The sequence below is a fragment of the Stenotrophomonas sp. STK16_22 genome (genome assembly GCF_051984505.1).
GTDB lineage: Bacteria > Pseudomonadota > Gammaproteobacteria > Xanthomonadales > Xanthomonadaceae > Stenotrophomonas > Stenotrophomonas maltophilia_A.
On sequence record NZ_CP196972.1, the window covers coordinates 3,176,239 to 3,232,691 of the forward strand.

Annotated in this window: 50 protein-coding genes and 2 tRNA genes (2 of these 52 only partly in view); 24 read left to right on the forward strand and 28 right to left on the reverse strand. The window is 67.2% G+C overall.

The window, feature by feature from the left end:
* Positions 1-421, forward strand: the final stretch of a protein-coding gene (metX, locus tag ACSYAO_RS14885) for a homoserine O-acetyltransferase MetX (RefSeq protein ID WP_049401130.1). Its footprint begins 692 nt before the window's first position; the window shows 421 of its 1,113 coding nt (coding positions 693-1,113); the start codon falls outside the window, past its left edge; its stop codon occupies positions 419-421.
* Entirely contained in the window at positions 422-766 is a 345-nt protein-coding gene (locus ACSYAO_RS14890; RefSeq protein ID WP_149909178.1) for a DUF1294 domain-containing protein, read from the forward strand.
* 91 nt (positions 767-857) lie between these two features.
* Here ACSYAO_RS14890 and cydC read toward each other — a convergent pair whose 3' ends face one another.
* Positions 858-2,531 (reverse strand): thiol reductant ABC exporter subunit CydC, encoded by a 1,674-nt coding sequence (cydC, locus tag ACSYAO_RS14895; RefSeq protein WP_149909177.1) that lies wholly within the window; start codon positions 2,529-2,531, stop codon positions 858-860.
* Complete coding sequence (gene cydD / locus ACSYAO_RS14900) at positions 2,528-4,273, reverse strand: thiol reductant ABC exporter subunit CydD (RefSeq protein WP_149909176.1); 1,746 nt, start codon at positions 4,271-4,273, stop codon at positions 2,528-2,530. Before cydD ends, cydC begins: the two co-directional genes overlap by 4 nt.
* Before the next feature lie 228 nt (positions 4,274-4,501).
* Between cydD and ACSYAO_RS14905 the strand changes: the two genes are divergently transcribed.
* From ACSYAO_RS14905 to pgaD, 10 genes are all read left to right on the forward strand, one after another.
* The gene (locus ACSYAO_RS14905) at positions 4,502-6,091 is read left to right on the forward strand and encodes a cytochrome ubiquinol oxidase subunit I (protein ID WP_005410352.1); all 1,590 of its coding nucleotides are present in this window, start codon (positions 4,502-4,504) and stop codon (positions 6,089-6,091) included.
* A gap of 15 nt (positions 6,092-6,106) precedes the next feature.
* On the forward strand, positions 6,107-7,258 hold the full coding sequence (gene cydB / locus ACSYAO_RS14910; protein ID WP_014647773.1) for a cytochrome d ubiquinol oxidase subunit II: 1,152 nt from the start codon (positions 6,107-6,109) through the stop codon (positions 7,256-7,258).
* Positions 7,259-7,316: 58 nt separating this feature from the next.
* A complete protein-coding gene (cydX, locus tag ACSYAO_RS14915; RefSeq protein WP_005410354.1) occupies positions 7,317-7,433 on the forward strand; it encodes a cytochrome bd-I oxidase subunit CydX in 117 nt (38 codons plus the stop codon).
* 55 nt (positions 7,434-7,488) lie between these two features.
* Positions 7,489-7,565: transfer RNA gene (locus ACSYAO_RS14920), tRNA-Pro, on the forward strand.
* Between the two features lie 140 nt (positions 7,566-7,705).
* Positions 7,706-7,782 (forward strand) — tRNA-Pro (locus tag ACSYAO_RS14925).
* Positions 7,783-8,002: 220 nt separating this feature from the next.
* Positions 8,003-9,208 (forward strand): CynX/NimT family MFS transporter, encoded by a 1,206-nt coding sequence (locus tag ACSYAO_RS14930; protein WP_149909175.1) that lies wholly within the window; start codon positions 8,003-8,005, stop codon positions 9,206-9,208.
* A gap of 343 nt (positions 9,209-9,551) precedes the next feature.
* Entirely contained in the window at positions 9,552-11,579 is a 2,028-nt protein-coding gene (gene pgaA / locus ACSYAO_RS14935) for a poly-beta-1,6 N-acetyl-D-glucosamine export porin PgaA (RefSeq protein WP_149909174.1), read from the forward strand.
* A gap of 1 nt (position 11,580) precedes the next feature.
* On the forward strand, positions 11,581-13,467 hold the full coding sequence (gene pgaB, locus ACSYAO_RS14940; protein WP_149909173.1) for a poly-beta-1,6-N-acetyl-D-glucosamine N-deacetylase PgaB: 1,887 nt from the start codon (positions 11,581-11,583) through the stop codon (positions 13,465-13,467).
* 1 nt (position 13,468) lies between these two features.
* Positions 13,469-14,725, forward strand: a complete 1,257-nt coding sequence (pgaC, locus tag ACSYAO_RS14945) for a poly-beta-1,6-N-acetyl-D-glucosamine synthase (protein WP_010486660.1) — start codon at positions 13,469-13,471, stop codon at positions 14,723-14,725.
* Complete coding sequence (gene pgaD / locus ACSYAO_RS14950; protein WP_032129407.1) at positions 14,722-15,192, forward strand: poly-beta-1,6-N-acetyl-D-glucosamine biosynthesis protein PgaD; 471 nt, start codon at positions 14,722-14,724, stop codon at positions 15,190-15,192. Before pgaC ends, pgaD begins: the two co-directional genes overlap by 4 nt.
* Positions 15,193-15,329: 137 nt before the next feature.
* On the opposite strand, the gene ACSYAO_RS14955 is transcribed toward pgaD, so the two are convergent.
* The 11 genes from ACSYAO_RS14955 to ACSYAO_RS15005 all read right to left on the reverse strand — a co-directional run bounded on the left by ACSYAO_RS14955 (position 15,330) and on the right by ACSYAO_RS15005 (position 26,760).
* Positions 15,330-16,601: a glutamate-5-semialdehyde dehydrogenase gene (locus ACSYAO_RS14955; RefSeq protein WP_049461417.1), complete on the reverse strand. Its 1,272-nt coding sequence runs from the start codon at positions 16,599-16,601 to the stop codon at positions 15,330-15,332.
* On the reverse strand, positions 16,598-17,755 hold the full coding sequence (gene proB, locus ACSYAO_RS14960; RefSeq protein WP_149909172.1) for a glutamate 5-kinase: 1,158 nt from the start codon (positions 17,753-17,755) through the stop codon (positions 16,598-16,600). The genes ACSYAO_RS14955 and proB overlap by 4 nt, the downstream gene beginning before the upstream one ends.
* A gap of 11 nt (positions 17,756-17,766) precedes the next feature.
* Positions 17,767-18,030, reverse strand: a complete 264-nt coding sequence (locus ACSYAO_RS14965; RefSeq protein WP_032129404.1) for a YciI family protein — start codon at positions 18,028-18,030, stop codon at positions 17,767-17,769.
* Positions 18,030-19,325: an argininosuccinate lyase gene (gene argH, locus ACSYAO_RS14970; protein ID WP_121505061.1), complete on the reverse strand. Its 1,296-nt coding sequence runs from the start codon at positions 19,323-19,325 to the stop codon at positions 18,030-18,032. The genes ACSYAO_RS14965 and argH overlap by 1 nt, the downstream gene beginning before the upstream one ends.
* A 20-nt stretch (positions 19,326-19,345) precedes the next feature.
* A complete protein-coding gene (gene argC / locus ACSYAO_RS14975; protein ID WP_032129402.1) occupies positions 19,346-20,299 on the reverse strand; it encodes an N-acetyl-gamma-glutamyl-phosphate reductase in 954 nt (317 codons plus the stop codon).
* A complete protein-coding gene (locus ACSYAO_RS14980; protein ID WP_049401159.1) occupies positions 20,296-20,898 on the reverse strand; it encodes a GNAT family N-acetyltransferase in 603 nt (200 codons plus the stop codon). Before ACSYAO_RS14980 ends, argC begins: the two co-directional genes overlap by 4 nt.
* Before the next feature lie 3 nt (positions 20,899-20,901).
* Complete coding sequence (locus tag ACSYAO_RS14985) at positions 20,902-22,230, reverse strand: acetylglutamate kinase (RefSeq protein ID WP_149909171.1); 1,329 nt, start codon at positions 22,228-22,230, stop codon at positions 20,902-20,904.
* Between the two features lie 75 nt (positions 22,231-22,305).
* Positions 22,306-23,394 (reverse strand): acetylornithine deacetylase, encoded by a 1,089-nt coding sequence (locus tag ACSYAO_RS14990; protein WP_032129400.1) that lies wholly within the window; start codon positions 23,392-23,394, stop codon positions 22,306-22,308.
* Positions 23,395-23,546: 152 nt separating this feature from the next.
* On the reverse strand, positions 23,547-24,743 hold the full coding sequence (locus ACSYAO_RS14995; RefSeq protein WP_049401153.1) for an argininosuccinate synthase: 1,197 nt from the start codon (positions 24,741-24,743) through the stop codon (positions 23,547-23,549).
* Positions 24,744-24,862: 119 nt separating this feature from the next.
* Positions 24,863-25,873, reverse strand: coding sequence for an N-acetylornithine carbamoyltransferase (locus tag ACSYAO_RS15000; protein WP_032129398.1), 1,011 nt, complete (start codon positions 25,871-25,873; stop codon positions 24,863-24,865).
* A gap of 317 nt (positions 25,874-26,190) precedes the next feature.
* Entirely contained in the window at positions 26,191-26,760 is a 570-nt protein-coding gene (locus ACSYAO_RS15005) for a hypothetical protein (RefSeq protein WP_049461411.1), read from the reverse strand.
* A 188-nt stretch (positions 26,761-26,948) separates the two neighbouring features.
* Between ACSYAO_RS15005 and cysS the strand changes: the two genes are divergently transcribed.
* The 3 genes from cysS to ACSYAO_RS15020 are packed head-to-tail and all read left to right on the forward strand — an operon-like array spanning position 26,949 to position 30,075.
* A complete protein-coding gene (gene cysS / locus ACSYAO_RS15010) occupies positions 26,949-28,325 on the forward strand; it encodes a cysteine--tRNA ligase (protein WP_049461409.1) in 1,377 nt (458 codons plus the stop codon).
* A gap of 53 nt (positions 28,326-28,378) precedes the next feature.
* Positions 28,379-28,831 (forward strand): SufE family protein, encoded by a 453-nt coding sequence (locus tag ACSYAO_RS15015; protein WP_005410372.1) that lies wholly within the window; start codon positions 28,379-28,381, stop codon positions 28,829-28,831.
* A complete protein-coding gene (locus ACSYAO_RS15020; RefSeq protein WP_032129395.1) occupies positions 28,828-30,075 on the forward strand; it encodes an MFS transporter in 1,248 nt (415 codons plus the stop codon). The genes ACSYAO_RS15015 and ACSYAO_RS15020 overlap by 4 nt, the downstream gene beginning before the upstream one ends.
* Positions 30,076-30,602: 527 nt before the next feature.
* Here the strand turns inward: ACSYAO_RS15020 and dksA are convergent.
* Entirely contained in the window at positions 30,603-31,832 is a 1,230-nt protein-coding gene (gene dksA / locus ACSYAO_RS15025) for an RNA polymerase-binding protein DksA (RefSeq protein ID WP_049401259.1), read from the reverse strand.
* Positions 31,833-32,104: 272 nt separating this feature from the next.
* Between dksA and yidD the strand changes: the two genes are divergently transcribed.
* The 4 genes from yidD to ACSYAO_RS15045 all read left to right on the forward strand — a co-directional run bounded on the left by yidD (position 32,105) and on the right by ACSYAO_RS15045 (position 36,188).
* A complete protein-coding gene (yidD, locus tag ACSYAO_RS15030) occupies positions 32,105-32,359 on the forward strand; it encodes a membrane protein insertion efficiency factor YidD (protein ID WP_014037867.1) in 255 nt (84 codons plus the stop codon).
* A gap of 1 nt (position 32,360) precedes the next feature.
* The gene (locus tag ACSYAO_RS15035; protein WP_010486624.1) at positions 32,361-33,707 is read left to right on the forward strand and encodes a dihydroorotase; all 1,347 of its coding nucleotides are present in this window, start codon (positions 32,361-32,363) and stop codon (positions 33,705-33,707) included.
* The gene (locus tag ACSYAO_RS15040; protein ID WP_049401255.1) at positions 33,707-34,555 is read left to right on the forward strand and encodes a M23 family metallopeptidase; all 849 of its coding nucleotides are present in this window, start codon (positions 33,707-33,709) and stop codon (positions 34,553-34,555) included. Before ACSYAO_RS15035 ends, ACSYAO_RS15040 begins: the two co-directional genes overlap by 1 nt.
* A gap of 112 nt (positions 34,556-34,667) precedes the next feature.
* Complete coding sequence (locus ACSYAO_RS15045; protein ID WP_149909170.1) at positions 34,668-36,188, forward strand: gliding motility protein; 1,521 nt, start codon at positions 34,668-34,670, stop codon at positions 36,186-36,188.
* A gap of 99 nt (positions 36,189-36,287) precedes the next feature.
* Here the strand turns inward: ACSYAO_RS15045 and ACSYAO_RS15050 are convergent, their stop codons facing one another.
* From ACSYAO_RS15050 to efp, 5 genes are all read right to left on the reverse strand, one after another.
* A complete protein-coding gene (locus tag ACSYAO_RS15050) occupies positions 36,288-36,992 on the reverse strand; it encodes a squalene/phytoene synthase family protein (protein WP_071229708.1) in 705 nt (234 codons plus the stop codon).
* An 11-nt stretch (positions 36,993-37,003) separates the two neighbouring features.
* Positions 37,004-37,699: a phosphoglycolate phosphatase gene (locus ACSYAO_RS15055; RefSeq protein WP_049423925.1), complete on the reverse strand. Its 696-nt coding sequence runs from the start codon at positions 37,697-37,699 to the stop codon at positions 37,004-37,006.
* Positions 37,696-38,412, reverse strand: coding sequence for a bifunctional 2-polyprenyl-6-hydroxyphenol methylase/3-demethylubiquinol 3-O-methyltransferase UbiG (ubiG, locus tag ACSYAO_RS15060; protein WP_049460739.1), 717 nt, complete (start codon positions 38,410-38,412; stop codon positions 37,696-37,698). The genes ACSYAO_RS15055 and ubiG overlap by 4 nt, the downstream gene beginning before the upstream one ends.
* A gap of 24 nt (positions 38,413-38,436) precedes the next feature.
* On the reverse strand, positions 38,437-39,780 hold the full coding sequence (locus tag ACSYAO_RS15065; RefSeq protein WP_014037873.1) for a TRZ/ATZ family hydrolase: 1,344 nt from the start codon (positions 39,778-39,780) through the stop codon (positions 38,437-38,439).
* Positions 39,781-39,977: 197 nt separating this feature from the next.
* Entirely contained in the window at positions 39,978-40,544 is a 567-nt protein-coding gene (efp, locus tag ACSYAO_RS15070) for an elongation factor P (RefSeq protein WP_014037874.1), read from the reverse strand.
* A gap of 120 nt (positions 40,545-40,664) precedes the next feature.
* Between efp and epmB the strand changes: the two genes are divergently transcribed.
* Positions 40,665-41,681, forward strand: a complete 1,017-nt coding sequence (epmB, locus tag ACSYAO_RS15075) for an EF-P beta-lysylation protein EpmB (protein WP_049460740.1) — start codon at positions 40,665-40,667, stop codon at positions 41,679-41,681.
* Between the two features lie 72 nt (positions 41,682-41,753).
* Here the strand turns inward: epmB and ACSYAO_RS15080 are convergent, their stop codons facing one another.
* The 3 genes from ACSYAO_RS15080 to ACSYAO_RS15090 all read right to left on the reverse strand — a co-directional run bounded on the left by ACSYAO_RS15080 (position 41,754) and on the right by ACSYAO_RS15090 (position 45,626).
* Positions 41,754-43,880, reverse strand: coding sequence for a putative bifunctional diguanylate cyclase/phosphodiesterase (locus ACSYAO_RS15080; protein WP_049460742.1), 2,127 nt, complete (start codon positions 43,878-43,880; stop codon positions 41,754-41,756).
* A complete protein-coding gene (locus tag ACSYAO_RS15085) occupies positions 43,877-44,779 on the reverse strand; it encodes a phosphate/phosphite/phosphonate ABC transporter substrate-binding protein (RefSeq protein ID WP_223224712.1) in 903 nt (300 codons plus the stop codon). Before ACSYAO_RS15085 ends, ACSYAO_RS15080 begins: the two co-directional genes overlap by 4 nt.
* A 76-nt stretch (positions 44,780-44,855) precedes the next feature.
* Positions 44,856-45,626 carry an RNA methyltransferase gene (locus ACSYAO_RS15090; RefSeq protein WP_049423915.1) on the reverse strand — a complete coding sequence of 257 codons (771 nt, stop codon included), beginning with the start codon at positions 45,624-45,626 and terminating at the stop codon, positions 44,856-44,858.
* Between the two features lie 120 nt (positions 45,627-45,746).
* Between ACSYAO_RS15090 and ACSYAO_RS15095 the strand changes: the two genes are divergently transcribed.
* The gene (locus ACSYAO_RS15095) at positions 45,747-46,574 is read left to right on the forward strand and encodes an inositol monophosphatase family protein (RefSeq protein WP_049401244.1); all 828 of its coding nucleotides are present in this window, start codon (positions 45,747-45,749) and stop codon (positions 46,572-46,574) included.
* Positions 46,575-47,253: 679 nt separating this feature from the next.
* Here ACSYAO_RS15095 and htpX read toward each other — a convergent pair.
* Positions 47,254-48,120, reverse strand: a complete 867-nt coding sequence (gene htpX, locus ACSYAO_RS15100) for a protease HtpX (protein WP_049463081.1) — start codon at positions 48,118-48,120, stop codon at positions 47,254-47,256.
* Between the two features lie 93 nt (positions 48,121-48,213).
* Here htpX and gluQRS point away from each other — a divergent pair, with 93 nt between their 5' ends.
* From gluQRS to phaR, 3 genes are all read left to right on the forward strand, one after another.
* Entirely contained in the window at positions 48,214-49,134 is a 921-nt protein-coding gene (gene gluQRS / locus ACSYAO_RS15105) for a tRNA glutamyl-Q(34) synthetase GluQRS (RefSeq protein ID WP_049463080.1), read from the forward strand.
* A 17-nt stretch (positions 49,135-49,151) separates the two neighbouring features.
* Positions 49,152-49,892, forward strand: coding sequence for an acetoacetyl-CoA reductase (phbB, locus tag ACSYAO_RS15110; RefSeq protein WP_049423910.1), 741 nt, complete (start codon positions 49,152-49,154; stop codon positions 49,890-49,892).
* Positions 49,893-50,075: 183 nt separating this feature from the next.
* The gene (phaR, locus tag ACSYAO_RS15115; protein ID WP_032130258.1) at positions 50,076-50,615 is read left to right on the forward strand and encodes a polyhydroxyalkanoate synthesis repressor PhaR; all 540 of its coding nucleotides are present in this window, start codon (positions 50,076-50,078) and stop codon (positions 50,613-50,615) included.
* A 74-nt stretch (positions 50,616-50,689) separates the two neighbouring features.
* On the opposite strand, the gene ACSYAO_RS15120 is transcribed toward phaR, so the two are convergent.
* The 5 genes from ACSYAO_RS15120 to tsaE form a co-directional block, all read right to left on the reverse strand.
* Positions 50,690-51,643: a TraB/GumN family protein gene (locus tag ACSYAO_RS15120; protein WP_032130255.1), complete on the reverse strand. Its 954-nt coding sequence runs from the start codon at positions 51,641-51,643 to the stop codon at positions 50,690-50,692.
* A 1-nt stretch (position 51,644) separates the two neighbouring features.
* A complete protein-coding gene (locus ACSYAO_RS15125) occupies positions 51,645-52,577 on the reverse strand; it encodes a DUF1684 domain-containing protein (RefSeq protein ID WP_049463079.1) in 933 nt (310 codons plus the stop codon).
* 11 nt (positions 52,578-52,588) lie between these two features.
* Positions 52,589-54,496, reverse strand: coding sequence for a DNA mismatch repair endonuclease MutL (gene mutL / locus ACSYAO_RS15130; RefSeq protein WP_049463078.1), 1,908 nt, complete (start codon positions 54,494-54,496; stop codon positions 52,589-52,591).
* A 121-nt stretch (positions 54,497-54,617) separates the two neighbouring features.
* Positions 54,618-56,180 (reverse strand): N-acetylmuramoyl-L-alanine amidase, encoded by a 1,563-nt coding sequence (locus ACSYAO_RS15135; protein ID WP_032130507.1) that lies wholly within the window; start codon positions 56,178-56,180, stop codon positions 54,618-54,620.
* Positions 56,181-56,262: 82 nt separating this feature from the next.
* Positions 56,263-56,453: the 3' end of a tRNA (adenosine(37)-N6)-threonylcarbamoyltransferase complex ATPase subunit type 1 TsaE gene (gene tsaE / locus ACSYAO_RS15140; protein WP_032130506.1), read on the reverse strand. It continues 292 nt past the right edge of the window; 191 of the gene's 483 nt are visible here — the last part of the coding sequence; its start codon lies beyond the right edge, outside the window; it ends in the stop codon at positions 56,263-56,265.

A 56,453-nucleotide genomic window follows, 5' to 3' on the forward strand; every position in this document is an offset into this window, starting at 1 on the left:
GGATGGCCGCTTCGGCCGCGTGCGGCTGGATTCGGACCAGGCCGACGACGATCCGTTCGGCCTCGAATTCCAGGTGGAAAGCTATCTGGAAGGCCATGCACGGCGCTTCGTGCGCTTCTTCGATCCGAACTGCTATCTGTACCTGAGCCGTTCGATGGACTGGTTCGACCTGGCCGAATACGCCGACGGTGATGTGCTGGCCGGGCTGGCGAAGATCCGGGTGGAGAAGGCGCTGGCGATCGGTGCCAACACCGACATCCTGTTCCCGGTGCAGCAGCAGCAACAGGTCGCCGACGGCCTGCGCGCCGGCGGTGCCGATGCGCGCTTCATCAGCCTGGAGTCGCCGCAGGGCCATGACGCCTTCCTCGTCGATTTCGAGCGTTTCGGCCCGGCCGTGCGCGGCTTCCTCGACGCGCTGTAAGTGGCATGGCGGCGTAACCTCGCGCTGGCCGCATTCGGTGCGTTGATCGCACTGACGGTCAGCGGCGTGCTGCCGCTGTGGCTGGGCGGTTGGTGCCTGCTCGCCAGCGCGGTGTCGTTCGGCCTGTACGGCCACGACAAGCGCGCGGCGCAGCGAAAGCAGTGGCGTGTTCCCGAGCGCACACTGCAGTTGCTGGCCTTTGCCGGCGGTTGGCCGGGCGCGCTGCTGGGCCAGGCGCTGTTCCGCCACAAGCATCGCAAAGCCGAATTCCAGTGGGTGTTCTGGCTGTGCGTGCTGGCCAACGTGGCCTCGATCGCGGTGATGCTGCGCGAGTTCTCGCGGTAACCGTTCGAATGGGTAGTGCCGGCCGCTGGCCGGCAATTGCGTATCCATATCAAGCGCCATGAGGTTGCCGGCCAGCGGCCGGCACTACCATTCACGCTTCGCGTACCACTACCCCATCACGCAACCGGTACTGCGCATCCACCACGCCGTCCGGCAGGTCGTCGTGGGTGATCATCAGCAGGCTGCGCCCGTCCAGCAACCCGGAAAGGTCCTGCAGCAACGCACGTGCGGTATCCACATCCAGGCCTTCGGTCGGTTCGTCCAGCAGCAGGATCGGCGCATTGCGCAGCAGCGCGCGCGCCAGCGCCAGGCGTCGTGCCTGGCCGGCCGACATCGTCGCGCCGTTCTCGCCCACCCAGGCCTGCAGGCCACCGTTGCGCTCGGCCCACTCGCCCAGGCGCACGCGACGCAGTACCGCCCACAACGCTGCGTCACTGGCATCGGGATCACCCAATCGCAGGTTCTCGGCCACGCTGCCGGCAAACACCGGCGCGTTCTGCGGCAGCCACGCCAGTTGCCGGTGCCAGTCGGCCTGGGCGAAATCACGCAGGTCGCGGCCCCCGTAGGTCAACCGTCCCTGTTGCGGATCCCATAACCGCAGCAGCAGGCTCGACAGGGTGGTCTTGCCACTGCCGCTGTCGCCGCGAATCGCGATCCGCTGACCCGGCGCCAGGGTCAGCTGCAGGCCGGACAACACCGGCCGCGCCGCACCGGGCCACTGGAAGTGCACGTCGTCCCAATGCACGCGCGCGGCCTGCGGCACCGCCTGCGGCGCCTGCGGGTCCTCCACCGTCGGCGGTTGCTCGACGATGGCCTGCAGGCGATCGGCGGCGATGCGCCCGGACTGCAGTGACTGCCAGGCCAGGCCCATGCCGGCCCACAGTTCGATCAGTGCCACGGTGAGGAACACCAGACCCGCTGCCATTTCCGGCGCGATGCGCTGCTGTTCGGCCGCATGCAGGGCCAACGCCAGCATCGCCACCAGGCCCAGTCCGGCGACCAGGCCATGCAGGGTCGAGGCCGCGATCAGGCGCCAGCGCCGACGACGATCCCGCGAAGCCAGCTGCTTGGCGGCCACGCGCACCTTCAACTGCCACGCTGCACCGGCATGCAACGCGGCCAGATCACCCGCGCCCTCCAGTCCTTCGAAGGCTGCGGTACGCAGGGCAGCACGATGCGCGGCACGGTCGGCCTCCTCATCGTCGCGACCACGCACGCCCAGCCACGGCACACCGAAGGCGATCAGCAACGCCAGCACCGCCAGCAGTACCGCCGCAGACGGCAGGATCACAGCGGCCGAGGCGATCGCCACCAGTGACAGCGCACCCAGCGCCACCAGCGGCCCGATCGCACGCACCAGCAGGCCATCCACCTCATTGATGTCACCCAGCAGGCGTGCCAGCAGTTCGCCGGTACGCGTGGCCCCCAGCCGCGCCGGTGCCAGTGGCAGCGCGCGGCGGAAGAACCACACGCGCAGATCGCGGGCGATGCGCAGCGTGGCATCGTGGCCGACCAGCTTCTCGAAGTAGCGCGACACGATGCGCGCCATGGTCAGGCCGCGGATGCCGGCCGACGGCGAAAAGAAGTTGAAGCCCTGCGCCAGCCCGGCCGCACCGGCCAGCGCAGCGGCGGTCAGGAAGCCACCGGACAGGCCCAGCAGGGCGGTGCCGGCCAGCATCGTGATCCACAGCAGCAGCACGGTCAGCAGCAGGCGCGGGCGATGGCGCAGGAACACCGCGCGCAGCGAATCAGGCGAACGGCTCATGCGCGCACCGCCTGTGCCGGCTCGACCAGGCGGCCTTCCGGCAACAGCAGGCAACGGTCAGCCCACGCGATCACCGCAGGGCTGTGGGTGGCGACCACCACGCTGCGTCCACGTGCATAGGCGGCCAGGCTGCGCAGCAGCGCGGCTTCGGTATCGGCATCGAGGAACGCAGTGGGTTCGTCCAGCAGCAGCACCTGCGGGTCGCGCAGCAGCAGGCGGGCCAGGCCGATGCGGCGTGCTTCACCACCGGACAGGCCGAAGCCGCGCTCGCCGATCACGGTATCCAGCCCCTGCGGCAGGCGCTGCGCGAACTGCAGCACCTGCGAGGCCTCGGCCACTGCGCGCAACCGCGCATCGCTGGCACCGGGATCGGCCAGGCGCAGGTTGTCGGCGATGCTGCCGTGGAACAGGTACGGCCGCTGGCTGGCATAGGCCACCTGCACGCCGGGACGCAGCTGCAGCTTGCCGGCACGCGGCGGCAACCATCCCGCCAGTGCCTCCAGCAGCGTGCTCTTGCCGGATCCGCTGGGGCCGACCAGGGCCAGGCGCTGGCCCGGTTCCAGCAGCACATCCAGATGCTGCAGCACGTCGTGCGGCGCGCCCAACGGGCGCAGCACCAGGCCCTGCGCCTGCAGCGGCGGCAATGCGGCCTCGGCCGGCTCCACCGCCAGCGGCGCGATCTCGTTCTCGATCAGGCCCTGCTCATCGGGCAGCGACTGCAGCAGGCGCTCCACCTCGGCGGCAGCGGCCAGCGCGTTGGCGCGGTCGTGGTAGTGCGCGGCCAGCCGCCGCAGCGGCGCGTAGAACTCCGGCGCCAGCAGCAGGCAGAACAGCCCAGCGCCCAGCGTCGGCACTGCTGCATGCAGCGTCATCAGGCCCAGATAGCTCAGGCCCAGGTACAGCGCAACCATCGCCACGCTCACCGAGGCGAAGAATTCCAGCACCGTGGACGACAGGAAGGCGATGCGCAGCACCTTCATCGTACGCACGCGCACGCCTTCAGCGGCGGCCGCGATGCCGTCCAGTTCGGCCTCGCCGCGGCCATACAGGCGCAGCAGGCCCAGACCCTTGATGCGGTCGGCGAAGTGGCCGCTCATCCGCGCCAGCTCGCCCAGCTGCGCACGGCCGGCGGCTTCAGCGCCCCAGCCCACCAGCATCATGAAGAACGGCACCAGCGGTGCGGTGAACAGCAGGATCAGCGCCACCACCCAATCCACCCAGGCCACTGCGGCCAGGATCAGCAGCGGCACCACCACCACTTCGGTGCGCACCGGCAGGAAGCCGCTGTAATAGCTCTCGATCGCATCACCGTGATGCAGCATCAGTTCGCCCAGCTCGCCGGTGCGGCGCTGGCGCAGCCACAGCGGCCCATGCCCAAGCAGGCGCGCGAACACACGCTCGCGCAGCGCCAACCGCGCAGCATCGGCCACATCACCGGCAGCCGCCTGGGTGGCGCTGCCCAGCAGCGTGCGCAGCACCAGGATCACCGCCAGCCCAGCGAGCACCAGCAGGCCCGACGCCAGCGGTGCGCGTTCCACCAGCACCTGCTGCACCAGCCAGGCGATGGCAGCGGCCTGGCCGATCAGCAGCGCGCCAGACAGGCTGATGCACAGCGCCGCCAGCCGCTGGCGACCTCGAGCGGAGCGCGCAAGATCGGCCAGCCAGGCGGTGCGGGCACGCCGCTGGCGGGTCGTTTCGGCTTCCGGGGAAAGGCCGTCAGGGGTCGTTTCGGCAGCGCTCAAGGGGTCTTCACGGGTAACAGGGGAGACACGGCATTGTAGGCGCAGGCAACAGCCTCCCCCTGCGGCCGGCGGTCGCAGTCTTCATCGGGTTGGCATACGATCCTCCTGAATACCCATTCATACATTGATCTGGATCAAGGCTGTTTGAAGTAGTCGGTCACATCATTCACCCCGTAGACCACCCTTCCCGCCACCTGCAACGGCACTATCCAACGAGGTAGCCAGGCCATGATTGATCAGACAGTCGTAGAACTGTCGCGGCTGCAATTCGCGCTGACCGCGATGTACCACTTCCTATTCGTACCGCTCACCCTCGGCCTGTCCTTCATGGTGGCCATCATGGAGAGCGTGTATGTGATGACCGGCAAGGAGATCTGGCGCAGGATGACCCTGTTCTGGGGCGTCCTGTTCGGCATCAACTTCGCCATGGGCGTTGCCACCGGCATCGTCATGGAATTCCAGTTCGGCATGAACTGGTCCTACTACAGCCACTACGTGGGTGACATCTTCGGTGCGCCACTGGCGATCGAAGGCCTGATGGCGTTCTTCCTGGAAGCCACCTTCGTCGGCCTGTTCTTCTTCGGCTGGAACCGCCTGAGCAAGGTCAAGCACCTGATGGTGACCTGGCTGATGGCGCTGGGGACCAACCTGTCGGCGATCTGGATCCTGGTGGCCAATGGCTGGATGCAGAACCCGACCGGTGCGGTGTTCAACCCGGAAACCATGCGCATGGAAGTGGTCGACTTCATGGCGGTGGTGTTCAACCCGGTGGCGCAGGCCAAGTTCGTGCACACCGTCAGCGCTGGCTACGTGACCGGTGCGGTGTTCGTGATGGCGATCAGCGCGCTGTTCCTGCTGCGCAACAAGCACAAGGACCTGGCCCGTCGTTCGTTTGCGGTGGCCGCGGCGTTCGGCCTGCTGTCATCGCTGTCGGTGGTCGTGCTGGGTGACGAGAGCGGTTACGCCGCCAGCGAACACCAGAAGATGAAGCTGGCCGCGATCGAAGCGATGTGGGAGACCGAGCGTGCGCCGGCCGACTTCACCGCCTTCGGCATCCCGAATCAGGAGACCCACCAGAACGACTACGCGGTGAAGATCCCCTACCTGATGGGCCTGATCGCCACCCGCTCGTTGAACCAGCCGATTCCCGGCATCCTGGAACTGGTCGAGCGCGCCGAACACCGCGTGCGTGGCGGCCAGCTGGCCTACGGTGCATTGGAACGCCTGCGCGCCAACAAGAACGACGTTGAAGCGCGCGAGATGTTCGACCGTCACTGGCAGGACCTGGGCCACGGCCTGCTGCTCAAGCGCTATCGCGATGACATCCTCAACGCCACCCCGCAGGAAATCTCGCAGGCGGCGATGGACACGGTGCCGCGCGTGATGCCGTTGTTCTGGACCTTCCGCGTGATGGCCGGCCTGGGCTTCTACCTCATCGCCTTCTTCGCCCTGGCCTTCTACTACTCCTGCCGCAACAATTTCCAGGACAAGCGCTGGTTCCTCAAGCTGGCCCTGTGGACGCTGCCGGCGCCGTGGATCGCGATCGAGTGCGGCTGGTTCGTGGCCGAGTATGGTCGCCAGCCGTGGGCGGTCGATGGCGTGCTGCCGACCTTCTATGCAGCATCGGGGCTGGCCCTGCATGAAATCGTGCTGACCCTGGCCGGCTTCACTGCCATCTACACCGCGCTGATCGTGGTCGAGATCAAGCTGATGCTCAAGGCGATCCGCAAGGGTCCGGACGAGGTGCTGCCGTCACTGCAGTCGCCCCAGCCGCATGCTTCCCACAATGCCTCGGCGCCGGCCGCCGGCCAGGCCTGAGGCAGGAGAACCAAGATGGATTTCATTCTTCTGGACTACACCACGCTGCGCGTGATCTGGTGGCTGCTGCTCGGCATCCTGCTGATCGGTTTCGCCGTGATGGATGGTTTCGACCTGGGCGTGGGCACCCTGCTGCCCTTCGTCGCCCGCAACGACGCTGAGCGCCGGCTGGTGATTAATACCATCGGTCCGGTATGGGAAGGCAACCAGGTGTGGCTGATCCTGGGCGGCGGCGCGATCTTCGCCGCATGGCCGCCGCTCTACGCGGTCAGCTTCTCCGGGTTCTACCTGGCGATGTTCGTGATCCTGTTCGCGCTGATCCTGCGACCGGTCGGCTTCAAGTTCCGCAGCAAGATGCCCAGCGAGCGCTGGCGCAACACCTGGGACTGGGCGCTGTTCATCGGTGGCTTCATCCCGGCGCTGATCATGGGCGTGGCGGTGGGCAACGTGGTGCTGGGCGTGCCGTTCCACTTCGATGACAGCATGCGCATCTTCTACACCGGCTCGTTCTTCGGCCTGCTGATGCCCTTCGCGCTGCTGGCCGGCCTGCTCAGCGTGTCGATGCTGGTCGCCCACGGTGCCGCCATGCTGGTGCTGAAGACCGACGGCCCGGTGGCCGAACGTGCGGCCCGTTTCGGCAGCATCGCCGCGATCATCGCCTTTGTGCTGTTCGCCGTCGGTGGCGCCTGGGTGGCCTTCGGCCTGCCGGGTTACCAGATCACCTCGCAGGTGGTCACCGATGGCGCCACCAATCCGCTGCTGAAGACTGCTGAACTGGGCGCCGCCGGCGGCTGGATGCGCAACTACAGCACGATGCCGGCCACGATCCTGGCCCCGCTGCTCGGCCTGGCCGGCCTGCTGGCCAGTGCGGTACTGCTGCGGGCCCGTCGCGGCGGCCTGGCCTTCATCGCCTCGGGGGCCGCCATCGCCGGCATCATCCTGACCGTCGGCTTTGCGATCTTCCCGTTCCTGCTGCCGTCCTCGAGCCAGCCCACCTCCAGCCTGACCGTGTGGGACGCCTCGTCCAGCCACCTGACCCTGTGGATCATGCTGCTGGCCACGGCGGTGTTCCTGCCGATCATCCTCGCCTACACCACCTGGGTGTACCGCGTGCTGAAGGGCAAGACCACCACCGAAGAGATGGGCAACAACCCGAACGCGTATTGATTGCTTGCACGTGTGCCGACCAACGGTCGGCACCTACCCGGAATGAAGGAGACTGATCATGTGGTATTTCGCCTGGATTCTCGGTGCCGGCCTCGCCTCGACGGTGGCCATCCTCAACGGCATGTGGTTCGAAGCCCGCGAGCAGAACCGCATCGAGAAGGAAAATCGTCGCTGAGCTGTAAAAAAGCCTTGCCGCCTTGGCCTTCACACGGTATCTTAGGCGGCTCCTTCGGGGTGTAGCTCAGTCTGGTAGAGCGCTACGTTCGGGACGTAGAGGTCGCAGGTTCGAATCCTGTCTCCCCGACCACTCAAGTGGTCGCATTGAAGCCTGGTGAAATCGTCCAGGCTTTTTTGTTCCCTGAAGTGGCACTGCTTCGGCAGTGTGCAGAAAACAGCATTCCCCCCTTGCCGCCATCGGGGTGAATCGCTAGAATAGGCGGCTCCCTTCGGGGTGTAGCTCAGTCTGGTAGAGCGCTACGTTCGGGACGTAGAGGTCGCAGGTTCGAATCCTGTCTCCCCGACCACTTCGGTGGTCACCAAGAAGCCTGGAAGACATCACTGTCCTCCGGGTTTTTTTGTATCAAGCGCCAGGCCGCCCGCGTGACGGGACCTTGCCGCGCAGCGCACGTACAATGGCCGCGCTGCCGGCCCTCCTGCAGCCCCCCCCCACCTGCCGCTTCGGCGTAGACCGATGCCGGCGCTGCATGCCGTTGCTGCGGCGTGCGACACCTGCAAGGACCACCGATGAGTTCCTCCCCTTCCGATTCGCCGTCGCTGCTGCACGGTCGTGTCCTCGCGTTTGCCGCGATCCTGCTGGCAGCGGTCAACCTGCGCACTGCGGTCACCTCGATCACCCCGCTGCTGGACGTGCTCGGCCAGCAGTTCGGCTTCGGCACCACCATGACCGGCGTGCTGGGCATGCTGCCGACCGCCTCGTTCGCGCTGTTCGGCGTGGCCACGCCGGCATTGGCGCGGCGCCTGGGCCTGGAACGCACCACGCTGCTGGCGATGGTGATGGCGATGGCCGGCCTGCTGCTGCGTTCCAGCGCCGGCAACGTCGGCACGCTGCTGCTCGGTTCGGTGGTTGCACTGGCCGGCATGGGCATCGGCAACGTGGTGGTGCCGCCGCTGGTGAAGCGCTATTTCGCCAACAAGGTTGGCACCATGAGCACGCTGTACATCAGCGTGCTGCAGCTGGGCACGATGCTGCCGGCGCTGCTGGCAGTGCCGGTGGCGAATGCTGCGGGCTGGCGCGTGTCGCTGGGCATGTGGGCGCTGCTGGCGCTGGCCGCCGCCCTGCCGTGGCTGCTGCTGGCCAGGCACGCACCGAAGCCGCAGGCCGACGCCACCGACCCCACCGCACAGCCGCACGGCAAGGTCTGGCGCACGTCGCTGGGCTGGAGCATGACGCTCATGTTCGGCATGACCTCGCTGATGACCTATTCGATGTTCACTTGGCTGCCGCGCATCGTGGTCGAGGCCGGTGGCACGCCCGCGTTCGGCGGCGTGATGGTCGCCGTGTTCTCGGCACTGGGCCTGCTGCCGTCGCTGGTCATTCCGTCGATGGCGGTGCGCCTGCAGAACCCGTTCCCGCTGGTGCTGATCGGTTTCTTCTCGTTCGTGATCGCCTTCACCGGCCTGCTTGTGGCCCCGATGAAGGCGCCGCTGCTGTGGGCCTGCCTGCTCGGCGTCGGTCCGTCCACCTTCCCGCTTGCGCTGACCCTGATCAACCTGCGCACCCGCACCCCCACCGGCTCGGCCGCGCTGTCCGGGTTCATGCAGGGCGTGGGCTACAGCTTCAGCTGCCTGGGGCCGTTCCTGGTCGGCTGGCTGCACACCGTCAGCGACGGCTGGACGATCCCATTCAGCTTCCTGTTCGGCTGCGCCACCCTGATGCTGTGCGCCTCCTGGGTGGCCTGCAAGCCGCGCAAGCTGGAAGACCTCTGGTAAGCCACGTGGGGCCTCGCAACCGGCCCCACCTACCGCTCGTCAGCCCGTCTGCGCATTTTGACGCCGGGCTGACAATTCCGGGCGGATAGTGCCCACGAATGCCCATCCTTGCCGCGTGCCGGCATCGGGCATGGGGGCGGCAGCGCCGCCCAGGCCACCACTCGGTGTGCGGGGGACTCTCGTTTCAGACAAGACATTGCAGGTCGCTGTCCTGGTTTCGCCCATCCCTGCTGGATGGGAGTTCGCGAGGGGAGTGACGCAGGCCACGGCCATCCCAAAATCTGGCATGTGATGTGCGTCACATTTTTCAGGTTGTCTGGTTCGGAAGCCAAGGGGGTCCCCAATGGTTGTCCACCGCCGGCTGGCGCTCTGCGTCGGCCTTGCCTGTACCGCCCTGGCCTGGGCCAGCAGCGCTGCCCCGCCTGACCGCGAGGCGGCCCTGGCCGAGATCGGCCGCTACCGCGACCAGGCCCGTTGGCTGGATGCGCTCGGCGCGATCGAGCGTGCCAGCCAGCAGCAGCCCAACGACGACCTGCTGTTCAAGCTGCGCGTCCTGACCCTGGGCGACATCGGCAATGCCTGGCGCGCCTGGGAGCTGTACCAGCAGCGCCCGCAACTGTTCGACGCTGCTCAGAAGCAACGCATCGAAGGCGACTACCTGGCCAAGCTGGTGGTCTGGAGCCTGGCCTACAGCAGCAGCGAAGACAGCCGGCTGGAAGAAGCCGAATCGACCCTGGCGCGCATGCAGCGCTATCTGGGTAGCGAAGGCACCCCACCTGTGCAGGCGCCATTGCGCATCCGCATGGACCGGCTGATCCTGCTCAACCGGCTGGGCCGCCATGCGCAGGTGCGAGAGGAAGCCCGCGCACTGCAGGCTGAAGGCCATGCCCTGCCCGACTATGTTCTGCCTGCGGTCGGCGATTCGCTGATGGGCACGCTGCATCCGGAAGAAGCCATTCCGGTGCTGCAGGCGGCCGTCGCAGGCGATCCGACGCGCGACGCCTCGCATTCGGAACTGGCTTACGCCTACCTGGAAAGCGAGCAGCAGGAAAAGGCCGTCGACCTGCTGCAGGCGTGGCGCGACAAGGAACCTGCCTGGCGCTGGAGCAACGGCAAGTCGCCGTATCCAAACTGGTCGCGCTACGAAGCCGACCTCAACCTGGCGATGGTGCGCGCCTACAGCGGTGACCTGCCCACCGCGCAGCGCGATCTGGAATCGATGGTCGACATCGCACCGGGCAACGGCGGCCTGCAGAGCGCGCTGGGCAGCGTGTACATGATGCGCGGCTGGCCACGCAGGGCGCTGCAACGGCAACAGATGGCGCATGCGCTGGACCCGCGCGACATCGAGCCACGGCTGGGCATGCAGGAAGCCTACGTCGCCCTGCAGCGCGATGACCTGGCGCGACCGCTGCACGACGATCTGGTCGCGCGCTACCCCACCCAGCCCGCCGTCGAACGCATGGACCAGGCCTGGCGCGCGCACCGCGGTTGGCAGCTGAAGGCATGGACCGACATCGGACGCAGTTCCGGCGGTGGTGGCACCTCGCCACTGGGCAACGACGACCGCCGCTATGGCATGGAAGTCCAGACACCCGTACTCGACGATCGCTGGCGGCTGTTCGCCTTCGCTGACCGGCGCTCGGTCGATTTCCAGGACCAGCGCATCGACCCGCTGTGGCTGGGCGCGGGCGTACGCTACCGATTCGGCCGTCTGGATGCGGAAGCTGCAGTGCAGCGCGCCAACGACCACATCGGTGATACCGGCCTGCGCGTCGGCGTGGGCTGGCAGTTCAACGACCACTGGCATGCCGGACTGACCGCCGCACGCAATGATCCGGATGCATCAATGCAGGCGCGCGTGGCCGGCATCACTGCCGACAGCGTCAGCGCGCAGGTCGACTACCGGCGCAGCGAACGCACGCACTGGATGTTCGGCGCCAGCCGCTTCCGCTACGACGATGGCAACCATCGCGAACTGTTCAGCACCAGCGTCGAGCAGCGGCTGCTGACACGTCCACGGTGGTTGATCGATGGCCTGGGCAGTGCCTACACCAGTCGCGGCAGCCGCGATGATGCTCCCTACTTCAACCCGAAGCGTGATCGCATGGTCGAGATCGGCCTGCGCATCGACCAGCAGTTGTGGCGCCACTACGAACGCCACTTCCGCCACCGGCTGACCGTCTCGCTGGGCGATTACTGGCAGGACGGCTTCGGCAGCGCTCTGGTCCCTTCGGTGTCCTACATGCACGAATGGCAGCTGGGCCAGGGCCGCGTGTTCGAGTACGGCGTGCGCTGGTCGCGGCCGGTCTACGACGGCCACCGCGAGCGTCATATCGGCTTCGAAGCCGCACTGCGCTGGGGAGAGTGACATGGCCCGCATCCTGCGACTGATCGTGTTCCTGCTGCTGGCCGCCACGCCGCCGGCGTTCGCGCAGCAGGCCCTGCATCTCGATGCGATCGACAACGGCCTGCTGATCCTCAGCTACCACGACATCCGCGACCAGGTCGCAGCCAAGGGGGATGCCGATACCTATGCGGTGAGCACGCAGAACTTCGCCGCCCATCTGGACTGGCTGGGGGCACACGGTTACCACCCGGTGTCGCTGTCGCAGGTGATCGACGCCTCCCGGGGACGCGCCACGCTGCCACCGAAACCGGTGCTGCTGACCTTCGATGACGGCCTGCGCAGCGTCTACGACAAAGCCTTCCCGTTGCTGCAGGCTTACCGCTATCCGGCGCTGGTGGCGGTGATCACCGACTACGTGGACATGGCACCTGGCCGCACCATCGACTATGGCTACCGGCCGTTCGGCCGCGACGACTTCATCACCTGGGCACAGCTGAAGCAGATGCACGACAGCGGCCTGATCGAAGTGGCCAGCCATACCGACGACCTGCACCACGGGGTGCTCGCCAACCCACAGGGGAACTCCACCCCGGCTGTCGTGACCCGCGTTTACAACCCCGCCACGCGCAGCTATGAGAGCGAGGCGCAGTACGCGCAACGCCTGCGCGCCGATCTCTCGCGCAGCGTGCAGCGCATCGAGCAGCACCTGGGCGTGCGCCCGCGCGCCATCATCTGGCCATACGCGGCCTACAACCAGTTGAGCAACGACATCGCCGAGCAGCTGGGCATGCCGGTGTCCTTCGATCTGGAGGGCCGCAGCACGCCGGTGGCCAGCGACCTGCATGGCCTGGCGCGCTTCCTGGTCAGCGACAACCCGACCGTGGAGGGGCTGGCCTACGAGCTGCGCCGCGACGTCGCGCTCGATGGCATCCGTGCCCTGCAGATCGACCTGGATGATGTCTACGATCCGGAGCCCGCACAGCAGGCGCGCAATCTGGATGCACTGATCGAGCGGGTCAAGCGCATCGCACCGACGCACGTCTACCTGCAGGCGTTCGCCGATCCGGACGGCAACAACACCGCCGATGCACTGTACTTCCCCAACCGCCACATGCCGATGCGCGCGGACCTGTTCAGTCGCGTCGCCTGGCAACTGAAATCGCGTGCGGGGGTGAAGGTCTACGCATGGCTGCCGGTACTCGGCTTCGAGCTGCCCGACCCGGTGCAGCGCAAGGCGCTGGCGATCCGCAACGGCGATGCCGATGGCATGTACCGGCTGGACTTCACCAATCCCCAGGCGCGCCAGGTCATGCTCGACATCTACGAGGATCTGGCGGTCAACTCCTACTTCGAGGGCCTGCTGTTCCATGACGATGGCTACCTGCGCGATACCGAGCTGCCCACGTTGGCACCCGGCGATGGGGGCAGCGCACGCACGCAGGCGTTGATCGACTTCACCCTGGCGCTGCGCAACAGCGCGCAGCGCTGGCGGCCGAAGCTGGCCACGGTGCGCAACCTGTACGCGGAGCCGGTGCTGCGCCCGCAGAGCGAAGCCTGGTTCGCGCAGCGCCTGGACCTGTTCAACAAGGCCTACGACCAGACCGCACTGATGGCGATGCCGTGGATGGAAGGCAGCAAGCATCCGGAACGCTGGCTCGACCAGCTGCTGGCCGCGGTGCGTGCACATGACCCACAGCTGCAGCACACCCTGTTCGAACTGCAGACCGTCGATTGGCGCAGCGGGCAACCGATTCCTGCCGAGCGCCTGCGCGCGCAGATCCGCCAGCTGCAGGCGCAGGGCGTGCACCACTTCGCCTGGTACCCGGACGACTTCATCGCCGACCAGCCCTCCACCCGCGATGCCCGCGCGGCAATGTCCGCCGGCAACTTCCCGTACCCGGAGAAGTGACATGGACATGCATCCGTTGCTGCAGGTCCTGTTCCAGTTCGCCTTCTACTACCCGATGGTGATGGCATTCTTCTGGATGTCGGGCGGCCTGTATTACTACTTCCGGCGCGAACGCCATTCGCGCCCACGCAACGACCCGCCGCTGATGGTCGATCCACCGTTCGCGAGCCTGCTGATTCCCTGCCACAACGAGTCGGCAAACCTCGACGACACACTCGGCGCGGCGCTGGCCCAGCGCTACCCGGCCGACTATGAGGTGATCGCCATCGACGACGGCAGCAGCGACGACACGGGTGCGAGGCTGGACGCCCTGGCGGCAAAGCACCCACGGCTGCGCGTGCTGCACCTGGACCGCAACCTCGGCAAGGCCAATGCGCTGCGCATGGGGGCGCTCGCCGCACGCTCGGAATACCTGGTGTGCATCGACGGCGACGCGATGCTGGAAGAACACGCGCTGCACTGGATGATCTGGCACCTGGTCAGCGGCAACCGGGTCGGCGCGGTCACCGGCAACCCGCGCATCCGCAACCGCTCCACCCTGCTCGGACGCCTGCAGGTGGCCGAGTTCTCCTCGATCATCGGCATGATCAAGCGCGCGCAGCGGGTGTACGGGCGCATCTTCACCATCTCCGGCGTGATCGCCGGCTTCCGCCGCACCGCCCTGCACCAGGTCGGCTGGTGGTCCGATGACATGGTGACCGAAGACATCGACATCAGCTGGCGGCTGCAGCGCGCGCACTGGGACATCCGCTACGAACCCAACGCACTATGCTTCATCCTGATGCCGGAAACCCTGAAGGGACTGTGGCGGCAGCGGCTGCGCTGGGCCCAGGGCGGCGTGGAGGTGATGCTGCGCCACGCCCGCTCGCTGCTGCACTGGAAGGAGCGGCGCATGTGGGGCGTACTGCTGGAGTACGTGCTCAGCGTGATCTGGGCTTACACCATGTTGTTCATCGTGGTGCTGTGGGCGCTGGGCAAGTTCATCGAACTGCCCCCGCAACTGCATATCGCCAGCCTGCTGCCGGAGTGGCATGGCGTGATCCTGGCCCTGGTCTGCCTGCTGCAGTTCGCCAGCAGCCTGATCATCGACCGTCGTTACGAAACACAGATTGGACGCAACTACTTCTGGGTCATCTGGTACCCGATGGCGTACTGGTTGATCAGCCTTTCCACCACCCTGGTGGCGTTGCCGAAAACCCTGCTGCGCCGTCGCAGCAAGCGCGCCACCTGGACCAGTCCCGATCGGGGGATCCGATGAACGCACAACGCCCGTCCAACCGCTTCGACTCGCGGATGATCCGCAAGCCGCATCGCCAACCACGCTTCCAACGCACCGCCTGGGGCTTCGTCACCCTCGCGTTCTGGGGGTTCTACTTCTACCTGTGGGCCCCACTGGTCACCCTGGTGTCGTGGCTGGTCGGCGGCCAGCTGGCCTGGCAGCAGCTGTACGAACGGCAAAGCCAGTTCGACCCCTATGTGCTGGTGGCGTTGCCGCTGATGCTGCTGTGCGCCAGCGTACTGCTGATCGGCTGGGCCGAGTACAACCGCGCGCGCTTCCGCGGCCACGACCGGCGCCTGCCGCGGCCGCTGGCCAGCCTCAACGAAGTGGCCGCCGACCTGGGGGCCAGCACCGGGCTGGCCGAGCGCCTGCTGGGCTGCAAGGCCGCCACGCTGCACATGGACGATCACGCGCGGCCGATCGGCATCCGCCGCGAGGTGGTGTAACTCGATTGCCCTGGGTGCCGCCCCTGGTCGGCACTTGCTTTGGTAGATGCCGACCTTGGTCGGCGTTCTCTCTGGTGGGTGCCGACCTTGGTCGGCACCGGGGGCTACCGCGAAGAGCATCCACGCATGGCGTGGATCTACGTGCGGGTCTGCCCTTCACCGCGCACGACAAATCGTTCGACGGTGAGTGCATCCAGCCCCATCGGGCCGTACGCGTGCAGGCGCGTGGTGGAAATGCCGATCTCGCTGCCCAGGCCCAGCTGGCCGCCGTCGGAGAAACGCGAGGACGCATTGACCATCACCACCGCCGAGCGCAGTGCGTTGACGAAGCGCTCGGCATGGCCGGCGTCTTCGGTGGCGATCACTTCGGTGTGGTCGGAGGTATAAGTGCGGATGTGCGCGATAGCCGCATCGAGGTCGTCGACCACGCGCACCGCCAGCACCAGATCGAGGAACTCGGCGGCATAGTCGTCTTCGGTGGCGGCGGTGCTGCCCGGCAGCAGCGGTTGCGCCAGTGCATCGGCGCGCAGCTGCACGCCGCGCTCGCCCAGCGCCTGCGCCACGCGCGGCAGGAACGTTTCGGCCACGTCGCGGTGCACCAGCAGCGTTTCCAGCGAGTTACAGGCTGCAGGGCGGCTGCACTTGCCATCCACCAGCAGATCAATGGCCTTGCCGAGGTCGGCACTGGCATCCACGAACAGGTGGCAGACGCCCTTGTAGTGCTTGATCACCGGCACCCGCGCATGCTCGGCAACGAAGCGGATCAGGCCCTCGCCGCCTCGCGGAATCGCCAGATCGATCAGCTCATGCAGCTGCAGCAGTTCCAGCATCGCTTCGCGGCGCAGGTCGGTCAGCACGGTCACCGCCGCCGGCGGTACGCCGTTGGCCTTCAATGCGCCGGACAACGCTTGGGCGATGGCGGTGTTGGAGTGGATCGCCTCGGAGCCTCCGCGCAGGATCACGCCATTGCCGGCCTTCAGGCACAGGGCGGCCGCTTCGGCGGTCACATTCGGGCGGGCTTCGTAGATCATCGCGATCACCCCCAGCGGAACGCGCACCTTCTGCACACGGATGCCGTTTGGACGCACATCGTCGCGGGTGACCTGGCCGACCGGATCGGGCAGCGCAGCGACCTCACGCACCGCTTCGGCCATCGCGAACAGGCGCGCCGGGTCCAACGCAAGGCGGTCGAGCATGGCACTGCCAACGCCCTTGTCGCGCGCGGCAGCAAGGTCACGCGCATTACCGGCCAGGATCAGCCCGGCATTCACTTCCAGTGCCTGCGCCATTGCCAGCAGCAGCGTGCGGCGCGCCGCACTGTCGAGGCCGGAAACGATCTGGGCCGCGTCACGGCAGGCACGCGCCTGCGCTTCGATTTCGCTCATCGGGGAGTCCTTCAAACCGGTCATGGCAGCACCAGATCGTCGCGATGGACGACACTGCCACCGTAGTTGTAGCCCAGCACGGCCTCGATGTCGCGCGAATGGCGACCGGCGATCCGGCGCACATCATCGGCGGCGTACTGGCTGACACCGCGGGCGATGCAGACACGGCCCTGTGGTGCATTCCAGCACACCTGCACCATATCGCCACGCCGGAACGCGCCCTCCGCACCGGTGATGCCACCGGGCAGCAGCGAGGCGCCCTTCTCGCGCATGGCCTGTGCCGCACCGGCATCGATCACGATCGCGCCTTCGGTCAGCGGTGCATGCCGCAGCCAGTGCTTGCGGGCCGCCTCGCGGCTGCGCGCGGCGTGGATGCGGGTGCCGAACAGGCGGTCCTGCGCCAGTGCACGCACCACGTCGCTGCTGCGGCCGTTGAAAAGGTAGGTCTCGATGCCGAGACGACCCGCCTTGGCCGCCGCCTCAAGCTTGGTCCGCATGCCGCCGGTACCGGCGCGCGAACCTGCGCCGCCGGCCATCGCCAGCACCTCGTCACTCAGTTCCGGCACGTCGTGCAGTGCCCGCGCATCGGCCACGGTGCGCGGATCCGCGCTGTACAGGCCGTCGATGTCGGTGGCAATGAACAGTGCATCGGCATCGACCAGCGCGGCCACGGTGGCGGCCAGGTTGTCGTTGTCGCCGAGCTTGAGTTCGTCCACCGACACGGTGTCGTTCTCGTTGACCACCGGCAACGCGCCCAGCCGCAGCAACTCATTGAGCGTGGCGCGTGCGTTGAGGTAGCGGCGGCGGTTGCGCAGGTCGTCGTGGGTCAGCAGCACCTGCGCCACGGGGCGCTCGAAGAAGCGCTGCCAGAGCCCGATCAGCTGCGCCTGGCCGAGCGCAGCCAGCGCCTGCCGCGCTGCCATCGCTGCGCCCGGCTCATCGGCCCGCGGCAGGATCGCGCGCCCGGCAGCGACCGCGCCGGAAGACACGATCACCACCTCGCGCCCGGCCAGGACGTTGGCGGAAACAAACTGGGCCAGGCCCAGCGCGTGGCGTGGCGACAGGCCGCCGCCATCGGCCGCCAGCAGGCTGCTGCCGACCTTCAGCACTGCACGCCGCCACGGCGGCAGCGCCTGTTGCGGGAACGGCGAGGCGACGTGGGCAGCGTGCTGGATCATCGGTCAGGCTCTCAGCGGGTGTTCCATTCGTGCACGGTCAGCGCGGAGGCCTGCATCGTCACCAGCGGATCGGTGGCGACGATGGCCTGCGCCTGCGCCAGGCTGTCCACGTTGCACAGCACATAGGCGCCACCGCTGCCATCGGCAAAACCGCCGGTCAGCTGCAGCTTGCCCTGTGCCTGCAACGCATCGAGAAAGTCACGGTGCGGCTGCACGGCGGCGGCGTTGAAATCGGGCCGGCGCATGGCCAGCACCAGGTAGACGGTGCCGGCCATCAGGACAGCGCCTGCCAGCGCGCGTGCAGTTCGTCCAGGCGCAGGTCGGCGGCCGAACCCGGCGATACGCGTGCGGCCAGGCTGCCTTCCGGGGTACGCCCCTGCCCTGCGCTGTCGGCACCGGCGGCAGCAGCCTTGTAGGCCTCGCGGAACGGCACGCCGGCCACGGCCGCTTCCACCGCCACATCGGTGGCGTACATGCCCGAGTCGATTGCCGCGCGAACCTTGTCGTCGCGCCATTCTAGGTTGGCCAGCAGCGCCGGCAGCAGTTCCAGCGCCGACAGGCCGCGACCGAAGCCGTGGAAGATGGCGCCCTTGGACGACTGCAGGTCGCGGTGATAGCCCGACGGCAGCGACAGCAGCTGCTCGATCTCGGTACGCGCGGCGGCGACGCTGGCGTGGGTCGCGCGCATCAGCTCGATCACGTCCGGATTGCGCTTGTTGGGCATGATCGAACTGCCGGTGGTGTACTGCGCCGGCAGCGCGACGAAGCCGAACTCGGCGCTGGTGAACAGCGACAGGTCCCAGGCAATGCGGCGCAGGTCCAGCGTGGCGCCGCCCAGCGCTTCCAGCGCGGCCAGTTCGAACTTGCCGCGCGACAGCTGCGCGTAGATCGGCGAGATCTGCATGCGGGCGAAACCGAGCGCGGCCGTGGTGTGCTCACGGTCCAGCGGCAGGTTCACACCGTAGCCGGCAGCCGTGCCAAGCGGATTGGCGTCGACCAGCGCATGGGTGTCGCGCGCGCGGATGGCGTTGTCGATGAAGGCCTCGGCCCAGCCGGCCCACCACATGCCGGCCGAGGACACCACGGCACGCTGGATATGGGTATAGCCGGGAACCGGAAGGTCCTTCTCGGCCCGCGCGCGGTCCAGCGCGACCTTGGCAACCTCGGCGCTGAGCTGGGCCACACGCAGCAGCTTCTCCTTCAGCCACAGGCGGGTGGCAACCAGGATCTGGTCATTGCGGCTGCGGCCGGTGTGGATCTTGCGGCCGGCATCGCCAAGGCGTTCGGTCAGGCGCGCTTCGATCGCCGAGTGACCATCTTCGTACTGCGTGTCCAGCACGAAGCGGCCTTCACGGAAGTCCTGCGCCAGCACGTCGAGCTCGCGCAGCAGGCCGGCCAGTTCATCGGCGCTGAGGATGCCGATGTGCTGCAGGCCCTGTGCATGCGCGGCGCTGGCGGCGATGTCGTGCAGGAAGAATTCGCGATCGAGGATCACGTCATCGCCGGCGAGGAAGGTCTGGATCTGGGCGTCGACGGCGACGCCGGGCTTCTGCCAAAGAAGGTCTGCCATGGGGGCTCCGGAATACGTGTTCAGTGCGGGATCGACGTCAGTTCGTCGATGCCCAGCGCGAGGTTGAGGTTCTGCATGGCCTGGGTGGCCGCGCCCTTGAGCAGGTTGTCCAGGGTCGCCACCACCACCACCCGCTTGCCGCCCGGGGCCAGGGTGAAGCCACCGACCTGCGCACCGTGGCGGCCGGCGATGCGGCTGACCCACGGCGCTTCATCCACTACCTCGATCAGCGGTTCGCCCGCATAGGCCTGCTGGAAGCGCTCGACGATCTGTTCGCGGGTCTGCACGCGGTTCAGCCACAGGTTGGCGGTGAGCGTGATGCCGCGGAAATGCGGCGCGACATGCGGCATGAATTCAACCGCCACGCCCAGCTGGACCGACACTTCACGCTCGTGCACGTGGTTGGTCAGCGCATACGGCATCAGGTTGTCGGCGAGCAGTTCGACGTTGTTCTTGTCCGACGGCGTGGTGCCGGCGCCGGAATAGCCGGACACACCGAAGCACTGCGGCGGGCCGGCCAGCAGGTCCAGCAGCGGATGCACCGCCAGCTGCATCGCCGTGGCATAGCAGCCCGGGTTGCTGATGTGCTTCTGGCCGTTGTAGCGGCCTCGGGTCAGCTCCGGCAGGCCGTAGTACCAGCTGTTGTCGAAGCGGTAGTCGGCCGACAGGTCGACGATGACGGTGTCCGGCTTCGCCGCTTCCAGTGCGGCCACGAACGGTGCGGCCAGGCCGTTGGGCAGGGCCAGGATCACCGCGTCCACGCCCTTGGCGGCCACCGCGTCGGCGTCCAGGTTCTCGTACTGCAGCTCGCCCTGGAATTCCGGATGGTGGTCGGACAGGCGCTGCCCCGCGCGTTCGCGCGAGGACACGAAGGCCAGCTTCAGCCGCGGGTGTGCGGCCACCAGCTTGATCAGCTCGGCACCGGTATGGCCACGGGCGCCGACGATGCCCAGGGTGAAAGTCGAATCGTTCATGCGTGGCTGTCCAGGCGGTACTGCAGGTGGCGCTTCACGCCCTGCCATTCCGTATCGATGATGGAGAAGATGACGGTGTCGCGCGGCGTGCCGTCGGCGTGCCGCTTGTGGTTGCGCAGCACGCCGTCCTGCTTGGCGCCGAGGCGGGCGATGGCGGTGCGCGAGGTGAAGTTGAACCAGCTGGTTTCCAGCACCAGGCTGATGCAGCCCATGGTTTCGAAGGCGTGCTGCAGCAGCAACAGCTTGGTTTCAGTGTTGACGCCGGTACGCTGCACGCGCGGTGCATACCAGGTGTAGCCCAGGCTGAGCTTGGGCACGCCGGCATCCAGGTCGTAGAAGCGGGTGGTCCCCACGATGTCACCCGCCGCATCGAGGATCACGAACGGCAGCACCTTGCCTTCTGCCTGTGCCTGCAGCGCGGCCTGCACATAGTGCTCGACCCGCTCCGGCGAAGGCACCTGGGTGTACCAGAGCTGGTCCAGGCCACTGCCCTCCACGGCGGCGCGCAGGCCAGGCACATGCTCGGGCTGCAGCGGCTGCAGTGTCACGTGCTGGCCGCGCAGGGTGGGAATCGTAGTCCAGTGATCGGAATGGTCCATCATTCAGCCCTGCAGGCTCGGTGCGCGCTGGGCGCAGTGGTCGACATAGGTGCTGATCCGGTCGATGCCATCGGCGCCGTACCAGAACACCTTCCAATGGCCCTGCTTGTAGCAGCCATCGGATTCAGCATAGTAGAAGTGATTGATCGGGTTGCCATTGCGCGAACGCCAGAACAGCTGCGGCGTTTCATCCCGCATCATGTTCCACACCGCGCGGCCGAGGCCTTCACCCTGTGCGTCATCGAGCACCGCGAACTTGTCCAGGTACACGCCCTCGGCCTCGTCGGTGAGGATCACCGCCGTGCGGTAGTTCTCGCTGACGTAGGCGCGCAGCAGCTTGGTCTTCTGGAAATAGTCAGGCACCAGCGTGCGGCCGAAGCTGGATTCGATCAGGCCCTTCAGCCGTGGCAGGTCCAGCTCGTTCCACGCGGTGGCGCGCAGCACCTTCTCGCCCTTGCGCACCAGCGTGCCCGAGCCCTTGTGGGTGAACAGTTCCTTGGCCAGGTCAGCCGGGCGCGTGATGGACACCGACGATTCCAGCGGCAGGCGGTCGAGCAGATCCTTGATCTGTTCGATCTTCACCTTCATGCCACCGTGGATCCACGGCTGCGCGATCAGGTGGTCGTACTCGGTGGACAGGTTGATCGAATCGATCACGCTGCCCTGCTCGTCCAGCAGGCCGCCGGTGCCGGTCAGGAAAATGATCTTGTACGGCTGCAGCTCCTGCACCAGCTCGTTGGCGGCGAAGTCGGCGTTGACGTTGAGGATCTGGCCACCCGCGGTTTCGCCCAGGCTGGTGATGACCGGGATCGAGCCGGCGCGCAGGCTGGCCTCGATCGGCGCCAGGTTGACCTTCTTCACCTCGCCGACCAGGCCGTAGGTGTCCACGTCCAGGTACTCCGCCTCGAACACGCCACCGGTGATCGAGGTGGCACGCGCGCCGTTCTGCTGCAGGGCTTCGACCAGGCGCAGGTTGGACTGCTGGAACACCCGACGCACGATCGCCAGTGCCTCCGGCGAGGTCACGCGCAGACCGTTGACGGTCTGCTTTTCGATGCCGGCGGCCGACAGCTCGGCATCCAGCTGCGGGCCGGCGCCGTGCAGCACGATCGGGGTCAGGCCGACTTCCTGCAGGAACGACAGCGAAGAGGTCAGCGCGTCGAGATCGTCGCGCAGCACCGCGCCGCCGACCTTGACCACGGCAAAGCGCTTGGCATCCAACTGAGAAAAGCGCTTGAGGTACTGGCTGATCTCCTTCGCGCTGGCCATGCTGGAAAGCAGGCGCACGATGGTCTGGCGGGTCTGGCGGTGGGGCTGGAGGGCAGGAGACATTTCGGTTTCGTCACAGGCGGCGGTCGCCGCGTTGCAGTTCCACCCGGCCAGGGCCGGGCGGCGTTGTGGGGTCGATCAGGCGCCGGCGGCGATGATGCGGTGCACGGCGTCGGTGTAGCGCTGCAGCTGCTCCAGCGTCACGAACTCATCGGCGGTGTGGGCCTGGGCGATGTCACCCGGGCCGAACACCAGCGTGGTGTAGCCGCCGGCCGAGAACAGCGAGGCTTCGGTCCAGAAGTCCACCGCGTTGCCGATCGGCAGTTCCAGCGCATCGGCCACGTCGCGTGCCAGCAGACGGCGGTTCTCGGCCTCGGCGATGTCACCGGCCGGCAGGCTGGGGCCACGGAAGGTTTCGGTGAACAGTGCGGCTTCCGGTTCGGCAAAACCGGCGAAGGTCGCCAACAGGCCATCGATGTCCATCGACGGCAGCGGACGGAACCCGAACCGCACTTCGGCGGCCGGCGCGATCATGTTGGCCTTGATGCCACCTTCGACGCGACCGATGTTGAAGCGCAGACCAGTCAGCCCGCCGAAGCGCGCCGAGGCCAGCGATTCCACATGGTCCAATGCGCGGTTGCCCCAACGCATGGCCTGATGCAGCGCACTGGCGGCCGCATCCTGCTTGCCCGACGCGTGCCCGGCGCGGCCGGCGAACTGCATCAGCACCGAACTGATGCCACGGTGCGCCAGCACCGCTTCACTCATTGTCGGCTCCGCCACCAGCACCGCTTCATACGGCAGGCCACGGGCCAGGAACGCGGCGATGCAGCGCGGATCGTTGGCTTCTTCGTCGCTGGAGAACAGGAACGCAGCATCGCCATCACTGGCGTTGGCCGCGGCCACCAGTGCAGCGGCGGCGCCCTTGATGTCACACACGCCCAGGCCGACCACACGGTCGTCCAGACGCCGCATCACGTGCGGGTCGGCACTCCAGTGCGGCGAATCCGGCACGGTATCCAGATGCACGTTGAACAGGTACTTCGGCGTACCACGCACGGCGTACAGGCTGACCGCACCGGCGCCATGGTCGATCACCTCGACGTTGAAGCCGGGCAGGTTCGCGCGCAGGTAATCGAAAATGCCACCGGTGGTGATCGCACGCGGCGGGTTGCGGGTGTCGAAGGACACCAGGGCCTGCAGGTGATCGAGCGTCTGTTCAAGCATGTGTCTGAATATCCGTAGGGTTCGAAATCGGTAGTGCCGGCCGCTGGCCGGCTCCGCAATGATCCAGCCGTGCCACGAGCCGGCCAGCGGCCGGCACTACCCTCCATTGACGTTGCGAGGCGCCGGCCAGCGGCCGGCACCCCCGTCACAGGTCAACCGCGATTGACCTGCGCATAGACAGTGGAGCTCATTCCGAACAGCTTGATGAAGCCCTCGGCCTCCTCCACGCCCCAGTCGGCCGACTGCGCGTAGGTGGCGCCCTTGGTGTTGAGCAGGTGCGGCGACTTCACCGCCACTGCATCGACGCGGCCGCCGCGGGTTTCCAGCACCACTTCGCCGTTGACCTTGGCCTGCGAGGACTTCAGGAAGGCCTCGATGTCGGTCTTCAGCGGGTCGTGGTAGAAGCCTTCGTAGACCAGCTCCACCCACTTGCGCGCCACGTCCGGCTTGAAGCGGTTCTGTTGCTTGGTCAGCACGGCATCTTCCAGCGCGCGGTGCGCGGCCAGCAGCGACACCAGGCCCGGGGCCTCGAACACGATGCGACCCTTCAGGCCGATCACGGTGTCGCCGGTGTAGACACCGCGGCCAACGCCGTACGGGGCGAACAGCTTGTTGAGCTGGGCCAGGATCTGGTCGCCCGGCAACGCCTTGCCGTTCAGTTCGACGGCTTCGCCCTCGACGAACTTCAGGGTCACGTTCAGCGCCTGCTCCGGCCACTCGCTGCGCGGTGCGCACCAGCCACGGGCGCCCTCGCCCGGCGCTTCCCAACGGTCGATCTCGCCGCCGGACATGGTCAGGCCCAGCAGATTCTCGTTGATGGTGTAGGCCTGCTGCTTGGCGCGCACGCCGAAGCCGCGCTCTTCCAGGTACTTCTGCTCGTAGGCGCGGGTCTGGGTGTGTTCCTTCTGGATCTCGCGGATCGGCGCGATGATCTGGTAGTCACCCAGGGCCTTCACCGCCAGGTCGAAGCGGACCTGGTCGTTACCCATGCCGGTGCAGCCGTGGGCGATGATGTTGGTGCCCAGTTCGGCGGCACGCTTCAGCGCGGCATCGACGATCAGGTAGCGGTCCGAGACCAGCAGCGGGTACTGGCCCTGGTAGCCCTCACCGGCCCACACGAACGGCTTGACGAAGCCTTCCCAGATGGCCGGGCCACCGTTGACGGTGACGTGGCTGGCCACGCCCAGCTCGGCGGCGCGCTTCTCGATGAAATCACGCTCCTCATCATCCACGCCGCCGGTATCGGCGAACACGGTGTGCACGTTGTAGCCGCGCTCCTGCAGGTACGGCACGCAGAAGCTGGTATCCAGGCCGCCGGAGAAGGCGAGAACGACATCTTTGTTGCTCATGGGGATCAGGTCCACTTGGGGGATGGGAATTCGGTAGAGCCGACCGCTGGTCGGCTGAAATGTTGGATGCGCCGCTGCGGGAGCAGCCGACCAACGGTCGGCTCTACCCCTTGTTTGATTCAGCGCCCGGCAACCGCCGCCATGATCGCCTTCTGCACGTGCAGGCGGTTCTCGGCTTCGTTGATGGCGATGCACTGCGGCGAATCCATCACCGCGTCGGTGGCCTTCACGTTGCGGCGCAGCGGCAGGCAGTGGCTGAACACACCGTTGTTGGTCAGCGCCATCTTCCGCTCGTCCACGATGAAGTGCTTGAACTGGTCGCGGATCGGCTTTTCCGGTTCCCAGTTGCCGAAGAACGGCAGCGCGCCCCAGCTCTTGGCGTAGACCACGTCGGCACCGGCGTAGGCGCTGTCGATGTCATGGCTGATCTTCAGCGAGCCGCCGCTCTCGGCCACGTTCTGCTCGGCCCAGCCCATGTAGCGGTCGTCGAGGATGTAGTCGGCGGTCGGGCACAGCAGGGTCACGTCCATGCCCATGCGGGTGGCGATGGTCAGTGCCGAATTGGCGACTGCGGTGTTCAGCGGCTTGGGGTGGTAGGTCCAGGTCAGCACGTACTTCTTGCCGCGCAGGTCCTGGGTGCCGAAGTGCTCCTGCAGGGCCATGATGTGGGCCAGCTCCTGGCACGGGTGGGTGATGGTCTCCATGTTGATGACCGGCACCGGCGAGTACTTGGCGAAGCTGTTGAGGACGATGTCCTGGCGGTCGTAGGCCCAGTCGATGAACTTGGGGAATGCGCGCACAGCGATGATGTCGCAGTAACGGCCCAGCACCTTGGCCACTTCAGCGATGTGCTCTTCGGTATCGCCGTCCATCACCGTGCCGAGGTTGAACTCGATCGGCCACGCATCCTTGCCCGGCTGCAGCACCACCGCGTGGGCACCCAGCTGGAACGCACCCAGTTCAAAGCTGGTGCGGGTGCGCATGGACGGATTGAAGAACACCAGCGCGATCGACTTGCCCTTGAGCTGGTCGCCGAGCTTGTTGCGCTTGAACAGCGCGGCCTGGGTCAGCAGCGCGTCGAGCTCGCTGCGGCTCCAGTCCTGGGTGTTCAGGAAGTGCTTGGGGGACATCATCTTTCCTTGCGTGGCGGCGCCGGGTTCGACGCGGTGGAAGGGAAAACAGGAAGCAAAAGTGGAACGAAAAGGTTGCAGTTGCAGCTTTCATGACGCAGAAACGAAAAAACCCAGCCGGCGGGCTGGGTTTTTTCGGACGAACAGCAAAAAGCTCCGGTTACCCAGCGAGGATGTGGGGTTCCGGTCGACGCGCACGCGAGGTCATGCCCGACGCCTGTCGGGCTGCGCTGCTGTCGTGCTGGAAGTCGGTGAGCTTCATGGTCATCCATCTTTGCATGCGGCCGGGGCCGACGCAAGGGGCCGGGGTCGCAGAATCAGGGATTGCCGGCGGCGCCCTGCTCGGGGCCGACCCAGGGGGTGATCGACACCCGGATCTTGAGCCGGTTGCCGGGATCTTCCGGCAGCCGCGAGCGGTACTTGGTGCCCTTGTAGACGTAGTCCACGTCGTAGGCGATGGGCCGGCGGAATTCACGTCCCACCGGCACGATGCGACAGTCGCGGGTCAGCATCGGACCATTGTTGGCCGGTGCCGGCGCCGGGGCCGGTGACTCGGCGGCGGTGTCCTCGGAGACCTCTTCATCGCTGCGCTTGAACATCGAGCGTACCGAGTCCCAGAAGCGGCTGATCCGGCCCTTGTCCTCGACCGGCTCCTCACCAGTGACATTGACCGGCGCCAGGGTCCGGGTCGAGACCGGCTCGCAGTGTTCTTCGGTACGGGTCGCGCGCAGGGTCTGGAACACGGGTTCGACGTTCAGTACCTGCGCGTAGTCGAACTTCACGTTCTCCACGATCACCACCCGGTTGCGGGGCTCGGCCTCCTGCGCCAGCACCACGGCGGGCAGCGCCGACAGGCAGGCCAGGGTCAGCAACGCGGTGGATTTCATTGGCGACGGGAGCAAGGACACGGCAATAGTGTAGGCAGTGGCGAGCGCAAGGGGCTGAACATTACCCGTCCACGCCGCTCCTGCCCACCCCACCCGGGGTGGACCCGGCGTCCACCGGTGGCAGACGGTGCCCCCAAAGGGGGCCGACACGTTCTAAAATCACAGGCTTGTCCCCCAGCCACAGCCCCATGACCCTGCGCCTGCACAACAACCTGACTCGCCAGCTCGAACCGTTCACCCCGCTCGATCCGGCCTGTCCGACCCTGTATGTGTGCGGCCCGACGGTCTACAACTACGTGCACATCGGCAACGCCCGTGGCCCAGTGGTGTTCGGAGTGCTGGCCGATCTGCTGCGACGCCGTTTCGGCGGCCTGCGCTACGCGCGCAACATCACCGACGTGGACGACAAGATCAACAACGCCGCGCGTGAGCAGGGCGTGCCGATCAGCACCATCACCGACAGGTTCGCCGCCGCCTACCGTGAAGACATGGCCGCGCTGGGCGTGGTGCCGCCGGACATCGAGCCCGAAGTAACCGCGCACATCCCGCAGATCATCACCATGATCGAGCAGCTGATCGCCAATGGTCATGCCTACGCCGCCGAAGGCCACGTGCTGTTCGCGGTGGCCAGCTTCGAAGGCTATGGCAAGCTCTCGCGCCGCGATCCGGACGAAATGCTGGCCGGTGCCCGCGTCGACGTGGCCCCGTACAAGCGTGACCCGGGTGATTTCGTGCTGTGGAAGCCGTCCAGCGACGACCTCCCTGGCTGGGAGTCTCCCTGGGGCCGTGGCCGCCCGGGCTGGCATATCGAATGCTCGGCGATGGCCGCCGCCCACCTGGGCGAGACCATCGATATCCATGCCGGCGGCGTCGACCTGCAGTTCCCGCACCACGAGAACGAGCTTGCGCAGAGCGAATGCGCCCACGGCGGCAAGATCTTCGCCCGCTTCTGGCTGCACAACGGCATGCTCAACTTCGGCGGCGCCAAGATGAGCAAGTCGCTGGGCAACATCGAACGCGTGCACGATCTGGTCCGCCAGCACCCGCCGGAAGCGCTGCGCCTGGCCCTGCTGTCGGCCCACTACCGGCAGCCGCTGGACTGGTCCGATGGCCTCATCGAGCAGTCGGTGCGCACCCTGGACCGCCTGTACGGCACGCTGCGCGAGCTGGCGTCGGTCGAGGCGGTCGTGGCGATCCCGGCCACGGTCGAGGCGACTCTTGATGACGACCTGAACACCCCGCAGGCACTGGCCGAAGTGGCCCGCATCGCCGCAGATGCACGCCGGGCCACCGACCCGGCCGAACAGGCGCGCCTGAAGGGCGAACTGCTCGGTGCCGGCCTGGCCCTGGGCCTGCTGCAGGCCGATCCAGCGCAGTGGTTCGGCACCGCGGCCAGCGATGATGGCGAAGATGCCCGCATCCAGGGCCTGATCGACGAGCGTGCCGCCGCCAAGCAGGCACGCGACTTCGCCCGTTCCGACACCATCCGCGACCAGCTGGCCGCCGAAGGCATCGTGCTGGAAGACACCCCGCAGGGCGTGCGCTGGTCGCGCAAGCGCGGCTGACCCACCCTGCCCCGTGGCCGGTCCGCCGGCCACGCTCCACTGTAGAGACTGTTGTGACCGACTCCCCGTTCCCGCTTGAACCCACCGCCGCCGAGGCCCAGACCGCCATCGCCGAGGAATTCGGCTTCTTCGGCGACTGGTCCGAGCGCTACCAGTATCTGATCGACCTCGGCCGCAAGCTGCCCGCCTTCCCGGACGAATGGAAGACCGAAGAGCACCGCCTGCTCGGCTGCCAGTCGATGGTCTGGATCGTGCCGGAAGGCAATGCGCAGTCGCTGCGCTTCCACGCCATCAGTGATTCGGCCATCGTTTCCGGCCTGATCTTCCTGGCCCTGCGCGTGTACTCCGGGCGCTCGGCGCAGGAGATCCTGGATACCGAGCCCAGCTACATCCAGGACATCGGCCTGGCCCGCCACCTCTCGCCCACCCGCAGCAACGGCGTGGCGGCGATGCTGGCCTTCATCCGCGAGACCGCGCAGGCCCAGCTGCAGCGCGACCCGTCGTGAGCGAACCCGCCACGGCCGAAGACACCGCGCTGGGGCTGCTGTCCCGGCCCGGTTTCGCCAAGCTGCTGGCCTACCGCATCTTCGCGATGCTGTCCTACCAGGTGGTCGCGGTCACCGTCGGCTGGCACATCTACGAAGTCACCCGCAATCCGTTCTCGCTGGGCCTGGTTGGCCTGGCCGAGGTGCTGCCGTTCTTCTGCGTCGCACCGTTCGCCGGTTATCTGGTCGACCACCTGCCGCGCCGCCGGCTCGGCATGGTCGCCTGCTCCGGGTTGATCGCCACCGCGCTGGTGTTGACCGGCGTGGCCAAGGGCTGGCTGCCGTTCGAAGGCGTGTGGCCGATCTATGCGGCCATTGCGCTGACCGGCATGGTCCGCGCCTTCCTGTCGCCGATCTACAACGCACTGTTCGCCCGCGTGCTGGCCCGTGACCAGTTCGCACGTGGCGCTGGCCTCGGCGCCGTGGTGTTCCAGGCCGGCATGGTGGCCGGTCCGGCATTGGGCGGCGTGCTGGTCGGCTTCGGCGGCAAGGGCCTGTCCTACGCGGTGGCCACGGGCTTCGCGCTGGTGGCGATGGCCTGCCTGGCCACGCTGAAGGTGGAAGAACCGGTGCATACCGGTCCGGCCGCCCCGATCTTCAAGAGCATCGCTGAAGGCGCGCGCTTCGTGGTCGGCAACCGGATCATGGTCGGGGCGATGGCCCTGGACATGTTCTCGGTGCTGCTGGGCGGCGTGGTGGCGATGCTGCCGGCGTTCCTGCACGAGATCCTGCACCACGGTCCGGAAGGCCTGGGCATCCTGCGCGCAATGCCGGCGCTGGGCTCGGTCTGCGTTGGCCTGTGGCTGGCGCGCCACCCGCTGCACCGCAATGCCGGCCGCGTGCTGCTGTTCGCGGTGGCCGGCTTCGGCCTGTGCGTGATCAGCTTCGGGCTGTCGCAGCACTTCTGGCTGTCCGCGCTGATCCTGCTGTTCTATGGGGCCTTCGATGGCGTGTCGGTGGTGATCCGCTCGACCATCCTGCAGCTGGCCACACCGGAAGAAATGCGCGGCCGGGTGTCGTCGATCAACGGCATCTTCATCAGTTCGTCCAACGAACTGGGCGCGTTCTATGCCGGCACGATGGCAAAGCTGCTCGGCCTGGTGCCGGCAGTGGTGCTGGGTGGGTTCGCGGTGCTGAGCGTGGCCGGGATCACGGCGTGGAAGAACCCGACGTTGCGGAAACTGAATCTTCGCGACCTGCAATAGAGCGGATTTCCGCGCGCCCACGCGCCGGTAGCGCCGGGCCATGCCCGGCGGGCTCTTTCCGTGACCGCTGTGGGGTGTCACTTTTCTTTTCGCGCGAAAAGAAAAGTAACCAAAAGAAACGCGCCGCCATCCGCGAGCCGGCGCTGCGCGCCGGTGCCCTGTGCTCCTCGGTGAATCAGGGGACGGCGCCGAACTCGCTGCGCTCAAACAGCGGCGCCTCTTCGCCCCTGATTCCCCTGCGGTGCTCGGCTCGCTACAAGGCGGACCCAACAGCCGCGAGCGCACGCATGACCGCCCTTGGTAGAGCCAAGCCATGCTTGGCTGCTTTTGCTTTTGCTTTTGCTTTTGCTTTTGCTCTTCCTTGCCCTCCGCCTTCGACCCGAGCCGGGCATGGGCTAGGCTTTACAGCAACCGCGCACACAGGCTCCCTCCTATACCCGGAAGGCGCCGTTCTACACAGCCAACCACACCCAACAAAAAACCCGGCCGAGGCCGGGTTTTTCGCATGACCATACAACGATCGGGAATCAGTCGCCCTGCTGCTTCTGCAGGTGCTCCCAGCGCTCCTGGGCGTCGATGGTGCGTTCGGCGGTCAGGCGCGCTTCCAGGCGCTCCAGGCCGATTTCTTCGCCGGTGTCGACGCAGTAACCGTAGTCGCCGGCTTCCAGGCGCTTCAGGGTGCTGTCGATCTTGCCGATCAGCTTGCGGTAGCGATCACGGGTACGCAGTTCCAGCGAGTTCTCGGTCTCGCGGGTCGCGCGCTCGGCTTCGTCGCCGATGTCACGCACTTCCTCGCGCAGGTTCTCGATGGTCTGCTTGGACTCTTCCACCAGGTCCGCGCGCCAGTTCTGCAGGCGCTGACGGAAATACTCCTGCTGCAGCGGGCTCATGTATTCCTCTTCCGAGGACGGCTTGTAGCCAGCCGGCAGGATCGGGCGGCCGGTGGCCTCGTCGGTCTTGTACTCGACCACCTTGTACTTGCTGCGCGGGGCCGGTGCCGCCGAGCGGGCGGCGACGGCCACGGCAACCTTGCCGACAGGGCGCGACACGGTCTTCGGAGCGGAATCGGATTTCACGGCGGTTTTGGCAGGCGATTTCGAAACGGGCACGGGATTCTTGGATTGCGGGGCCTTCGAAGCAGCAGGAGCGGCGGCCGGGGCCGGCTTGGGGGCCGGTTGGGCTGCTGCCACTGCCACGGTCTTGGCCGGGACAGGCTTGGCCGGAGCCGGCTTGGGGGCAGGCTTCGGTGCGGACTTCACTACGGGGGCCGGGGTCGGCTTTGCGGCCGGCGCGGCAACATTCTTGGTGACTTTCTTTACAGCGGCAGGCGTGGCCACCGGTTTAGCCGCAGCAACCTTCTTCGCTGCAGGTTTGGCGACCGGCTTGGCCGCAGCCTTCTTCACCACCGCCTTCGGCGCCGGCTTGGCTGCTGCCTTCTTCGCCACCGGCTTGGCGGCGGCCTTCTTCACCGGCGCGGCCTTGCTGGCGGCTTTCTTCACCACCGGCGCCTTCTTGCTGGCAGCGGCAGGCTTGGCCTTGGCGGGCGCAGCAGCCTTCTTCGCCACCGGCTTGGTTGCCTTGACCGGCGTTTTCTTTGCGGTGGCCTTCCTGGCCGCCGGTTGCGAGGACGCTGCCTTGGTCGCCGGCTTGCTGGCCGGTTTCTTGGCAACGGGCTTTGCCGCCAACTTCTTCACAACAGGCTTGGCGGTTTTCTTGGCGGCCGTTGCGGCCTTCTTTGCAGTTTTTTTAGCAGCCACGAAACGCTCTTCCTTGGATTCCCCGGGGCCCGGGAAAGCGGGCCTTTATAGCCTACCCGACCCGCAGCAGCAACCTCGGCACCCTGCTCCATTCAGTCCTGGAGTCAAGGCGCCCTTGGAGGCAGTCCGACGAACACGGACCGCCTTGCGCGGTACGGAACCTGGCCAGCACCCGAAGGTACTGGTACCGGTCGCAGGCCATCGGCGACATGCGACCAACGGCCCATCCTGCACAAATGCGGCCTTCATGCCAACTGGCATAAGATGACTGGGTGATCTCGCGCCTGCTCATTGCCCTGCTGCGCTTCTACAAGCGCTTCATCAGCCCCCTGCTGGGGCCACGCTGCCGTTTCGTGCCGAGCTGTTCTGAATACGCGATGGACGCCATCTCGCGGCACGGCCCGCTGCGCGGAAGCTGGCTGGCTGCGCGCCGGCTGGGCCGCTGCCACCCGTTCCATCCCGGCGGCTTCGACCCCGTGCCCGAGTCCCCCAACGCCCCCTCTTGCCGTTGCACAGGAAAACACTGACATGTCCTCCACCCTCATCACCAACGCCCGCATGGTCAACGAAGGCCGCACCTTCGACGGCGACCTGCGCATCGAGAACGGCCGCATCGCGCAGATCGGCAACGGGCTGGCGCCGCGCGACGGCGAGCAGGTGGTGGACGCAGCCGGACGCTGGTTGCTTCCGGGCATGATCGACGACCAGGTGCACTTCCGCGAACCGGGCCTGACCCACAAGGGCGACATCGCCAGCGAATCGGCGGCGGCCGTGGCCGGTGGCCTGACCAGCTTCATGGACATGCCCAACACCAACCCGCCGACGCTGGATTCGACCATCCTCGAAGCGAAGTACGAACTGGCGCGCGGTCGCGCCTGGGCCAACTATGGCTTCTACCACGGCGCCAGCAATGACAACCTGGACGCCATCCGTGCGCTGGACCCGAAGAAGGCCCCGGGCGTGAAGGTGTTCATGGGCGCCTCCACCGGCAACATGCTGGTGGACAATCCGGAAACGCTGGACGCGATCTTCCGCGAATGCCCGACGCCGATCATCACGCACTGCGAAGACACGCCGATGATCGACGCCAACCTGAAGGCCTTCCAGGAGAAATACGGCGATGCGCTGACCCCGGACATGCATCCGGACATCCGCTCGCGCGAGGCCTGCATCAAGTCGACCCGCCTGGCGATGTCGCTGGCGCGCAAGCACGGCACCCGCCTGCATGTGCTGCACATCTCCACCGCCGATGAGCTGGCGCTGTTCGAGAAGGGTCCGCTGATCCGCGCCGACGGCAGCCGCAAGCAGATCACCGCCGAAACCTGCGTGCACTTCCTGCACTTCGCGCGTCCGGACTATGCGACCAAGGGCAACCTGATCAAGTGCAACCCGGCGATCAAGGAAGTGTCCGACCGCGAGGCGATCACCGCCGCGCTGGCCGATGACGTGCTGGACGTCCTGGCCACCGACCACGCGCCGCACACCTGGGAAGAGAAGCAGAAGCCCTACGCACAGGCGCCGTCGGGCCTGCCGCTGGTGCAGTACGCGCTGGTGGCCGCGCTGGAACGCGTGCACGAAGGCAAGCTGACCCGCGAGCAGGTGGTGCAGAAGTTCGCGCATGCGCCGGCACAGCTGTTCGACGTGGAAGAACGTGGCTTCCTGCGCGAGGGTTACTTCGCCGACCTGGTGCTGGTCGAGGACGTGCCGTTCACGGTCAAGCGCGAGGACGTGCTGTCCAAGTGCGGCTGGTCGCCGTTTGAAGGCACGACCTTCCGCTCGCGCGTGGCCTCCACCTGGGTCAATGGCCAACTGGTGTGGGACGGCAGCAAACTGGTGGGCGAGCCGGCCGGCCAGCGCATGACCTACGACCGCTGATGCGCTCCGCACTTCTGATCGGGGCGCTGCTGCTGGCCGCGCCCCTGTTCACCGCACCGTCGGCGCAGGCACAGGACGGCATCGGCAGCCTGATCGACAGCCGCGTGGTGTTCCCGGCCAGCGCATCGCAGGGCGCACTGGTGATCGGCAAGGTACCCGCCGGCAGCCGCGTGCAGTACGCCGGCCGCCAACTGCGGGTGAGCGGCTATGGCAGCGTGGTGTTCGGCATCGGCCGCGACGAGAAGGGTCCGCTGCGCGTGCAGGTGCAGCGCCCTGATGGTGGCAGCGAGACCGCGACCATTGCGGTGACCCCGCGCGACTGGCCCACCGAGCGAGTCAACGGCGTGCCGCCGAAGACGGTCAACCCGCCGCCGGCGATTGCCGAGCGGATCAAGCGCGAACAGGCACAGGTGACCGCCGCCCGCGCCCGCGATGACGATCGCACCGACTTCACCCAGACCTTCATCTGGCCGGTGCAGGGCCGCATCAGCGGCCGCTTCGGCAACGCACGCGTGTACAACGGACAGCCCGGCGCAGGTCATTCCGGCATGGACATCGCGGTACCGACCGGCACGCCGGTGAAAGCGCCGGCGGCCGGCATCGTCACCTTCGCCGGCCCCGACCTGTACCTGACCGGCGGCACGCTGCTGCTCGACCACGGTTTCGGTGTCAGCTCCAACTTCCTGCACCTGTCGCGCATCGACGTAAAAGTTGGCGACCGTGTGGAACAGGGCCAGGTGATCGCTGCGGTCGGCGCCACCGGTCGTGCCACCGGCCCGCACCTGCACTGGGGCATGAACTGGTTCGATACCCGTATCGATCCGCTGCTGGTGCTGGAACGCAAATAACGGTCGTGCCGGCCGCTGGCCGGCAACCCCATGATCTTCGCGGCGAATCTGGATGCCGGCCGGCGGCCGGCGCTACCGTGATGTTTCGACGCATGGAAACAAGGAACGTTGCATGCCCGCTACGGGTGATATCCACGTCGTCCACAACGCACGCCTGGGCGCCTACGTGGCCTACCAGCTCACCCACCAGAATACGGAGGACGGCAGCTTCGCCGTCCTTGCACTGGACTGGGTGGGCAGTGCCCTGCCGGATGCCGCCGCCGTTGCAGCCATGCAACCTGCCCGCTTCAGCCCGTTCCGTGCGGCGCCCGCGATCCTGCACCGCTGGGTAGGCAAGCGCGTCCCGCGCGATTTCCGGCAGGTGGGCTGGCGCGAGCCGCTGATCGCCGATCATCCGAAGGCTTACGGCAGCTGGCCGGATGGCGCCGAATGGGTCGGGCAACGCAAGTGGGATGCGCTGGATACCGATGCCTTGCGCGCCTTCCACGCCGCGATGTCCGCGCCGCAAGACCAGAGCGTGGTACTGGAAAGCGATGCCTTTCCGGTGCGTCGCTGTACCCGCCAACTGGACAGCGCGACCCTGAACCGTGCGCCGTCACTGGCTGTATTCGATGCCCTGCCGCTGCTCACGCAGCTGGAGATCAGCACACCGGTGCTGGGCCTGCTGCCGTGGCTGCGTACACGGCCGTTGATCCATACCTTGCAGATCAGTGGCCTGCAGCAGACCGACGTCGATGTGCGAGAAACCCGGCTCCTGCAGATGACCATCGATGTCACCGGCCTGCGCTCGCTCCACCTCAACCCGCAGCTGGATCGCCTGACGCTGATCGGCAGCATCGATCCCGCGCTGATCATCCACGCCGAGGACGAGGGCCGCTGGCTGACCCTCATCAGTACCGATCCGCTGCTGCCAGGCCTGGGCCTGACGCAGCTCGGTGAACTGCAGCTGCGGGAAGTACGTGAACTCGACGCCGCACGCATTGCCCAGCAGTTCCCGCAACTGCAATCGCTCGCGATCAACGGCGCCCCCTGCCTGCTGCATCAGCTGCAGTGCCTCGGCGATCTGCAGCAGCTGCACACCCTCAGCGGCAGCGATCTCTTTCCGCCTGCTGGTTCGGTGTTTCCGGCACCGGAATGCTGGCCGCGCTTGTGCCGGCTGTGGCTGCACAGCTTACCGGCCGATCTTGGCACCGCCATCAGGAAGGCCTACAAGGGCGAGGTGGCAAAAGGCCTGGATCTGGATGTGGGCCAGCTGCGCAAGCCCGAATGGCTGGCCGCAAATCTCGACAACCCCTTCCGCGACTGGGAGGGAAGCACGCACATCAGCACTGCGCAGGCGAAGAAGGCAACCACGCTGTATCGCAAAGCCTGTACGGATGCATTGAAGCTGGCCACCGATGACCGCGCTGCTGCAGAACTGACCGCAGCGCTGGCGCAGATCGGCCGCAACTACACCGAAGGCTTCAACGCACTGGACCGCCGCAGCGGCTTCATCGAAACCGAAGAGCGCGAGCAGATCTACATGGCGTGGATGGGCATCGTCGATGCCGTGGAAGCGGCGCGCGCACCGGGCACTACGCCGCTGCAGCGCGACGTACTGCGCGAAGCAATGAACGAGGTCAGGACGTTCTGAGGCGCCCAGGAAGGGTAGCGCCGGCCGCTGGCCGGCAACCCCATGAATCCTGCATCGCCCTGGCTGTCGGCCAGCGGCCGGCACTACCACGGCAATCGATCAGCCGCGCGCAGCCCACCACACACGCAGCAGGGTGCGTACCGGCGTGGCTTCGATCGGCTTGCCTGCCGCCTGCGCGGCAACGCGTGCACGCGCCAGGCTGGACCACACGCGGCGCGGGCGCGGGCCGGGCACGCGGCTGCCCCAGCCCTTCAACAGATGCTGCGCCCAGCGCTGTGCGGCCGTGCTGGCATCACCGTCCAGCAGGCTACGCGGCACACCGGCTACGCCGGCATCCTGCAGGCGCTGGGCCAGGGTCTGCAGCTGCACCGCACGACCGGCGCCAGTGCGCGGCTTGTCCGCGAACAGGGCTGCCTCCACCGCGGCCACGGCTTCAGCGTAATGGGCCAGCGCACGCTCGGCACCGGCTGCATCCAGCGCGACGGTACGCGCTTCAACCAGATCGGGCAGCGCTTCGGCCAGTTGCGCCCACGGCGCACGCACCGGCTCCAGCAGGCGGCCCAGCGGGTGGCGCGAACGATGCGCGGCCCAGCTGCGCAGCTCCTCGCCCCACCACGCCAGCTTGGCGTCGGCCGGCAACGGGTCGCCGCTGGTGTTGAGCATGTCGTCGAATTCCTGCAGCAGCGCGAACCACGCCACCGCAAGCTCGCGTTGCGATTCGGCCACGAACGGGGCGGCCACCGACCACTCCGGCCAACGGCTGCGCCACTTGTCGAGGAAACTGTCCAGCGCGGTACTGCTCACTACGTGATTCCTTACGGCTGGGCCGGGGCTGCCGGCCGGGTCGGCCAGAGACTGGCCAGTTGCAGAAGTTCGGCGTTCTCGACCAGCACGTCGGCCTGCCAGGCCAGCGGATCGTCGCTGTGCAGGCGGTAGCCCCACAGCGCCGCCACCGACGGCATGGAGGCGGCACGTGCCGCGATGATGTCGCGCTCGTCGTCGCCCACGTACACGCAGTCTTCGGCGGCGATGCCGATGGCTTGTGCGGCGTGCAGCAGCGGCAGCGGATGCGGCTTGCGTTCGGCCAGGCTGTCACCACCGACCAGTACCGCACAGCGCTGCTGCCAGCCGTGCTGCGGCAGGATCAAGCGCGCCAGGTATTCAGGCTTGTTGGTGACAATGCCCCACACCGTACCGGCATCGTCCAACGCGGCGAGCATGCCGGCCACGCCATCGAACAGCACTGCGTGCTGGCCGATCAATGCTTCGTAGCGCTGCAGGAATTCCGGGATCAGCGCGTCACGTGCGGCAACGTCCAGTTCCGGGAACGCAGCCGAGACCATCGCCCGCGAGCCCTTCGACACCACCGGGCGCAGCGCGGCCGGATCGATGGATGCGCGTCCACGCTCGGCCAGCATGGCGTCGCAGGTGGCGACAAAGTCCGGTGCGCTGTCCAGCAGGGTGCCGTCCAGGTCGAACAGCACCGCGCGCGGGAAGCGGGCCGCGGTCATGCCGGCTTGACCGCGTAGGCCAGGTAGTTGATGTCGGTACGGCTGCTCAGGCGGGCCTGGTTGCGCCACGGCTCGTAGGCCATGCCGCTGACATCCACCAGCTGCAGGTCGGCCTCGCGCAACCAGCGCGCCAGCTCGGCAGGCTTGATGAATTCCTGGTAGTGGTGCGTGCCCTTGGGCAGCAGCCGCGCCACGTACTCGGCGCCGACGATCGCCACCGCGAAGGCGGCGGCGGTGCGGTTGATGGTCGACAGGAACAGGTGGCCGCCCGGCTTCAGCAGGCGCTTGCAGGCCTCGATGATCGCGCCCGGGTCGGGCACGTGCTCGAGCATTTCCATGCAGGTGACCACATCGAAGCTGCCCGGCTGCTCGGCGGCCAGATCTTCGGCAGCCTGCACCCGGTAATCGACCTTGGCGCCGCTTTCCAGCGCATGCAGGCGCGCGACCTTGACCAGTTCCGGGGCCAGGTCGATGGCGGTGACGTCAGCACCGGCCTGGGCCAGCGCTTCACTCAACAGGCCGCCACCACAACCGATGTCGAGCACGCGCGCACCGCGCAGCGGCACGCGATCGGCCACGTACTGCAGGCGCACCGGGTTCAGCGCATGCAGCGGCTTCTGCGGGCCGTCAGCGTCCCACCAGCGGTTGGCCAGCGCGGCGAACTTGTCCAGCTCGGCCTGATCGAAATTGGAGGAAGCGTGGGGGGCAGTCATGAGGGGTCCTTGCGGCGCCGGGGTTCAGGCGCGGATATGACGGATGCGCTCGCGCCACTGGCGCGCGTTGGCGATGATGCCCGGCAGGTCCATGCCGACCAGCTCGCGCTGCACCAGCTTCGGCTTGCCGGCAATCCAGACGTCGCTGACCTGCTGGCGGCCGGTGGCGTACACCAGCTGCGACAGGACGTTGTGCAGCGGCTGGGTTTCCAGCGCGGACAGGTCGACGCAGACCAGATCGGCCTGCTTGCCGACTTCGATGGAACCGATGCGGTCGCCGAAGCCCAGTGCGCGGGCGCCACCCAGGGTGGAGGCGCGCAGCGTGGTCGCCGCATCGAGCGCGGTCGCATCGTCGGCCACGGCCTTGGCCAGGATCGCCGCGGTGCGGTTCTCGCTGAACATGTCCAGGTCGTTGTTGCTGGCGCAGCCATCGGTGCCGATGGCCAGGTTCACGCCGGCACGCTGCAGGGCGCAGGCCGGGCAGAAACCGGAGGCCAGCTTCAGGTTCGATTCCGGGCAATGCACCACGCTGACGCCACGTTCGGCGCACAGGTGGATTTCCGCATCGGTCAGCTGGGTCATGTGCACCGCGATCAGGCGGTCGTTGACCAGGCCGAGCCGATCCAGCCGCGCCAGCGGGCGCTGGCCGTGCAGCTTGATCGAATCGTTGATCTCCTGCGCGGTCTCGTGGGTGTGCAGGTGCACCTGCATGTCGAGCTGGTCGGACAGCATCCGCACCCGCTCGAAGTTGGCATCGTTGACCGTGTAGGGCGCATGCGGCGCGAACGCGGTGCCGATCAGCGGATCGGTGCGCCACTGGTCGTGCAGTTCACCGGCCTTGGCGAAGTATTCGTCATCGGTCTTGGCCCAGGCGGTGGGGAAATCGATGATGACCGCGCCCACCAGCGCGCGGAAACCGTGCTTCTTGTAGACCGCGGCCTGCACGTCGCCGAAGAAGTAGTTCTCGTTGGCACAGGTGGTACCGCCGCGCAGCATCTCGGCGATGGCCAGGGTGGTGCCGTCGGCAACGAATTCGGGGCCGATCACCGCCGCTTCCACCGGCCAGATGTGCTGCTGCAGCCAGGTCATCAGCGGCAGGTCGTCGGCGACGCCACGCAGCAGCGTCATCGGGTTGTGCGTGTGCGCGTTGACCAGGCCCGGCATCAGCGCAGCCTCGGGGCGACTGACCACCTGGGTGGCGCGGAACCGCGCGCGCGCCTCGGCACGCGGCAGGATGGCCACGATTTCACTGCCACGCACGGCAACGGCATGGTCTTCCAGCACCACCGCATGCGGCTCGATCGGAACGACATAACCGGCTTCGATGAGCAGGTCGCAGGCTTCGGGGAGGTGCGGGCTATCGCTCATGCGGGCTCACTGGCTGGGGGGCGAGATACTTCTGGGGGACACGCCCCTGAGTCAGGGGCTGCCGCGAAGCGGCGGGGTCTGGAGACTCGTGAAGCGGGGCCCATGATCTGCCGAAGCAGATCATGGGAGCGCCAGCGCGAATGCGATGGCGCGTACCCGGCCAGCGGCCGGCACTACCATGATCCGGCTGCGCCGGATTACTTGACGCGTGCGGAGTATTCGCCCGAACGGGTGTCGACGCGGATCACTTCTTCCTGGTTCACGAACAGCGGCACGCGGACCACGGCGCCGGTTTCCAGGGTTGCCGGCTTGCCGCCGCCGCCCGAGGTGTCGCCACGGACGCCCGGATCGGTTTCGGTGATCTTCAGTTCAACGAAGTTCGGCGGCTGCACGAAGATCGGCTCACCGTTCCACAGGGTGACCACGCAGGACTCTTCGCCCTTCAGCCACTTCTCGGCGCCGCCCATGCCGGCCTTGGTGGCCTGGACCTGCTCGAAGGATTCCGGGTCCATGAAGTGCCAGTACTCGCCGTCGCTGTACATGAAGTTCATGTCGGTATCGACGACGTCGGCTGCATCCAGCGAGTCGGTCGACTTCATGGTGACTTCCTGGGTACGGCCGTCCTTGATCAGGCGGTACTTCACGCGGGTGAAGGCCTGGCCCTTGCCCGGCTTGACGTATTCGGTGTCGATGATGACGGCCGGTTGGTTGTTGACCAGGATCTTCATCCCGTTCTTGACGTCGTTCATGCCGTAGCTGGCCATGCGTAAACTCCTGAGTGGCAAAAACGCCGCGGGTGCGGCGAGCCGTTAGAATGGAAAGCCCACCGGATGCCGGTGGGCGACTGTTTTTCTGCCCCCATGATAACCGCAGGCCCCCTCTCCATGCAGCTTTCCGCCTTCCCACGGCCCCAGTCGCCAGGTGCGCCCGCGCGCTGGCAGCAGCTCTGGCGCCAGGCGCTGCGCGACCCGCACGCCCTGCTGGCCCGGCTGCAGCTGGACCCGGCCGCGCTGGGTGTCTCGGAGGCGGCCATGGCCCAGTTCGCGCTGCGCGTGCCGGAGGGCTTCGTGGCCCGCATGCGCCCCGGCGATGCGGCCGACCCGCTGCTGCGCCAGGTGCTGCCGATCGACGAGGAAATGCACCCGGCGCCCGGGTTCAGCTTCGATGCGGTGGGCGATGGCGCCGCCAAGAAGGCCACCGGCGTCATCCAGAAGTACCGTGGCCGCGCCCTGCTGGTCGCCACCGGCAGCTGCGCGATCAACTGCCGCTACTGTTTCCGCCGCCACTTCGACTATGGCGCGGAGAACGCCGCCAAGGGGGGATGGCAGGAGGCCGTAGCCGCCATCGCCGCCGACCCGGACATCGACGAGGTGATCCTGTCCGGCGGTGACCCGCTGTCGCTGGCCACGCACAAGCTGGTGGAACTGACCGACGCCCTGCGCCAGATACCGCACATCCGCCGCCTGCGCATCCATACCCGACTGCCGATCGTGCTGCCGGAGCGCGTGGACGATGAACTGGTCTCCTGGCTGGGCAGCCTGCCCTGGCCGCTGGCGATCGTGGTCCACGCCAATCACGCCAATGAATTCGACGCCAGCGTGGACGCGGCCATGGCGCGCCTGCGTAGCACCGGTGCGCAACTGCTGAACCAGGCGGTGTTGCTGCGCGGGGTCAACGACAGCGTGCAGGCCCTGCAGGACCTGAGCGAGCGCAGCTTTGCTGCTGGCGTGCTGCCCTATTACCTGCACCAGCTGGACCGGGTCGAGGGCGTGGCCCATTTCGAAGTGGACGACACCCAGGCCAAGGCGCTGATTGCCGGCCTGACCGCACGCCTGTCCGGCTACCTGATCCCCAAGCTGGTGCGCGAACTGCCCGGCGACCCAAGCAAGCGCCCGCTGTAACAAAAAAGGGACGGAGGGAATTAAGTCGCTTATGCATTTGCGACTTAATTCCCTCCGTCCCCTTTTTTGGGGTCAGACGCCCGATTCGATCATCCGCACCACTTCGGTGGCGGTCACCGGGTGGCTCAGCCAGTAGCCCTGGCCAAGGTCGCAGCCGCGCTGCGCCAACAGCTCGAACTGTGCCTGCTGCTCGATGCCCTCGGCCACCACGGTGATGCCCAGCGCGTGGGCCATGGCGATGATCGCCGTGGTCAGCGCAAGGTCGTCGGGATCGCGCTGCATGTCGGCAACGAAGCTCTTGTCGATCTTCACGCCGTCCACGGGCACCTGGCGCAGATGACTGAGCCCGGAGAAGCCCGTACCGAAATCGTCCAGCCACACCTTCACGCCGGTGCGGTGCAGCTTGTCCAGCAGCTGCGCGGCAACCATCTCGTCGCCGATCACGGCGGTTTCGGTCAGCTCCAGGTGCAGGCGCGACGCCGGCAGCCCGGACTCATGCAGGCACTGCGCGACCAGTGCCGGCAGTTCGCCGCCACGCAGCTGCCGCGGTGACACGTTGACCGACACGAACAGATCATCGCCCGCTGCCCCGCGCGGCCACTGCGAGGCTTCCATGCAGGCCGCACGCAGCACCTTCGGGCCGATGATCTCGATCAGGCCACTCTGCTCGGCCACCTCGATGAACACCGAGGGCGGGATCGTGCCCAGGGTCGGATGCTGCCAGCGCAGCAGTACTTCAACACCGACCATGCGGCGGTCGCGCATGCGGAAGATCGGCTGGTAGGCCAGGCGCAGCTCACCGCGCTCCCAGGCGCCGCGCAGCTCCTGTTCCATATGCACGCGACGCTCGACCGCATGGTCCATCGCCCGGCTGTAATAGCGATAGCAGTTCTTGCCGGCCATCTTCGCCTGGTACATGGCGATGTCGCCGTTCTTCAGCAGCGTGGTCGCATCAGCAGCATCGTCGGGGAACAGGGTCACGCCGATCGAGGTGCCCAGGAACAGTTCCCTGCCCTGCACCACCAGCGGCTTGCCCAGCTCGCGCACCAGCACTTCGGCCAGCAACCGCGCGTTGGCGGCCACATCACCATCGCCGACCAGGATCACGAACTCGTCGCCGCCGAAGCGGGCCAGCAGGGCTTCATCGCCCCCGGCCTCGGTGACCGCGCGGCCGATACGCTGGGCGAACTGCAGCAATGCCTCATCGCCGGCCTCGTGGCCAAGGGTGTCATTGACCCGCTTGAAATCGTCGATATCGGCGAACAGAAGGCCCAGCCGGTGATTGGCGGCACGGGCCGCCATCAACCGATGATCAAGCGCCTCGCGGAATGCCAGCCGGTTGGTCAGCCCGGTCAGCGCGTCGGTATAGGCCATGCGCCGCACTTCGCGGTCATGGCGTGCGATCGCATCGCGCATCCGGGCGAAACCGCGGACCAGTTCGCCGACCTCGTCGTCGCGGGTGTTCTCGGCCAGGGGTGTCTGGTAGTCACCGGCCTCGATGCGGCGGGCGGCGACGGCAAGATCACGGATCGGCGCGACCAGGGTGCGCTGCACGTACAGGATCACCACCACGCCGATCACCACCAGCAGGCCCAGCATCAGCAGCAGCCAGCCCAGGTGACGGCTGCCAACCTGCTGCAGGCGCTCGCCCAGGGTGGCGTTGGCCGCCTGCTCGCGCTGCTGCACCTCATCCAGCGCCATGCCGACCCGGACGCCGCCAATGCGCTGGTTGCCGATCATGATCGGCATGGCGTTGTCGAGCACCTTCGGCGATTCCTGCACGACCAGCATCTGGGCGGCCGCGGCCTTGGGTGCCAGTGGATCGGCCATCGGCTGACCGAATCCAGACACCTCGACCGAGCCATCGTGTACCAGCCGGCCGCGTTCATCGAACACCAGTACATAGCGCACCACGGGCTGGCGCGCGGTACTGCGCACCAGTACGCCCACCTGGTCCAGGTCACGGTAGTACAACGGGTTGGCCAGCGCGTCGGACAGCTCACGCGCCATCGCCTCGCCGCGGCTGCGCACGCTGCGGTCGAACAATTCATGGATGACGCCGCCGCTGAGGTTGCGCACCTCGCCCTGCATCGCGGCCTGCCGCCCCAACAACACCGCAAGGATCGCGATCACCACGACCATCGCCCCGCCCATCGCGAGCAGGAACCGGGCCTGCATCCCCGAGCCAAGCCACTTCATTCCACTTCCATCCGCACGCGCGTCAATCCTTGTTTCAATTCATCCAACCGCTGCTGCGCATGCGCATCGACGCGGTGGAACCCGGAAGTGCCAAAAAACCGATGCAGCGCCCCCTGTGCCTGCGGGTCGCTGGCCGCCTGCAGCAGTACTTCCTGCAGGCGATCGCGCACGCGTGGATCAAGGTCGGCGCGGACCATCTCCACCGCACGCGGGTAGGGCTCGGTGCGCAGCAGCTCGCGGAAGTCGCGCCGGAACGCTGCCGGCATCCGCCGCTCGTCGTTCCAGTCCACGCTGCTCACCGCCCCCACGTCAACCACCCCCTTGTGCACGAACGTCGCGATGTTCAGCTCGCTGCGTGCAAACACGTAACCCACACTGTCCCGGCCCGGCATGTCCCATGCACCGGCCAGGATCTGGGGCGACAGGCCCTCCTGCAGCAACGTCATCACCGGCACCAGATAGGCACTGGTGGACGCCGTGTTCTGCAGGGCCAGGCGATGGCCCCGCAGATCCTGCACGCGCTGGATCGGGCTGTCGCGGCGCACGAAGAACACCGTCTGGTAATCACGCACGCCGTTGCGCTCGGTCAGCAGCAGTGGACGGGCGCCACTGCGCTGGCCCAGCGCCACCGCCGTACCGGAGGTTTCCGTGACCCAGTCGACCCTGCCCCGCCGCAGATAGCTGGCCATCTGCTGCGGGTCGCGTGCCATCAGGATCCTCCCCTCCTTGATGCCAACGTCCTGCATGCGCGCCACCACGTAGTCCAGCAATGGTTGCAGCTGCTCGTAATGGGCCTTGGGATCATCGCTGATCCGGCCCAGCACCAGCACCGGGTCCGGTGCTGCACGCACCGTCCCGGCCAGCAGGACCATGGCCAGGCTCAGCAGTCCCCCCTGCATTGCCTTTCGCAGACCCGACACAGGCTTCATCCCCCCTGGGTATCCAGACAGACTACCCGAAAAAATGAGAACGTCGTCAGCTGTCCTTGCCGCCTGCCTGGGCCAGTCGCGCCATGCGCTGGGTGTCGGCGAGGATGCCGCGCAGCAGGCGCACTTCCTGCTCGCTCGGCTCACTGCGCAGGAACAGGCGGCGCAGCTTGCGCATCGCCGATTCCGGGGCGCGGCCCTTGTGGAAATCGATCTCGTCCAGCGTGTCGCCAAGCTGGGCGAAGAAGCTCTCCATCTGCTCGTGGCTGGCCGCCTGTTCGCGGAAGCCAGGCTCGGCATCGGTGGCCGGCTGCGCGCCCAGCAGCTGCATGCGCGTTTCATAGGCCAGCACCTGCACGGCGGCAGCCAGGTTGAGCGAGCTGAACTCCGGGTCGGACGGGATGTGCACCGCTGCATGGCAGAGCTGCAGTTCCTCGTTGGTCAGGCCGGTGCGCTCACGGCCGAACACCAGCGCCACCTCGGCGCCCTCGCCGGCCTTGGCCACCGCGCGGGCAGCGGCATCGGCGGGCAGGTACTCCTCCAGCTGGACGCGGCGTGCACGGGCGGTGCAGCCCAGTACCAGGCGGCAATCGGCCACCGCCTCGGCCAGGGTGGCCACCACCGGGGCATCCCCCAGCACGTCTTCGGCACCGGCCGAGCGGCGGAAGGCCTCCTCGTCCAGTGGCTTTTCGGGGGCAACCAGCACCAGGCGGGCCAGGCCCATGGTCTTCAGGGCGCGGGCGGCGGCGCCCATGTTGCCGGGGTGCTGGGTACCGACCAGGACGAATCGGAGGCGGGTGGCGGCAGGAAACTGGGACATGAACAGGGAAAAGGTCGAGCTGGACGATGACCAATGGTAAACTGTGCGGCCGGCCACTGCGCCGGACCCGCTCTTTTCCCCCGCCAGTCCATCTCTTCTGCCTTTCCGGGAGCCCACGCCATGCAGAAACCCGCCGTAACCGTCATGGTCAAGGCCGCCCGCCTCGCCGGCAACGTCCTGTTGCGCAACATCAACAAGCTCGAGGCACTGAACGTGGTGCAGAAGGGCCGGATGGACTACGCCAGCGAAGTGGATGCGGACGCGGAAAAGGTCATCGTCAAGGAACTCAAGCGCGCCTACCCCGAATACGGTGTATTCGGCGAGGAAGGCGGCGTGCAGGGCGAGCGTCGCCACATGTGGGTCATCGACCCGCTGGACGGCACCAGCAACTACCTGCGCGGCGTGCCGCACTACTGCGTGTCGATCGCCCTGGTCGAGAACGGCGAGCCGACCGATGCGGTCATCTTCGACCCGCTGCGCAATGAACTGTTCACCGCCAGCCGTGGCGCCGGCGCCGTACTGAACGACCGCCGCATCCGCGTGGCCGAGCGCAAGGATCTGGAAGGCACGATGATCCACACCGGCTTCGCGCCGCGTGAGCGCAACCGCGCCAGCGCCCAGCTGAAGGCGGTCGACGCCCTGCTGGTGCACGGCGAGGACATCCGCCGCACCGGCTCGGCCGCGCTGGACCTGGCCTACGTGGCCTGCGGCCGCGCCGACGCCTACTTCGAAGCCGGCGTGAAGGCGTGGGACATCGCTGCCGGCCTGCTGCTGGTCCGCGAGGCCGGTGGCAAGGTCTGCGACTTCAAGGGCGCGACCCTGGGCCGCATGGACAACCGTGGCCCGGAGACCCACCAGATCGTGGCCGGCAACCTGAAGGTGGCCGAGTCGCTGCAGAAGGTGCTGGTCAACACCGGTTACGCGGCGGAGTTCGACGCGAAGTTCTGATCTACGCGTAGACGCGGTTCTTGGAGACGGCACCTGCGAAGGTGCCGTTTTTGTTTGCGCACCCGCGCATGGGTAGCGCCGGATCGTTTCCGCGCCCGCGGAGGGGTGTCACTTTCTTTGCTCGTGCAAAGAAAGTAACCAAAGAAACACGCCGCCGGGGCGCGAGCCGATGCTGCGCATCGGTACCCTGCGCTCCTCGGTCCGTCGAGGGACGGTGCGGGAACTCGCTGCGCTCAGACACCCGCACCTCTTCGCCCTCGCCAGACCTGCGGTGCTCGGCTCGCTCAAGGCGGACCCAAGGTCAAACGCCACAGCTGCACCCAGTAGATCCACGCCACGCGTGGATGCTTTGCCGTTGATCTTGACTTCCAGTCCGCCTTGAGCGAGCCGAGCATCGCAGGGGAATCAGGGGCGAAGAGGCGCCGGTGTTTGAGCGCAGCGAGTTCGGCGCCGTCCCCTGATTCGCCGAGAAGCGCAGGGTACCGGCGCGTAGCGACGGCTCGCGCCCTGGCGGCGTGTTTCTTTGGTTACTTTCTTTGCACGAGCAAAGAAAGTGACACCTCTCCGCAGGCGCGGAAACGATCCGCCGGGCACGACCCGGCATCCGCAATGCATCCCGCAAACAAAAACGCCCGGCGCGAGGCCAGGCGTTCCTGCGCTACCGTGGAAGTACGGAGGCTTACGCCACCGTCGACGCCCGCAGCGCGGCGATGCGCTCTTCCAGCGGCGGGTGGCTCATGAACAGCTTCTTCGCGGTCGAACCGGCAATACCGAACGCCGCGATCTGGGTCGGCAACGTGCTCTGGCCGTGGTTGAGCTGCAGGCGCTCCAGCGCGGCGATCATCTTCTGGCGGCCGGCCAGCGAGGCACCGCCGGCGTCGGCGCGGAACTCGCGATGGCGCGAGAACCACATCGAGATCATGGTGGCGAACAGGCCGAACACCATCTCCAGCACGAACACGATGATGTAGTAGGCGAAGCCGCGGCCGCCGCCTTCGCGGTTGCCCGACAGTGCGCTGTCGATGATGCCGCCGACCACGCGCGCCAGCACGATGACGAACGTGTTCAACACGCCCTGCAGCAGGGCCATGGTGATCATGTCACCGTTGGCGACGTGGGCGATCTCGTGGCCCAGCACCGCTTCGGCTTCGTCTTCGCTCATGTTGTGCAGCAGGCCGGTGGACACCGCCACCAGCGCGTTGTTGCGGTTGGCACCGGTGGCGAAGGCATTGATCTCCGGACCTTCGTACACGGCCACTTCCGGCATGCCGATGCCGGCCGCCTTGGCCTGACGCTCGACGGTGGCCAGCAGCCAGCGCTCGGTCTGGTTGCGCGGCTCGGTGATCACCACCGCACCGGTGGAGCGCTTGGCCATCCACTTGGACAGCAGCAGCGAGATGAAGGAACCACCGAAGCCGAAGATGCCGGCCATGACCAGCAGGCCGCTCATCTTGCTGGGGTCGGTTCCCAACAGCGACATCACGATGCTGGCCAGGATCAGCACGGCAAAGTTCGTGGCCAGGAAGAGGGCAATACGGGTGAACATGGGAAATTCCGGCTCGGAAGGGGTCGATATCGATCAATTTGCGGTGCGGTCAGCTTGAATTCAAGCGCCAACCTGACCGACGATTCAGCCAGCATGACCTCCCCCATTCCCTGCGGCCGTTTCGCCCCTTCGCCGACCGGCCTGCTCCACCCCGGATCCCTGCTCGCCGCCTTCGGCAGCTGGCTGCTCGCCCGCCATCACGGCGGCCTGTGGCGGCTGCGCGTCGAAGACGTCGACCCGCCGCGCACCGTGCCCGGTGCGGCGGAATCACAGCTGCAGGCGCTGGCCGCGTTCGGCCTGGGCCACGATGGCCCGATACTCTGGCAGAGCACGCGCGGCGAGGCTTACCAGGCCGCGCTGGATGAACTGCTCGCCAGCGACCAGGCCTTTGTCTGCCACTGCAGCCGCAGCGACCTTGCCGCCAGCGGCGGCATCCATCACCGCTGCGTCGCCCGGCAACCACGACCGGACCCGGCCGTCCGCTTCCGCGTGCCGCCCGGCAGCCTTGTGCACTTCGACGATGGCCTGCGCGGCCCGCAGCAGCAGGACGTGCATGCCGAGGTCGGCGACTTCGTGCTGCGCCGCGCCGATGGCTGCTGGGCCTACCAGCTGGCGGTGGTGGTCGATGACGCCGCGCAGGGGGTGACCGAAGTGGTGCGCGGTGCCGACCTGCTCGACTCCACCGCACGGCAGATCCTGCTGCAGCAGGCGCTGGGTCTGGCGGTGCCGCGCTACTGGCACCTGCCGCTGCTGCTGGATACGCCGGGCCACAAGCTGTCCAAGTCACTGGCGGCGCTGCCGGTGGACAGCGCACGCCCGCTGCCGGTGCTGCGCCAGCTCTGGCAGCTGCTCGGCCAAGCCCCTGAGGCGCTGGCGCAAGCACACGATCTGGACGCGCTGCTGGCTACCGCTCGGCGGGCCTTCGACCCGGCGCGGTTGCCGCGTAGCGACATCCTGTTGCCGGCCGGCGCACTTTCCGCGCCGATGTTGCAGAATCACCCTTCCCCCACCTGATACCCGGACAGCACTCCATGACATCTCGCGTCGCACTGGTCACCGGCGGAACCGGCGGCATCGGTACCGCCATCTGCCAACGCCTGGCCGACCAGGGCCACCGGGTCGCCACCAACTACCGCGACGAGGCCAAGGCCCGCGCCTGGCAGCAGGCGATGACCGAACGCGGCTACAGCGTGTCGATCTTCCCGGGCGATGTCTCCGATCCGGACAGCGCCGAAGCGCTGGTGCGCGCGGTCGAGGCCGAACTGGGTCCGGTCGAGATCCTGGTCAACAACGCCGGCATCACCCGCGATACCACCTTCCACCGCATGCGCGCGGACCAGTGGCACGATGTGATCAACACCAATCTCAATTCGGTGTTCAACGTCACCCGTCCGGTCATCGAGGGCATGCGCCGCCGCGGCTGGGGCCGGGTCATCCAGATCAGCTCGATCAACGGCCTGAAGGGCCAGTACGGTCAGGCCAACTACGCGGCGGCCAAGGCCGGCATGCACGGCTTCACCATCTCACTGGCCCGCGAGAACGCCGGTTTCGGCATCACCGTCAACACCATTTCGCCCGGCTACGTCGCTACCGACATGGTGATGGCGGTGCCGGAGGAGGTGCGTGCCAAGATCATCGCCGACATCCCCACCGGACGCCTGGGCAAGCCGGAGGAAATCGCCTACGGCGTCTCGTTCCTGGTCGCCGATGAAGCCTCGTGGATCACCGGTAGCAACCTGGACATCAACGGCGGCCACCATATGGGTTGGTAAGCCGCGCAGCGGGCCATCGCGGCGAACGCCGCCGGCCCCTGCCAAGAGTCATGCTGCGCAGCACGCAAACCCTTGTTGCGCAACATGATCGCCGCCGAAAGCCAAGCCTGGCGGGGGCTGAGGCGGTTGCAACGGCTGCTGCACTGCGCCATGCTGCGCGTCTACTGTGACGAGTACCGCTTCATGGCTGCGACCCGCATCATCAAGAAGTATCCGAACCGCCGTCTCTACGACACCGAGATCTCCAGCTACATCACCATCGAGGACGTGCGCCAGCTGATCCTGGACGGTGAAGACTTCGAAGTCCGCGACGCCAAGAGCGGCGACGACCTCACGCGATCGGTCCTGCTGCAGATCATCGCCGACCAGGAACAGGACGGCGAACCGATGCTGTCCACCCAGCTGCTGAGCCAGCTGATCCGCTTCTACGGCGATTCCCTGCAGGGCTTCATGGGCAACTACCTGGAGCGCAGCATGCAGGTCTTCCTCGACCAGCAGCAGCAGTTCCGCCAGCAGATGGGCAACCTGCTGGGCCAGACCCCGTGGGCGATGATGAACCAGCTGACCGAGCGCAACCTGGAGCTGTGGCAGGAATTCCAGCGCAACATGGGCACCGGCTTCGGTGGCCCGCGTCCGGGCGGCACCGGAACGGGAACCGGCGCAGGTACCGGCAACAAGCCGAACGAACCGGGCACCGGCACCGGCGGCAAGACCCGCCGCTGAGCTGCTGCAACGGCTGATGCGAAAACGGCGCGCCCCTGGCGCGCCGTTTTGTTTGGCATCGCGACAACGATACGTCAGCGTTTCGCCTTGCACCCCGTGCATACGCGCTCGACCTTGTAACCCTTCGCCTTCAGCTTCTCGACCACGCCGTCGTTGCCCAGCAGGTGCAGCGTGCCCACCACCACCAGCGTACCGCCCTGCCCTGCCTGCAGGTACGGCAGCAGCTTCGGCACCCAAGCGTCATTGCGGCCGGTATTGATGCGCTGATACAGCTGCGGATACTGCTGGCGCATTTCCGCCGCCATCCGGGTCCACAGCACGCGCTCGTCACCGCGGCGCCAGGCGTCGTGCAGCTGGCGTGCCTGCTCGTCGGCCTTGCCGGCCTGGTCCAGCGCTTCGGCCAGCATCTGCCGCTGTTCCTGCAGCGTCATTCCGTCGAGCATGCCGATCTGGGTGTCGATGTCTTCCAGTCCCGCAGTCTTGCGCCCGGTCTTCTGCGCACGCTCCATGAAGTGACGGTCCAGGCCCAGTGCCGGGTCCAGGCCCAGCTTCTGCATCTGCCCGACCGAAATGCTCAGGCCGACAAACCACGGCTTCATCCCCTGCATCTGCGCCAGCGGCAGCTTGTTTTCGGTGGCGAACACCTGCAGCTTCTGCCAGGTCGCGGCATCGAGATCGCGCTTGAGCTCGCTGCCATCGGTGCGCACCGCCGCCTGCACCATGCGGCTGGCCAACTGTGGCGACTGCATGTCTTCCGGCGACAGTTCGAACACGACCCGCTGCGAGGCCTCGAACGCCTGTTCAACATCGGGCGACAACGGGTAATCCTGCGGCTTCAGCAGGTGGAAGGAACCGAGCAGGTAGAGGCGCGAGTCACCAGGACCGGTCACCTTCCACAGCAACGGCACCGGCGGCTTGGCCGCCGCTGCGCCAGCGGTATCGGCTTGCACGGTACGCGCCGCAACCAGCGGTGCCAGCGCACAGGCCGCCAACAGAACGGTGGCACGCAACAGGGATCTGATCGGCATATCAGCCTTCTCCTTCAGGCAGGTGGTAGGCCTTCTCGCCCGCTTCCACGCGCAGGTCCAACCGGTTTTCCGGTGGCGCCAACGGGCAGGTCGCGTAAGCGGTGAACGCACACGGTGGGTTGTAGGCATGGTTGAAATCGATGCGCACCGTGCCATCGGCGCCCGGCGCGTCGGTGTCCAGGTAACGCCCGGCCGGATAGCTGCCACGGCCACTGGTGCGATCGGCAAAGATCAGGAACAGCGGCTGCCCCGGCGCACCGATCGCCTCCAGCCGCCAGCTGCGGCCATCGCGCTGGAACTCGACCGCGCCGGCATTGGGCATTTCGGTGGTCAGGCCGGTGATGTCGACGATGGGCAGGGTCTTGCCCGGCGGGTGCGCGATGAAGCGCGCCTGCACCTGCCAGTCCGGGCCGCCCGGCCAGTACTCCAGCCCACCGAAATCGCGACGTGCCGGCGCATCGGCGTGCTTGACCCGCAGCGCATCGCGCGGACCGCGGCGGATGATGCTGAGCTGGCCTTTGCCGCCATCGAAAGCCAGCAGCGTCGGCTGCGCATCCTTGTCGGTGTCGATGCGGATGCGGCCGCGCACCGGCTGGCCATCATGGCTGACATCCACGCCGGCTTCGGGCGTGAACCACCATTGGCTGCCTTCACGGCGCAGCAGGCCCAGCTTGTCCGGCCCAACCGCCAGGCGGATGCCATTGGTCGCGCCGCTGCCGACGAAGTGGGATTTGTTCTGCAGCCAGTGCAGGCCGACCAGCGCGGTCCAGCCATCGGGCCGGGTCAGGTCCTGATAGCGTGCCACCCGCCACTGCTGCTGCTCGGCGGCATAGGACGGATCCTCCGCGGCCGAGGCTGGTGCCGGCGGCGTCGCCGGGCTGCAGGCGGCCAACACCAAAGCGGCCAGCAGGCCGCCCATTCCCCGATAACGCATCGATGCTCCCCTCAACGTCCGCGCAGGAACCAGCGGTCGATCTCCGCCAGCGAAAAACGGGCCCAGGTCGGCCGGCCGTGGTTGCACTGGCCGGACCGCTCGGTGATTTCCATGTCGCGCAGCAGCGCGTTCATTTCCGGCACGGTCAGGCGCCGGTTGGCGCGCACCGCGCCATGGCAGGCCATGGTCGACAGCAGTTCGTCGCGTGCACTGGCCACGCGCCGGCTCTGGCCGTGTTCGCGCAGGTCGGTCAGCACATCGCGCAGCAGGCCTTCCGGTTCGGCATGCGCCAGCAGCGCCGGAATGCTGCGCACGTGCAGCGCACCGGGACCGGCACGGGTCACTTCGAAGCCGAGTGCGGCCAAGGTTTCACTTTCATTCTCGGCGGTGTCGGCTTCGCGCTCGCCCACCGCCAGCGTGATCGGCACCAGCAACGGCTGCGACTGCAGGCCGATGCCATCGTGCGCGTTCTTCAGCCGCTCGTAACCGATGCGTTCGTGTGCCGCATGCATGTCGACCACGATCAGGCCTTCGGCGTTCTCGGCCAGAATGTAGATGCCATGCAGCTGCGCGATCGCGTAGCCCAGCGGTGGCACGCCAGCGTCGGCACTGGTGACCGGCAGCCCGTTCTCGATCGGCATCGGCGGCAGCGCAGCACCGCGTTCGGCGCCGGCCGGTGCGGCATACAGCGCGGCATAAGCCGCCGGTGCATCGGCCACCTGCAATCCCAGCGGTTGCTGCGGGCGCCAACCCGAGAATCCACCACCGCCACCACTCGAACCGGCCCCAGGTGCGGCACCGCGTACCAGACCGAAACCGGAGGCACCCGCACTGGAGAGCATCGGTGCCGCGCCTGCATCCACCGGATGCGCGGAGCCGGCGCCGATGTCCTGCACCGACATGCCGGCGCGGGTATCGGCCAGCGCATCCTTCAGCGTGCGGTAGACAAAATCATGCACCAGCCGCGAGTCGCGGAAGCGCACCTCGTGCTTGGCCGGGTGCACGTTGACGTCGACGCGGGTCGGGTCAAGCTCCAGGAACAGCACGTAGGCCGGTTGGCGGCCGTGATACAGCACGTCGCCATAGGCCATCTTCACCGCATGGGCGACGCTGCGGTCGCGCACCGAGCGGCCGTTGACGTACAGGTACTGCTGGTCGGCGCTGGCGCGCGAATAATGCGGCTGCGCAATCCAGCCGTGCAGGCGCAGGCCGGCACCGCTGTGGTCGACGCGAACGGCCTGGTTGGCGAAATCCTCGCCCAGCGTTTCGGCCAATCGCGCATCGGAATACAGATCGCCCGGCTTGTAGCGACGCGAGGCCTTGCCGTTGTGCGAGACGCGCAGTTCGACATCCGGCCGCGCCAGCGCCAGCGAACGCAGCCATTCTTCGATATGGCCCAGCTCGGTGCGCTCGGCGCGCAGGAACTTGCGCCGCGCCGGTACGTTGTAGAACAGCTCGCGCACTTCCACCGTGGTGCCCGGCGCATGCGCGCGCGGCGTCACTTCGCCGATCTTGCCGCCTTCGATCTGCAGCGCCGAACCGTGTTCGTCATGTGCGCGACGCGAGGACAGGGTGAAGCGGCTGACCGAGGCGATCGACGGCAGCGCTTCACCCCGGAAACCGAGCGTGGCCACCGATTCAAGATCGTCCAGATCGGCAATCTTGCTGGTGGCGTGGCGCGACACCGCCAGCGGCAACTGTTCCGGTGCGATGCCACTGCCGTTGTCACGGATGCGGATCAGGCGGACACCGCCCTCCTCAAGATCGATATCAACGCGGCTGGCGCCAGCATCGATCGCGTTCTCGACCAGCTCCTTGACCACCGACGCGGGACGTTCAACCACTTCGCCAGCGGCGATCTGGTTGATGAGGATCTCCGGCAACGGCCGGATCGGGCGCGGATGGGTAGCAGACGTCATGCGGGGATGATAACGGAGCGGCCGAGGGTAGAGTCGAGCCATGCTCGACTGACGGGCTACCGGGAAGGCCCAGTCGAGCGCAGCTCGACTCTACAGAAAGCAGTAACCCGCCTTCGGCGGGTTACTTGCTGCCGCCGGCCATGGTGCCGGCGGCGTCGATCTCGGCCTGGGCCCGGGCGGCATACAACGTGCCCGGCGGCGGCTGACGGCTGAAGAACGTGTGCACGCCGTCCAGCACCGCACCGGCGATCTTGCGCTGGTAGGCCGGGTCGATCAGGCGGCGCTCTTCATCCGGATTGGAGATGAACGCGGTTTCCACCAGCATCGCCGGCATGTCCGAAGTACGCAGCACCGCGAAGTTGGCGCGCTCGATGTTCGGCTTGTGGTTGTTGCCGATCCGCTTCAGGCCGCCCAGCACATGGCCGGCCGCGTCCTCGGACGCCTTCATGTAGCCGCTCTGGGCCAGATCCAGCAGCACGTTGGCGAGCGTGCCTTCGGTCTGCTGCAGGCGCACGCCACCGACCAGGTCGGCCGCGTTTTCCTTGTCCGCCAGCCAGCGGGCGCGCTGCGAAGAAGCGCCCTTGGTCGACAGCACGTACACCGACGAGCCCGTGGCCGAACGGTTTTCCGCCGCATCGGCATGGATCGAAATGAAGATGTCGGCCTTGTTCGCACGCGCCTTCTGCGCGCGCATCGGCAGCGGAATGAACACGTCGCTGTCGCGGGTCAGGTAGGCCTTCAGGCCCGGCGTCGCGTTGACCTGACGGGCCAGCTCACGCGCTACGGCCAGGGTCACATCCTTCTCGCGCTTGCCGGTCGGGCCGATCGCACCGGGGTCCTGGCCGCCGTGGCCTGGATCGATGGCCACCACCAGGTGGCGCATGCCAGCCTGCATGCGGATGCGCGAGGCATCGCTGGGCATGGCCGGACGCGGTGGCACCACCGTGGTCGGAACCGGTGCAGGCGCTGTGGCCGGCGGCGTGGTTACCACGGCGGCGGTACGCTGGCCGGCAAGGATCGCAGCCGGCGATGCGGACGGCGTGCTGCTGGCAGCCGTGCCCGCTGCCGCGACCTGGGCCGGTGCAGTGGACGGGGCCGGGGTCGGAGTGGCCGGTGTGGCAGCCGCGGCGCTGGCCTGCTGCTGTACCTGCGCGGTCAACAGCGCGGTGGCGCGCGCGGCGTCGTTGCGCGACTGCGCGCTCTCGGCCGGCGTCGGTGCGGGCGTGTTGACCGGTGCCTGCGGCTGCACCGCCGGCGTCGCTGGCGGGCGGCTGGCGGCCACGGCCGGGCCATCACCCGGCCATTCGATCACCAGCTTGGATTCATTGCCCTCGCGCTGCATCTGCGGGCGGAACGGCGCCACGGATTCAGCGAGGTCGAAAACGACACGGAAGGTACCCGGCACCGGCTGTCCAGTGCGCACGGCCGTGACCACGCCCTGTGCAGCCGGCATCTTCAGGTTGCGTATGGCGCTGGAGTCCGGGAAATCGACCACCAGGCGGTTCGGTCCGGCCAGCGACAAGGTCTTGTAACCGCCGCTGCCGACCAGCGAGATCTCGGCACGGGTGCCGGTGGCGCCGGTATTCAGCAGGACCTGACGGACCTCACCGGCCCACGCACTGACGCTCGCCAGACTCAGTCCGACGGCGGCACAGATGGCAATGAGACGGTTCCCCGGGCGCATGGCTCAGGATTCAATCACCGCGCTGAACGGAATGCAACACCTTTTTCCTTAATAATCCGTAACCTGCCGGTGTTTGTTCTCGTCAGCCGACAGAAATGGCCTGCAAGTCGCCCCCTTGGGGGAGCCGTTCCAGCCATTCATGTCCGACGTCGCTGGCTCCAGTGAGACGGACCCGACGCCCCTGCCCCTCGATCTCCAGCGCCACCACCAGGTCGGTCGGCGGCAGCGCGCCAGCGCCGCGTTCCGGCCATTCCACCAGCCACAACACCGCGC

Excerpts from the sequence above, each read along its gene's own strand:
- pgaA (WP_149909174.1), top strand. The coding sequence starts at position 9,552 with ATGGTTGTCCACCGCCGGCTGGCGCTCTGCGTCGGCCTTGCCTGTACC.
- phaR (WP_032130258.1), top strand. The coding sequence starts at position 50,076 with ATGGCTGCGACCCGCATCATCAAGAAGTATCCGAACCGCCGTCTCTAC.
- gluQRS (WP_049463080.1), top strand. The coding sequence starts at position 48,214 with ATGACCTCCCCCATTCCCTGCGGCCGTTTCGCCCCTTCGCCGACCGGC.
- ACSYAO_RS14905 (WP_005410352.1), top strand. The coding sequence starts at position 4,502 with ATGATTGATCAGACAGTCGTAGAACTGTCGCGGCTGCAATTCGCGCTG.
- ACSYAO_RS15080 (WP_049460742.1), bottom strand. The coding sequence starts at position 43,880 with ATGAAGTGGCTTGGCTCGGGGATGCAGGCCCGGTTCCTGCTCGCGATG.
- ACSYAO_RS15040 (WP_049401255.1), top strand. The coding sequence starts at position 33,707 with ATGCGCTCCGCACTTCTGATCGGGGCGCTGCTGCTGGCCGCGCCCCTG.
- ACSYAO_RS14990 (WP_032129400.1), bottom strand. The coding sequence starts at position 23,394 with ATGCTTGAACAGACGCTCGATCACCTGCAGGCCCTGGTGTCCTTCGAC.
- ACSYAO_RS14955 (WP_049461417.1), bottom strand. The coding sequence starts at position 16,601 with ATGACCGGTTTGAAGGACTCCCCGATGAGCGAAATCGAAGCGCAGGCG.
- ACSYAO_RS14930 (WP_149909175.1), top strand. The coding sequence starts at position 8,003 with ATGAGTTCCTCCCCTTCCGATTCGCCGTCGCTGCTGCACGGTCGTGTC.
- cydB (WP_014647773.1), top strand. The coding sequence starts at position 6,107 with ATGGATTTCATTCTTCTGGACTACACCACGCTGCGCGTGATCTGGTGG.
- cydC (WP_149909177.1), bottom strand. The coding sequence starts at position 2,531 with ATGAGCCGTTCGCCTGATTCGCTGCGCGCGGTGTTCCTGCGCCATCGC.
- ACSYAO_RS15135 (WP_032130507.1), bottom strand. The coding sequence starts at position 56,180 with ATGCGCCCGGGGAACCGTCTCATTGCCATCTGTGCCGCCGTCGGACTG.
- efp (WP_014037874.1), bottom strand. The coding sequence starts at position 40,544 with ATGGCCAGCTACGGCATGAACGACGTCAAGAACGGGATGAAGATCCTG.
- cydX (WP_005410354.1), top strand. The coding sequence starts at position 7,317 with ATGTGGTATTTCGCCTGGATTCTCGGTGCCGGCCTCGCCTCGACGGTG.
- ACSYAO_RS15095 (WP_049401244.1), top strand. The coding sequence starts at position 45,747 with ATGCAGAAACCCGCCGTAACCGTCATGGTCAAGGCCGCCCGCCTCGCC.
- ACSYAO_RS15125 (WP_049463079.1), bottom strand. The coding sequence starts at position 52,577 with ATGCGTTATCGGGGAATGGGCGGCCTGCTGGCCGCTTTGGTGTTGGCC.
- ACSYAO_RS15090 (WP_049423915.1), bottom strand. The coding sequence starts at position 45,626 with ATGTCCCAGTTTCCTGCCGCCACCCGCCTCCGATTCGTCCTGGTCGGT.
- argH (WP_121505061.1), bottom strand. The coding sequence starts at position 19,325 with ATGGCAGACCTTCTTTGGCAGAAGCCCGGCGTCGCCGTCGACGCCCAG.
- ACSYAO_RS14980 (WP_049401159.1), bottom strand. The coding sequence starts at position 20,898 with ATGGACCATTCCGATCACTGGACTACGATTCCCACCCTGCGCGGCCAG.
- ACSYAO_RS15045 (WP_149909170.1), top strand. The coding sequence starts at position 34,668 with ATGCCCGCTACGGGTGATATCCACGTCGTCCACAACGCACGCCTGGGC.
- ACSYAO_RS15055 (WP_049423925.1), bottom strand. The coding sequence starts at position 37,699 with ATGACCGCGGCCCGCTTCCCGCGCGCGGTGCTGTTCGACCTGGACGGC.
- epmB (WP_049460740.1), top strand. The coding sequence starts at position 40,665 with ATGCAGCTTTCCGCCTTCCCACGGCCCCAGTCGCCAGGTGCGCCCGCG.
- ACSYAO_RS15085 (WP_223224712.1), bottom strand. The coding sequence starts at position 44,779 with ATGCAGGGGGGACTGCTGAGCCTGGCCATGGTCCTGCTGGCCGGGACG.
- ACSYAO_RS15120 (WP_032130255.1), bottom strand. The coding sequence starts at position 51,643 with ATGCCGATCAGATCCCTGTTGCGTGCCACCGTTCTGTTGGCGGCCTGT.
- ubiG (WP_049460739.1), bottom strand. The coding sequence starts at position 38,412 with ATGACTGCCCCCCACGCTTCCTCCAATTTCGATCAGGCCGAGCTGGAC.
- ACSYAO_RS15005 (WP_049461411.1), bottom strand. The coding sequence starts at position 26,760 with ATGAAATCCACCGCGTTGCTGACCCTGGCCTGCCTGTCGGCGCTGCCC.
- proB (WP_149909172.1), bottom strand. The coding sequence starts at position 17,755 with ATGATCCAGCACGCTGCCCACGTCGCCTCGCCGTTCCCGCAACAGGCG.
- pgaC (WP_010486660.1), top strand. The coding sequence starts at position 13,469 with ATGGACATGCATCCGTTGCTGCAGGTCCTGTTCCAGTTCGCCTTCTAC.
- mutL (WP_049463078.1), bottom strand. The coding sequence starts at position 54,496 with ATGACGTCTGCTACCCATCCGCGCCCGATCCGGCCGTTGCCGGAGATC.
- ACSYAO_RS14965 (WP_032129404.1), bottom strand. The coding sequence starts at position 18,030 with ATGGCCGGCACCGTCTACCTGGTGCTGGCCATGCGCCGGCCCGATTTC.
- htpX (WP_049463081.1), bottom strand. The coding sequence starts at position 48,120 with ATGTTCACCCGTATTGCCCTCTTCCTGGCCACGAACTTTGCCGTGCTG.
- argC (WP_032129402.1), bottom strand. The coding sequence starts at position 20,299 with ATGAACGATTCGACTTTCACCCTGGGCATCGTCGGCGCCCGTGGCCAT.
- cysS (WP_049461409.1), top strand. The coding sequence starts at position 26,949 with ATGACCCTGCGCCTGCACAACAACCTGACTCGCCAGCTCGAACCGTTC.
- pgaB (WP_149909173.1), top strand. The coding sequence starts at position 11,581 with ATGGCCCGCATCCTGCGACTGATCGTGTTCCTGCTGCTGGCCGCCACG.
- ACSYAO_RS15035 (WP_010486624.1), top strand. The coding sequence starts at position 32,361 with ATGTCCTCCACCCTCATCACCAACGCCCGCATGGTCAACGAAGGCCGC.
- ACSYAO_RS15065 (WP_014037873.1), bottom strand. The coding sequence starts at position 39,780 with ATGAGCGATAGCCCGCACCTCCCCGAAGCCTGCGACCTGCTCATCGAA.
- ACSYAO_RS15000 (WP_032129398.1), bottom strand. The coding sequence starts at position 25,873 with ATGTCCCCCAAGCACTTCCTGAACACCCAGGACTGGAGCCGCAGCGAG.
- ACSYAO_RS14995 (WP_049401153.1), bottom strand. The coding sequence starts at position 24,743 with ATGAGCAACAAAGATGTCGTTCTCGCCTTCTCCGGCGGCCTGGATACC.
- pgaD (WP_032129407.1), top strand. The coding sequence starts at position 14,722 with ATGAACGCACAACGCCCGTCCAACCGCTTCGACTCGCGGATGATCCGC.
- phbB (WP_049423910.1), top strand. The coding sequence starts at position 49,152 with ATGACATCTCGCGTCGCACTGGTCACCGGCGGAACCGGCGGCATCGGT.
- ACSYAO_RS14985 (WP_149909171.1), bottom strand. The coding sequence starts at position 22,230 with ATGTCTCCTGCCCTCCAGCCCCACCGCCAGACCCGCCAGACCATCGTG.